The sequence below is a fragment of the Streptomyces sp. CA189 genome, assembly GCF_056428985.1.
On the sequence record NZ_JBWJVM010000063.1, the window covers coordinates 1 to 51,923 of the forward strand.

45 protein-coding genes and 3 pseudogenes are annotated in these 51,923 nt (G+C 71.4%); 38 read left to right on the top strand and 10 right to left on the bottom strand.

Annotated features, from left to right (window positions below):
- Window positions 1–169: 169 nt before the first annotated feature.
- A complete protein-coding gene (locus AC061S_RS32990) occupies window positions 170–1,399 on the bottom strand; it encodes a DUF349 domain-containing protein (protein WP_478689557.1) in 1,230 nt (409 codons plus the stop codon).
- A 209-nt stretch (window positions 1,400–1,608) separates the two neighbouring features.
- Window positions 1,609–2,391 (bottom strand): peptidylprolyl isomerase, encoded by a 783-nt coding sequence (locus AC061S_RS32995; RefSeq protein ID WP_478689558.1) that lies wholly within the window; start codon window positions 2,389–2,391, stop codon window positions 1,609–1,611.
- 154 nt (window positions 2,392–2,545) lie between these two features.
- Here AC061S_RS32995 and AC061S_RS33000 point away from each other — a divergent pair, with 154 nt between their 5' ends.
- Together AC061S_RS33000 and hisS are read left to right on the top strand one after the other, a co-directional pair.
- On the top strand, window positions 2,546–3,256 hold the full coding sequence (locus tag AC061S_RS33000) for an MBL fold metallo-hydrolase (protein WP_478689559.1): 711 nt from the start codon (window positions 2,546–2,548) through the stop codon (window positions 3,254–3,256).
- 10 nt (window positions 3,257–3,266) lie between these two features.
- Window positions 3,267–4,526 carry a histidine--tRNA ligase gene (gene hisS, locus AC061S_RS33005; RefSeq protein ID WP_478689560.1) on the top strand — a complete coding sequence of 420 codons (1,260 nt, stop codon included), beginning with the start codon at window positions 3,267–3,269 and terminating at the stop codon, window positions 4,524–4,526.
- A 164-nt stretch (window positions 4,527–4,690) separates the two neighbouring features.
- On the opposite strand, the pseudogene AC061S_RS33010 reads toward hisS, so the two are convergent.
- The 3 pseudogenes from AC061S_RS33010 to AC061S_RS33020 all read right to left on the bottom strand — a co-directional run.
- Window positions 4,691–5,322, bottom strand: a pseudogene (locus AC061S_RS33010) (response regulator).
- Between the two features lie 13 nt (window positions 5,323–5,335).
- Window positions 5,336–6,160, bottom strand: a pseudogene (locus AC061S_RS33015) (sensor histidine kinase); the annotation flags it as partial.
- Window positions 6,161–6,167: 7 nt separating this feature from the next.
- Window positions 6,168–6,851: pseudogene (locus AC061S_RS33020) on the bottom strand (ABC transporter ATP-binding protein); the annotation flags it as partial.
- Window positions 6,852–7,003: 152 nt separating this feature from the next.
- On the opposite strand from AC061S_RS33020, the gene AC061S_RS33025 reads away from it, so the two are divergent.
- The 3 genes from AC061S_RS33025 (at window position 7,004) to AC061S_RS33035 (ending at window position 10,086) form a co-directional block, all read left to right on the top strand.
- On the top strand, window positions 7,004–7,624 hold the full coding sequence (locus AC061S_RS33025; RefSeq protein ID WP_478689561.1) for a vitamin K epoxide reductase family protein: 621 nt from the start codon (window positions 7,004–7,006) through the stop codon (window positions 7,622–7,624).
- Between the two features lie 53 nt (window positions 7,625–7,677).
- Window positions 7,678–9,033, top strand: a complete 1,356-nt coding sequence (locus AC061S_RS33030) for a replication-associated recombination protein A (RefSeq protein WP_478689562.1) — start codon at window positions 7,678–7,680, stop codon at window positions 9,031–9,033.
- Window positions 9,034–9,375: 342 nt separating this feature from the next.
- Complete coding sequence (locus AC061S_RS33035) at window positions 9,376–10,086, top strand: HNH endonuclease family protein (RefSeq protein ID WP_478689563.1); 711 nt, start codon at window positions 9,376–9,378, stop codon at window positions 10,084–10,086.
- Between the two features lie 11 nt (window positions 10,087–10,097).
- Here the strand turns inward: AC061S_RS33035 and AC061S_RS33040 are convergent, their stop codons facing one another.
- Window positions 10,098–10,988 (bottom strand): DUF2470 domain-containing protein, encoded by an 891-nt coding sequence (locus tag AC061S_RS33040; RefSeq protein ID WP_478689564.1) that lies wholly within the window; start codon window positions 10,986–10,988, stop codon window positions 10,098–10,100.
- 55 nt (window positions 10,989–11,043) lie between these two features.
- Here AC061S_RS33040 and rpsD point away from each other — a divergent pair, with 55 nt between their 5' ends.
- Window positions 11,044–11,655 carry a 30S ribosomal protein S4 gene (rpsD, locus tag AC061S_RS33045; RefSeq protein ID WP_008740451.1) on the top strand — a complete coding sequence of 204 codons (612 nt, stop codon included), beginning with the start codon at window positions 11,044–11,046 and terminating at the stop codon, window positions 11,653–11,655.
- A 35-nt stretch (window positions 11,656–11,690) separates the two neighbouring features.
- Here the strand turns inward: rpsD and AC061S_RS33050 are convergent, their stop codons facing one another.
- Window positions 11,691–13,976, bottom strand: coding sequence for an ATP-binding protein (locus AC061S_RS33050; RefSeq protein ID WP_478689565.1), 2,286 nt, complete (start codon window positions 13,974–13,976; stop codon window positions 11,691–11,693).
- A 169-nt stretch (window positions 13,977–14,145) separates the two neighbouring features.
- Here AC061S_RS33050 and AC061S_RS33055 point away from each other — a divergent pair, with 169 nt between their 5' ends.
- The 13 genes from AC061S_RS33055 to nusB all read left to right on the top strand — a co-directional run bounded on the left by AC061S_RS33055 (window position 14,146) and on the right by nusB (window position 26,930).
- Window positions 14,146–14,586, top strand: coding sequence for a DUF948 domain-containing protein (locus AC061S_RS33055; protein ID WP_274547934.1), 441 nt, complete (start codon window positions 14,146–14,148; stop codon window positions 14,584–14,586).
- Window positions 14,587–14,594: 8 nt separating this feature from the next.
- Window positions 14,595–14,942, top strand: a complete 348-nt coding sequence (locus AC061S_RS33060) for a DUF6167 family protein (protein WP_478689566.1) — start codon at window positions 14,595–14,597, stop codon at window positions 14,940–14,942.
- On the top strand, window positions 14,942–17,611 hold the full coding sequence (gene alaS / locus AC061S_RS33065; protein WP_478689567.1) for an alanine--tRNA ligase: 2,670 nt from the start codon (window positions 14,942–14,944) through the stop codon (window positions 17,609–17,611). Before AC061S_RS33060 ends, alaS begins: the two co-directional genes overlap by 1 nt.
- A gap of 4 nt (window positions 17,612–17,615) precedes the next feature.
- Window positions 17,616–18,086 carry a Holliday junction resolvase RuvX gene (gene ruvX, locus AC061S_RS33070; protein ID WP_327251784.1) on the top strand — a complete coding sequence of 157 codons (471 nt, stop codon included), beginning with the start codon at window positions 17,616–17,618 and terminating at the stop codon, window positions 18,084–18,086.
- Between the two features lie 127 nt (window positions 18,087–18,213).
- Complete coding sequence (mltG, locus tag AC061S_RS33075) at window positions 18,214–19,926, top strand: endolytic transglycosylase MltG (protein ID WP_478689568.1); 1,713 nt, start codon at window positions 18,214–18,216, stop codon at window positions 19,924–19,926.
- Between the two features lie 6 nt (window positions 19,927–19,932).
- A complete protein-coding gene (locus tag AC061S_RS33080; RefSeq protein WP_478689569.1) occupies window positions 19,933–20,760 on the top strand; it encodes a shikimate dehydrogenase in 828 nt (275 codons plus the stop codon).
- 180 nt (window positions 20,761–20,940) lie between these two features.
- A complete protein-coding gene (aroC, locus tag AC061S_RS33085) occupies window positions 20,941–22,125 on the top strand; it encodes a chorismate synthase (RefSeq protein WP_478689570.1) in 1,185 nt (394 codons plus the stop codon).
- A 44-nt stretch (window positions 22,126–22,169) separates the two neighbouring features.
- A complete protein-coding gene (locus AC061S_RS33090; RefSeq protein WP_351378035.1) occupies window positions 22,170–22,652 on the top strand; it encodes a shikimate kinase in 483 nt (160 codons plus the stop codon).
- A complete protein-coding gene (gene aroB, locus AC061S_RS33095) occupies window positions 22,649–23,740 on the top strand; it encodes a 3-dehydroquinate synthase (RefSeq protein ID WP_478689571.1) in 1,092 nt (363 codons plus the stop codon). The genes AC061S_RS33090 and aroB overlap by 4 nt, the downstream gene beginning before the upstream one ends.
- Window positions 23,741–23,902: 162 nt before the next feature.
- Window positions 23,903–24,661, top strand: a complete 759-nt coding sequence (locus AC061S_RS33100; protein ID WP_478689572.1) for an AAA family ATPase — start codon at window positions 23,903–23,905, stop codon at window positions 24,659–24,661.
- Between the two features lie 93 nt (window positions 24,662–24,754).
- Complete coding sequence (locus AC061S_RS33105) at window positions 24,755–25,864, top strand: aminopeptidase P family protein (RefSeq protein ID WP_478689573.1); 1,110 nt, start codon at window positions 24,755–24,757, stop codon at window positions 25,862–25,864.
- A 59-nt stretch (window positions 25,865–25,923) separates the two neighbouring features.
- Window positions 25,924–26,490, top strand: coding sequence for an elongation factor P (efp, locus tag AC061S_RS33110; protein WP_243334327.1), 567 nt, complete (start codon window positions 25,924–25,926; stop codon window positions 26,488–26,490).
- 2 nt (window positions 26,491–26,492) lie between these two features.
- Window positions 26,493–26,930, top strand: a complete 438-nt coding sequence (gene nusB / locus AC061S_RS33115) for a transcription antitermination factor NusB (RefSeq protein WP_214948214.1) — start codon at window positions 26,493–26,495, stop codon at window positions 26,928–26,930.
- A 201-nt stretch (window positions 26,931–27,131) separates the two neighbouring features.
- Here the strand turns inward: nusB and bldD are convergent, their stop codons facing one another.
- Window positions 27,132–27,632 (bottom strand): transcriptional regulator BldD, encoded by a 501-nt coding sequence (bldD, locus tag AC061S_RS33120; protein ID WP_069929708.1) that lies wholly within the window; start codon window positions 27,630–27,632, stop codon window positions 27,132–27,134.
- A 240-nt stretch (window positions 27,633–27,872) separates the two neighbouring features.
- Here bldD and pyrR point away from each other — a divergent pair, with 240 nt between their 5' ends.
- From pyrR to AC061S_RS33200, 16 genes are all read left to right on the top strand, one after another.
- On the top strand, window positions 27,873–28,469 hold the full coding sequence (gene pyrR, locus AC061S_RS33125; protein ID WP_327251776.1) for a bifunctional pyr operon transcriptional regulator/uracil phosphoribosyltransferase PyrR: 597 nt from the start codon (window positions 27,873–27,875) through the stop codon (window positions 28,467–28,469).
- Between the two features lie 147 nt (window positions 28,470–28,616).
- Window positions 28,617–29,606: an aspartate carbamoyltransferase catalytic subunit gene (locus AC061S_RS33130; RefSeq protein WP_356517230.1), complete on the top strand. Its 990-nt coding sequence runs from the start codon at window positions 28,617–28,619 to the stop codon at window positions 29,604–29,606.
- A gap of 2 nt (window positions 29,607–29,608) precedes the next feature.
- Window positions 29,609–30,895 carry a dihydroorotase gene (locus AC061S_RS33135; RefSeq protein WP_478689574.1) on the top strand — a complete coding sequence of 429 codons (1,287 nt, stop codon included), beginning with the start codon at window positions 29,609–29,611 and terminating at the stop codon, window positions 30,893–30,895.
- Window positions 30,892–31,473 (top strand): PH-like domain-containing protein, encoded by a 582-nt coding sequence (locus AC061S_RS33140; RefSeq protein ID WP_356517234.1) that lies wholly within the window; start codon window positions 30,892–30,894, stop codon window positions 31,471–31,473. The genes AC061S_RS33135 and AC061S_RS33140 overlap by 4 nt, the downstream gene beginning before the upstream one ends.
- Window positions 31,470–32,633 carry a glutamine-hydrolyzing carbamoyl-phosphate synthase small subunit gene (carA, locus tag AC061S_RS33145; protein WP_478689575.1) on the top strand — a complete coding sequence of 388 codons (1,164 nt, stop codon included), beginning with the start codon at window positions 31,470–31,472 and terminating at the stop codon, window positions 32,631–32,633. The genes AC061S_RS33140 and carA overlap by 4 nt, the downstream gene beginning before the upstream one ends.
- A complete protein-coding gene (carB, locus tag AC061S_RS33150) occupies window positions 32,626–35,934 on the top strand; it encodes a carbamoyl-phosphate synthase large subunit (protein WP_478689576.1) in 3,309 nt (1,102 codons plus the stop codon). Before carA ends, carB begins: the two co-directional genes overlap by 8 nt.
- A gap of 79 nt (window positions 35,935–36,013) precedes the next feature.
- Window positions 36,014–37,123 (top strand): quinone-dependent dihydroorotate dehydrogenase, encoded by a 1,110-nt coding sequence (locus AC061S_RS33155; protein WP_478689577.1) that lies wholly within the window; start codon window positions 36,014–36,016, stop codon window positions 37,121–37,123.
- 14 nt (window positions 37,124–37,137) lie between these two features.
- Entirely contained in the window at window positions 37,138–37,971 is an 834-nt protein-coding gene (gene pyrF / locus AC061S_RS33160; protein ID WP_478689587.1) for an orotidine-5'-phosphate decarboxylase, read from the top strand.
- Between the two features lie 375 nt (window positions 37,972–38,346).
- The gene (locus AC061S_RS33165) at window positions 38,347–39,204 is read left to right on the top strand and encodes a dihydroorotate dehydrogenase electron transfer subunit (RefSeq protein WP_478689578.1); all 858 of its coding nucleotides are present in this window, start codon (window positions 38,347–38,349) and stop codon (window positions 39,202–39,204) included.
- A complete protein-coding gene (locus tag AC061S_RS33170) occupies window positions 39,201–40,175 on the top strand; it encodes a dihydroorotate dehydrogenase (RefSeq protein ID WP_478689579.1) in 975 nt (324 codons plus the stop codon). Before AC061S_RS33165 ends, AC061S_RS33170 begins: the two co-directional genes overlap by 4 nt.
- 245 nt (window positions 40,176–40,420) lie before the next feature.
- On the top strand, window positions 40,421–40,744 hold the full coding sequence (gene mihF / locus AC061S_RS33175; protein WP_243334344.1) for an integration host factor, actinobacterial type: 324 nt from the start codon (window positions 40,421–40,423) through the stop codon (window positions 40,742–40,744).
- A gap of 61 nt (window positions 40,745–40,805) precedes the next feature.
- Window positions 40,806–41,369: a guanylate kinase gene (gmk, locus tag AC061S_RS33180; RefSeq protein ID WP_478689580.1), complete on the top strand. Its 564-nt coding sequence runs from the start codon at window positions 40,806–40,808 to the stop codon at window positions 41,367–41,369.
- A gap of 79 nt (window positions 41,370–41,448) precedes the next feature.
- The gene (gene rpoZ / locus AC061S_RS33185) at window positions 41,449–41,721 is read left to right on the top strand and encodes a DNA-directed RNA polymerase subunit omega (RefSeq protein WP_004948662.1); all 273 of its coding nucleotides are present in this window, start codon (window positions 41,449–41,451) and stop codon (window positions 41,719–41,721) included.
- 111 nt (window positions 41,722–41,832) lie between these two features.
- Entirely contained in the window at window positions 41,833–43,062 is a 1,230-nt protein-coding gene (gene coaBC / locus AC061S_RS33190; protein WP_478689581.1) for a bifunctional phosphopantothenoylcysteine decarboxylase/phosphopantothenate--cysteine ligase CoaBC, read from the top strand.
- Window positions 43,063–43,257: 195 nt separating this feature from the next.
- A complete protein-coding gene (gene metK, locus AC061S_RS33195) occupies window positions 43,258–44,466 on the top strand; it encodes a methionine adenosyltransferase (protein WP_267814739.1) in 1,209 nt (402 codons plus the stop codon).
- Window positions 44,467–44,569: 103 nt separating this feature from the next.
- Window positions 44,570–46,696, top strand: a complete 2,127-nt coding sequence (locus tag AC061S_RS33200; RefSeq protein ID WP_478689582.1) for a primosomal protein N' — start codon at window positions 44,570–44,572, stop codon at window positions 46,694–46,696.
- A gap of 351 nt (window positions 46,697–47,047) precedes the next feature.
- Here the strand turns inward: AC061S_RS33200 and AC061S_RS33205 are convergent, their stop codons facing one another.
- Window positions 47,048–47,566: a hypothetical protein gene (locus tag AC061S_RS33205; RefSeq protein WP_478689583.1), complete on the bottom strand. Its 519-nt coding sequence runs from the start codon at window positions 47,564–47,566 to the stop codon at window positions 47,048–47,050.
- A 261-nt stretch (window positions 47,567–47,827) separates the two neighbouring features.
- On the opposite strand from AC061S_RS33205, the gene fmt reads away from it, so the two are divergent.
- A complete protein-coding gene (gene fmt, locus AC061S_RS33210; protein ID WP_478689584.1) occupies window positions 47,828–48,775 on the top strand; it encodes a methionyl-tRNA formyltransferase in 948 nt (315 codons plus the stop codon).
- A 72-nt stretch (window positions 48,776–48,847) separates the two neighbouring features.
- On the top strand, window positions 48,848–50,314 hold the full coding sequence (locus AC061S_RS33215; protein WP_478689585.1) for an RsmB/NOP family class I SAM-dependent RNA methyltransferase: 1,467 nt from the start codon (window positions 48,848–48,850) through the stop codon (window positions 50,312–50,314).
- Between the two features lie 84 nt (window positions 50,315–50,398).
- Here the strand turns inward: AC061S_RS33215 and AC061S_RS33220 are convergent, their stop codons facing one another.
- Entirely contained in the window at window positions 50,399–50,794 is a 396-nt protein-coding gene (locus AC061S_RS33220; protein WP_478689588.1) for a RidA family protein, read from the bottom strand.
- A 128-nt stretch (window positions 50,795–50,922) separates the two neighbouring features.
- On the opposite strand from AC061S_RS33220, the gene AC061S_RS33225 reads away from it, so the two are divergent.
- A complete protein-coding gene (locus tag AC061S_RS33225; protein WP_478689586.1) occupies window positions 50,923–51,918 on the top strand; it encodes a helix-turn-helix transcriptional regulator in 996 nt (331 codons plus the stop codon).
- The last annotated feature ends 5 nt before the right edge of the window (window positions 51,919–51,923 follow it).

Genomic DNA, 51,923 nt, shown 5'->3' on the forward strand with positions numbered 1-51,923 from the left:
GTCGCCGCCCAGCTCAACGGCCGACCACGCAAAACGCTCGGCTGGGAAACCCCAGCCGAGCGCCTGCATAAACTCCTCGCGGCCTGAACAACCAACCACGTGTTGCGACGACCCCTAGAAACCGCCCAGTGCGTACCGGGGCCCTTTCACGTGCCTGGCGTCCGCGACATCAGCCGCCGAACTCCTCCAGGCCCTTCAGCGCCTGGTCCAGCAGGGCCTGACGGCCCTCCAGCTCCCGGGACAGCTTGTCCGCCTTGGAGTTGTTGCCCTGCGCGCGCGCCGCGTCGATCTGGCCGCGCAGCTTGTCGACCGCCGCCTGCAGCTGACCCGTCAGACCGGCCGCACGGGCCCGCGCCTCCGGGTTCGTACGGCGCCACTCGCCTTCCTCGGCCTCCTGGATGGCCCGCTCGACGGTGTGCATCCGGCCCTCGACCTTGGGACGCGCGTCCCGCGGTACGTGGCCGATGGCCTCCCAGCGCTCGTTCAGGGAACGGAACGCGGCACGGGCCGCCTTCAGGTCCGCGATCGGGAGCAGCTTCTCGGCCTCGTCGGCCAGCTCCTCCTTCAGCTTCAGGTTCTCCACCTGCTCGGCGTCGCGCTCCGCGAAGACCTCGCTGCGCGCCGCGAAGAACACGTCCTGGGCGCCGCGGAAACGGTTCCACAGGTCGTCCTCGGACTCGCGCTGCGCACGGCCCGCGGCCTTCCAGTTCTCCATCAGCTCGCGGTAGCGCGCGGCCGTCGGACCCCAGTCGGTCGACTTCGACAGCGACTCGGCCTCCGCGACCAGCTTCTCCTTCACCTTGCGGGCGTCCTCGCGCTGCGCGTCGAGCGAGGCGAAGTGGGCCTTGCGGCGCTTGGAGAAGGCGGAACGGGCGTGCGAGAAGCGGTGCCACAGCTCGTCGTCCGACTTGCGGTCGAGGCGGGGCAGACCCTTCCAGATGTCCACCAGGGCCCGCAGCCGCTCGCCGGCGCTGCGCCACTGGTCGCTCTGCGCCAGTTCCTCGGCCTCGGCCACCAGCGCGTCCTTGGCCGTACGGGCCTCGTCCGTCTGCTTGGCCTTCTGGACCTTGCGCTCCTCGCGGCGCGAGTCCACGGTCGACACGAGCTTGTCCAGCCGGACGCGCAGCGCGTCGAGGTCGCCGACGGCGTGGTGCTCGTCCACCTGCGTGCGCAGGTGCTCGATGGCCGTCTGGGCGTCCTTGGCGGCCAGATCGGTGGTCCGCACCCGTCGTTCGAGGAGGCCGATCTCGACCACCAGGCCCTCGTACTTGCGCTCGAAGTAGGCCAGGGCCTCCTCCGGGGTGCCGGCCTGCCACGAGCCGACGACCTTCTCGCCATCGGCAGTTCGCACGTACACGGTGCCGGTCTCGTCGACTCGGCCCCACGGGTCGCTGCTCACAGCGCCTCCTCCACCTGATGCCTTGCGAGGGGTTCACCCCCTGGGCATCGTCCACAGTTTCCTGGGGCGGGCCGCGCCCGCCCTGCACAACGCCAACATAGGCGACCGCTGGGCCGGCTGTCCGCATCCAGCACGACGGAATATCGCCGTACCGGAGCGCCGTCGAGGAAATCGAGGAGACAGCCCGGGCCCGGGGCGCCCGGTCCCGGTCAGTTCTGGGTGACGGTGCCCTTCTCGATGGTCACGGGGGTCTTGGGGGCCCCGTCCTGGCCGCCGTCGGCCGTACCGGCCTTGGCCACCTCTTCGAGCACCTTCAGGCCCGCCGCGTCGATCTTGCCGAAGGGCGTGTACGAGGGGGCGAGGGGGCTGTCCTTGTAGACCAGGAAGAACTGGCTGCCGCCCGAGCCGGGCTGGCCGGTGTTGGCCATCGCGACCGTGCCCGCCGGGTAGATCACCTGGCCGGTCTCGTTGGGCTTGCCCAGCGCGTCGAGGTTCTCGTCGGCGATGGTGTAGCCGGGGCCGCCCATGCCGGTGCCCTGCGGGTCACCGCACTGCAGGACGAAGATGCCGCCCGTCGTCAGGCGGTGGCACTTGGTGTTGTCGAAGAAGTTCTTGTCGGCGAGCGACTTGAACGAGTTGACCGTCTGCGGGGTCTTCGCCGCGTCCATCTCGAACTTGACGTCGCCCGCGCTGGTCTTGAGGTCGAAGGTGTACTTCGCCTTGGCGTCGATCGCCATCGCCGGGGAGGGGGACTGCTGCGGGGTGGGCGAGGCGGAAGGCGTCGCGGCCGGGTCGGCCGCCTCGTCCTTCTTGTCCTTGTCGAACACCCCGCCGGCCACGAGGCCGACCAGCGCCGCCACGACCACGGCCACCGCCGCGCCGATCACGGCGAGCCGCTTGCGCGACTTCTGCCGCGCTTCGGCACGCCGCTTCTGCTGGCGTTCGTACTTCTCCCTGGCGAGCTGGCGCCGCCGCTGATCGTTCGTGACCACCGGGTCGTCTCCTTGTGCGTGTCTGGTACCACTGTCCGGGCTGGGTTAGGCCGTACCGTATATGGGTTCGCTGTGTAATGAGCGGCGCCGGTACCCTCTGAGCAGCAGCATTCCGATCTGCAAGCCTCCCGCCGGACGACGATTGAGGACGAACGTGCTGATTGCCGGATTCCCCGCCGGGGCCTGGGGGACCAACTGCTACGTGGTCGCCCCCGCCGCCGGTGAGGAGTGCGTCATCATCGACCCGGGCCACCAGGCCACCCAGGGTGTCGAGGAGACGCTGAAGAAGCATCGGCTCAAGCCCGTCGCGGTCGTCCTCACCCACGGCCACATCGATCATGTGGCCTCGGTGGTCCCGGTGTGCGGAGCACACGACGTACCGGCCTGGATCCACCCCGAGGACCGCTTCATGATGAGCGACCCGGAGAAGGCCCTCGGCCGTTCCCTCGGAGCCCAGCTCATGGGCGAGCTCACGGTGGGGGAGCCCTCCGACGTCAAGGAGCTCACCGACGGCGCGCGGCTCGCCCTGGCCGGCATGGAGCTCACCGTGTCGCACGCCCCCGGCCATACCAGGGGGTCGGTGACCTTCGGGATGCCCGCGGCGGCGGACATCCCGCCGCTGCTGTTCTCGGGCGACCTGCTCTTCGCCGGCTCCATCGGGCGTACCGACTTCCCCGGCGGCAGCCACGCCGACATGCTCGAGTCGCTGGCCCGCGTCTGCCTGCCGCTCGACGACTCGACCGTGGTGCTGCCCGGACACAACGAGCACACGACCATTGGCCGTGAGCGAGCCACCAATCCGTACCTGCGGCAGGTGGCCGCCGGCCTGGGAGACGTCTTCACGTCTCCACGACGAGGAATGTGACGAGAGTTTCGTGAGTACTTTTCAGGCCCCCAAGGGCACGTACGACCTGCTGCCGCCCCGCTCCGCCACCTTCCTGGCGGTGCGCGAGGCCATCTCCGCGCCCCTGAAGGACTCCGGCTACGGGTACGTGGAGACCCCCGGTTTCGAGAACGTCGAGCTGTTCTCGCGCGGCGTCGGAGAGTCCACCGACATCGTCAGCAAGGAGATGTACACCCTCACCACGAAGGGCGGCGACGAGCTCGCCCTGCGCCCCGAGGGCACCGCCTCCGTGCTCCGAGCCGCCCTGCAGGGCAACCTGCACAAGCTCGGCGGCCTGCCCGTCAAGCTCTGGTACTCCGGCTCCTACTACCGCTACGAGCGGGCGCAGGCGGGCCGCTACCGCCACTTCTCCCAGGTCGGCGCCGAGGCGATCGGAGCCGAGGACCCGGCGCTGGACGCCGAGCTGATCATCCTGGCCGACCAGGCGTACCGCTCGCTGGGCCTGCGGAACTTCCGCATCCTGCTGAACTCGCTCGGCGACAAGGAGTGCCGCCCGGTGTACCGGGAGGCACTCCAGGCGTTCCTCCGCGGGCTCGACCTGGACGCGGAGACCGTGCGCCGGGCCGAGATCAACCCGCTGCGCGTGCTCGACGACAAGCGGGCCGACGTACAGAAGCAGCTCGTCGGCGCCCCGATGCTGCGCGACTACCTCTGCGACGCCTGCAAGGCGTACCACGAGGAGGTGCGGGCGCTGGTGACGGCGGCCGGGGTCGCCTTCGAGGACGACGAGAAGCTCGTGCGCGGCCTGGACTACTACACCCGCACCACCTTCGAGTTCGTGCACGACGGTCTGGGCTCCCAGTCGGCGGTGGGCGGCGGTGGCCGCTACGACGGCCTCTCCGAGATGATCGGCGGGCCGGCGCTGCCTTCGGTGGGCTGGGCGCTGGGCGTCGACCGTACGGTGCTGGCGCTCGAAGCGGAGGGGGTCGAACTGGACATCCCGTCCGCGACCTCCGTCTTCGCGGTGGCGCTCGGCGCGGCGAAGCCGGTGCTGTTCGGTCTGGTGACCGAGCTGCGGCGGGCCGGTGTGGCCGCGGACATCTCGTACGGGGGCAAGGGCCTCAAGGGTGCGATGAAGGACGCGAACCGGTCGGGCGCGCGGTTCGCGGTGGTCGCGGGGGACCGTGACCTCGAAGAGGGCGTGGTCCAGCTCAAGGACATGCAGTCCGGGGAGCAGACCCCGGTGGCCGTCGCCGACCTGGTCGCCACCGTCCAGGCGCGCCTGGCCTGACGGTCACCGCCTGGTGGGGCGGGGTCGGGGGGATCCGCTGCGCGGAGCTCTCCCCGCCCCGCCCTTTCGCCGTTTCCCGGGGCTCCGCCCCGGACCCCGTACGTGCGCTTCGCGCCCGTGCCCTCAAACGCCGGGCGGGCTGGATTGCCGCGCAGCGGACGCCGTTACAGCAGGCCGTGCCGCATGGCCGTGGTCACCGCCGCCGTGCGGTCCGTGACCCCAGCTTGCCGAAGATGCGCAGCATGTGCGTCTTGACCGTGGACTCCGCCACGAACAGGCGGCGGCCGATCTCCGCGTTCGTCGCGCCCTCCGCGACCAGGCGGAGCACCGCCACCTCACGGTCGGAGAGCCGTGGCAGCGACGGGCGGGTACGGAGCCGGTCCACCAGCCGGCCCGCCACCGTCGGGGCGAGGACCGTCTCGCCGCGCACGGCCGCCCGGACCGCGGCAGCCAGCTCCGCCCGGGCCATGTCCTTCAGCAGGTAGCCCGCCGCCCCGGCCTCCACCGCGCGCAGGATGTCCCGGTCCTCCTCGTACGTGGTCAGCACCACCACCCGTACCGGCAGCCGGGCCGCCGTGATCCGGGCGATCGATTCGACCCCGTCGCCGCCCGGCATCCGCAGGTCCATCAGGATCAGGTCCAGGCCGCCGCCGGGGACCAGCCGCGCGGCCAGCGCCTCCGCCTGCGGGCCGTTCGAGGCCTCCGCGACGACCTCCAGGTCCGGTTCGGCGCTGAGCATGCCGCGCAGCCCCTCCCGTACCACCGGGTGGTCGTCGGCCAGCAGGATGCGGATCATCTCGTACGGCTCCTCAGCGGATCGGGAGGGTGACGGTGACGGTGGTCCCGGCCGAGGCGGCGCTGTCGACCGCCGCCGCACCGCCCACCTCCGCCGCGCGGGCGAACAGCCCCCGCAGGCCGTAGCCCGGTGCGGGTGCCGCCGGATCGAAGCCCCGCCCGGTGTCCCGGACCGTGAGGGTCAGCTCGGACCGGGCGTAGGCGAGTGACACCGAGCAACGCGCCCGCGGTCCGGCGTGCTTGGCCGCGTTCGACAAGGACTCCTGGCAGGACCGCAGGACCACCACCTCCAGGACCGCGGCCAGCGGCCGGACCTCCCCGGTGACCGAGACCGCCGCCGGCGGATCGTGCCGGGCCGCGAGCCGGCGTACCGCGTCGGGCAGCGAACCGCCGTCGAGATCCGCGGGCGCGCCGCCCGCCACCAGGGCGCGGGCCTCGGCCAGGTTCTGCCGGGCGGTGTCGGCCATCAGCTCCAGGTGGCGCCGGGCTCCCTCCGGATCGGTGTCCAGTTCGGACTGCACGGCCTGTACGAGCATCAGCAGACTGGTGAATCCCTGGGCGAGGGTGTCGTGGATCTCGCGGGACATGCGTTCCCTTTCGGCGTGGGCACCGCGTTCGGCGGAGAGCCGGGCCACCTCCTCCCGGCTGGCGTCGAGTTCCGCGATGAGGGAGGCCCGGTCCTGGCTCTGCTCGATGATCCGGAGGATCCAGGCACCGAAGAAGGCGGAGAAGAGGAAGGTGACGAGCGCGCCGAGCGCGCTCGCGAAGACGGAGTGCCCCGCCGGCCGCCACACCAGCGCCCAGCCCGCCACCGGCAGCAGGCACAGCAGGCCCACCGCGCCGACCGACGGTGGCGCCGGCCCCGAGGCGGGCGCGCAGTGCGGCCGGTTCGCCCTCGGCCACGACCTTGCCGCGGGCGATGACCGCGAGCCGGTCGGCGAGGGCCTCGGCCTCCTCCAGGTAGTGGGTGGTGAGCACGATGGTGGTGCCCGCGTCGGACAGCAGCCGGATCAGGTCCCAGAACTGCCGCCTGGCTGCCGGGTCGAAGCCGGTCGTGGGCTCGTCCAGGAGCAGCAGCTCGGGGTCGCAGATGACCCCGAGCGCCACGTCGAGGCGGCGCCGCTGCCCGCCGGAGAGGGTCTTGAGCCGGTGGCCGCGCTTGTCCTCCAGGCCGACCAGGGCGATCACCTCGGCCGGATCGCGCGGGGCCGGGTAGTAGCGGGCGAAATGCTCGACCGTCTCCCGTACCGTCAGTTCGGCGGGCGCCGACTCGTCCTGCCAGACGATGCCGACGCGCGAGCGCCAGGCCCGCCCGGCGGTCGCGGGGTCCGCGCCGAGGACGAGCACCTCGCCGCCGTCCCGTTCCCGGTGCCCCTGGAGTATTTCCACCGTGGTGCTCTTGCCGGCGCCGTTGGGCCCCAGGAGGCCGAAGACCTCGCCCCGCCGGATCGTCAGGTCCAGTCCGTCCACTGCGGTGACTTCGCCGTACTGCTTGCGGAGCCCCCGTACTTCCACCGCGTTCTCTGTCATGTCTCACATGGTGTGGCGGAAGCCCGTCCACCGGTCCCCCCGTGCGTACCCCCTCCTATCCGTCGAACGATGGACAGTGGACAGTGGAAGGTCCGGCCGGGTACGGCACAATGGCCGGTGCTTGTTGACCTTGCAGATGTGGAGCGGGCCGGATGACGACACGTGGGACCGATACGGACACCGCCGAGCCGCGGACGGCCGTCGGCGGCAGCCGGGCGCTCGCCCTCCTGCTGGTGATCACGGGAGCGGCGGGACTGCTCGCCGCCTGGGTCATCACGCTCGACAAGTTCAAGCTGCTGGAGGACCCGGACTTCGTCCCGGGCTGCAGCCTCAACCCGATCGTCTCCTGCGGCAACATCATGAAGAGCGACCAGGCCTCGGTCTTCGGCTTCCCGAACCCGATGCTGGGGCTCGTCGCCTACGGCATGGTCGTCTGCGTGGGCATGAGCCTGCTCGCCCGGGCGCGCTTCCCGCGCTGGTACTGGCTCACCCTGAACGCCGGAATGCTCTTCGGCGTCGGCTTCTGCACCTGGCTGATGTACCAGTCGCTCTACACGATCAACTCCCTGTGCCTGTGGTGCTGCCTGGCCTGGGTCGCCACCATCGTCATGTTCTGGTACGTCACCTCGCACAACGTCCGCAACCGGCTGCTGCCGACCCCCGGCTGGCTGCGCGCCCTCTTCGACGAGTTCACCTGGGTGCTCCCCGTCCTGCACATCGGGATCATCGGGATGCTGATCCTGACCCGCTGGTGGGACTTCTGGACCTCCTGAGCCCGGCCGAGGTGACGGCCGGCCTTGTCGGTGGCCTCGCATAGGCTTCCGGTGTGGAACCAGATCTCTTCACCGCCGCCGCCGAAGACCGCCAGGCGAAGGACCCCTCCAGTTCTCCGCTCGCCGTCCGGATGCGCCCGCGCACCCTGGACGAGGTCGTCGGTCAGCAGCACCTGCTGAAGCCCGGCTCCCCGCTGCGGCGGCTCGTCGGGGACGGGGCGGGCGGTCCCGCCGGCGCCTCCTCGGTGATCCTCTGGGGCCCGCCGGGCATCGGGAAGACCACGCTCGCGTACGTGGTGAGCCAGGCGACGAAGAAGCGGTTCGTCGAGCTGTCCGCGATCACCGCCGGCGTGAAGGAGGTACGGGCCGTCATCGAAGGCGCCAAGCGGGCGGCCGGCGGATACGGCAAGGACACCGTCCTCTTCCTCGACGAGATCCACCGCTTCAGCAAGGCGCAGCAGGACTCGCTGCTGCCCGCCGTGGAGAACCGCTGGGTCACGCTGATCGCCGCGACCACGGAGAACCCGTACTTCTCGATCATCTCCCCGCTGCTGTCGCGCTCGCTGCTGCTGACGCTGGAACCGCTGACGGACGAGGACCTGAGCGCCCTGATGCACCGGGCGCTGACGGAGGAGCGGGGCCTCGGCGGCGCGGTCACCCTGCCGCCGGACGCGGAGGCGCACCTGCTGCGGATCGCCGGCGGAGACGCGCGGCGCGCGCTGACGGCCCTGGAAGCGGGCGCGGGCTCGGCGATCGCCAAGGGCGAGCCCGAGATCAGCCTCCAGACGGTGGAGGAGGCCGTCGACCGGGCCGCGGTGAAGTACGACCGGGACGGCGACCAGCACTACGACGTGGCGAGCGCGCTGATCAAGTCGATCCGGGGCTCGGACGTGGACGCGGCGCTGCACTACCTGGCGCGCATGATCGAGGCGGGGGAGGACCCCCGGTTCATCGCGCGCCGGCTGATGATCTCGGCGAGCGAGGACATCGGGCTGGCCGACCCGACGGCCCTGCCGCTCGCGGTGGCGGCCGCTCAGGCGGTGGCGATGATCGGCTTCCCCGAGGCCTCGCTCACGCTGTCGCACGTGACGATCGCGCTGGCGCTGGCCCCGAAGTCGAACACCGCGACGACGGCGATCGGCGCGGCGCTGGCCGACGTCCGGGCGGGGCTCGCGGGGTCCGTGCCGACGCATCTCCGGGACGGGCACTACAAGGGAGCGGCGAAGCTGGGGCACGCGGTGGGGTACGTGTACCCCCATGACGTGCCCGGTGCGATTGCTGCGCAGCAGTACGCCCCTGATGCGGTGCACGGGAAGCGGTACTACGAACCGACGCGGTACGGCGCCGAAGCGCGCTACGCGGACGTGGTGGAGAAGGTCCGCGAGCGGCTGCGCGGCGGCGCGTCCTGACCTGCGGCGCCGTTCCCGGGGGCTCCGCCCCCGGACCCCTGCGCCTCAAACGCCGGCGGGGCTGAAGGTGGCCTCAAACGCCGGCCGGGCTGGATTTGGCCGGCGTCGGCCGACATGTGACCGCCGGGCGCTGGGAAATCCAGCCCCTCCGGCGTTTGAGGAGCGGGGTCTGGGGCGGAGCCCCAGGGTCTTTCGGGTCCGGGCGGAGTCCGGGGAACGGTGGAAGGGCGGGTAGGGGACTTCGCCCCGCGCAGCGGCAAGGGTCGCTGCGGGGACTTCGCCCCGCGCAGCGGCGTCGTGTCGCGGGCGCCGGGCACGAGGGCCGGGCCTAGGCTCCGTCGCATGGGACGTGCCACCGCGTGGATCACCGCAGGCGCAGCCGTGCTGCTGATCAGTGGGTGTCACCACGGAGACGGCGAAAGGGCACAGGCCAGCGCCGCCGCACTCGTCGCGCAGGTCCCCCTCGCGAGCGCCGGGTTCCCGCCCGCCGCGGCCGCCGCCAAGACTGAGCTGGGCAGGCTCAAGGTCGAGTGGGGCAAGAACTGGCAGACGTACAAGCGCGAGAACTTCGGCAGGTACTGGTCCGACGAGACCGACGCCATCGGCGGCCGCAACGGCTGCGACACCCGCGACGACGTCCTGCGCAGGGACCTCCGGGAGCTGCGCGAGGGCGACAGGAACCCCTGCGTCGTGTTGTCCGGGGTGCTGAAGGACCCGTACACGGGGAAGGAGCTCCCCTATACCTACCGCCGCGCCTCGCAGATCCAGACCGACCACGTCGTCGCCCTCGGCGCCGCCTGGCGCGGGGGTGCGTACGCCTGGACCCCGCAGCGGCGCCTGGAGTACGCCAACGACCTGGACGTGCTGCTCGCCGTGGACAAGCAGACGAACTACGAGAAGAGCAGCAAGACCGCGGACAAGTGGAAGCCGCCCCAGAAGGGCTACTGGTGCGAGTACGCGCGGCGGTACACCGGGATCAAGGCGAAGTACGGGCTGTCCGTGACCCCGCCGGAGCAGCAGGCGCTGCAGGAGATGCTCGGCACCTGCCCGTAGCCCCCCACCCGCTAGCCGGCGAACAGCGTGCTCATCGCCCGGCGCAGGCCGCAGACGTCGGTCACCGGCTCCGGGAAGTCGAAGCGGGCGTCGAAGGCGGTGGCGCCGCGGGTGAAGCGCACCCGCAGGCCCAGCCGGTCCAGCGCGAGGGGGACCGCGGTCAGGTCCGCCGTCTGCCGGGTGCCCAGCAGGCCGCACAGGTCACCCATCCGGTCTCCGTGCGAGGAGGCCAGGTGCTGGAGGAGCTCCGTCTCGTGGGCCACCATCGGGTCGGGCTCGGCCCCGGCCAGCAGCTCCGGGTCCACGTGCTCGGCGCCCCACAGGTCGTCCACCGAGATCTCGCCGACCTCCAGGCGCAGCAGCATCCACGCGGGCCGGCCGGCCGGCGCTGCGTCGAGCGACTCGGTCAGGCCGAGGAGCTCGCCGACCGGGTGCCGCTCGGCCAGCAGCGCCGCGCAGGCCGCCCGGTCGGCGGCCCCGCGCACCGGCGTGAGCCACCCGGCGAGCCAGGCGCGGCCTCGGATACGATGGGGCACGGACACCGGCGCCACATCCGTGATCTCGATCACGGCGGTGAGGTCGTCGTCCTGGGCGTGAGCGGCTGCCCTGGCAGCCGCGGATTCCCCTGATACCAGGAGAATCACGTCCCCGTCCGGGGTGACGGTCCTTGCGGCCGGCATCCCCGTCCCGAACTCCCCCTGGTCACGAGCACCGGGGAGCGTGAGGGATACTGAGGCGTTGGACTCTACGAGGGTTCGTACGCGTTCGGCTCCGGTGAGCTGCCGAACGCCTTCCCTGGGACGCGGCTGACCTTGCTTATCGTCGCCGAAAGCAGATCCTGTTTCGTTTGGATCTGAACTTCGGTGCGCACTGGGCAGGGGGATCCCATGTGGTCGAGACATTACGTCCTCCTCGCTAAGGTAAGCCTCACCTAACTTACATGGAGGTAGGTTCCACGTGAACCAGAAGCGACCCAAGGTCAAGAAGTCGCGTGCCCTCGGCATTGCGCTGACCCCGAAGGCCGTCAAGTACTTCGAGGCCCGCCCCTACCCGCCGGGCGAGCACGGCCGTGGCCGCAAGCAGAACTCGGACTACAAGGTTCGTCTGCTGGAGAAGCAGCGTCTGCGCGCTCAGTACGACATCTCTGAGCGTCAGATGGCCCGCGCGTACGACCGCGCCAAGAAGGCCGAAGGCAAGACGGGCGAGGCGCTGGTCGTCGAGCTCGAGCGTCGCCTCGACGCCCTGGTCCTGCGTTCGGGCATCGCCCGCACCATCTACCAGGCTCGCCAGATGGTCGTTCACGGCCACATCGAGGTCAACGGCGACAAGGTCGACAAGCCGTCGTTCCGCGTCCGTCCGGACGATGTCATCACGGTGCGCGAGCGCAGCCGCGAGAAGGTTCCGTTCCAGGTTGCCCGTGAGGGTGGCTACGCAGGCGAGGGCGAGACCCCCCGTTACCTGCAGGTCAACCTGAAGGCCCTGGCCTTCCGCCTGGACCGCGACCCGAACCGCAAGGAAATCCCGGTCATCTGCGACGAGCAGCTCGTCGTCGAGTACTACGCCCGCTGATCCAGTACCAGCGGACGTAGCCCTCACAGGCTGGTTCAGCCCGCCGGTTCCCCCTCGGGGGAGCCGGCGGGCTTCCTGTTTTTCACCCCAGGGGCGCCGGTCACCCCCGTCGCCCCGGCGCGCGCCGACGGCCGGTCGGCCCCGCCGTGCGGCCTCGGCAGCGGCCCCGCCGGGACGGGCGCCGGCTCCGGTCCCAGCAGGGCCCGCTCCACCAGGACGTCCAGGGGCAGGGTCCGGCCGTGCCGGGCGCAGGACGCGTACCGCTCGGTGCCCAGCAGCTCGCCCGCCCGCTCCTGGCACATCAGCCGCGGGGCATTGAAGTACCCCGAACCGAACAGCCGCATCCCCACCCCGTCCCACAGGGGCTCCGCCGCGCCCTGCAGGACGGCCGCCTCCGCGGGATGCCCCTCGGCCACGGTGACCAGCGCCAGCAGCTCCACCGCCAGCACCAGCCCCACCAGGTCGCGGAACGTGTGGTTGATGGCCACGCACTCGGCCAGCAGTCGCCGCGCCTCGGCCGTGCCCCCGGCGTCCAGCGCCGCGTAGGCCAGGACGTACAGGGCGTACGCCTTGGTCCAGCGCTCCCCGCGCTCCTCGCAGATCTCCCGAACCTCCCGGCACAGGGTGAGCGCGCCCGCCAGCTCCCCCTGGAAGGCCAGCGCCATCGCCAGCTCCACCTGGCACATCAGGACGTTGCTGTTGAGCTCCCCGGCCTCCCGGTAGCGCTCCAGCGCCGAGCCCAGCAGCTCCCCGGCCCGGGTCATGTCGTCGGAGACCAGTGCCAGACAGCCCATCCGGTGCACGGCGTACGCCGCCGCCACCGGGTTCTCGCTCCGCGCGGCCCCGTCCCGGCACTCGTACAGCGCGCTCATCGAGGCCACCGAGTCGCCCTGCAGGGCCGCGACGTACCCGAGCACCCACAGCGCCTTCAGCCGGGAGCTCTCGTACTCCGCCCCGGCGAGCCCGAGCTCGCCCTCCAGGGTCCGGTCCAGCCAGTGCCGGCCCTCGGTGAGCCGGCCGCAGCCCGCCCAGTAGAACCAGAGGGTGCCCGCCAGGTACTGGCCGAGGTGGACCTCGTCGGGCTCGTCCAGGCAGCACTCCAGCGCGAGCCGCAGGTTCGGCAGCTCCGCCTCCACCAGCGCGGCCACCTCCTCCTGGCGCGGGCTGAACCAGTCCAGCTCGCACCAGGTCGCCAGGCCCATGTACCAGTCCCGGTGCCGGCGCCGCAGCCGCCGGGCGTCGCCCAGCGACTCCAGCCAGCCCGCCCCGTAGATCCGTACGCTCTCCAGCATCCGGTAGCGGACCCCGGCCGCCGTCTCCTCCCGGACCAGCAGGGACTGTCCCAGCAGCTCCCCGACCAGGTCCAGCACCGAGTCCACCGGCAGGTCCGGCCCCGCGCACACGTACTCGGCGGCGTCCAGGTCGAACTGCCCGGCGAACACCGAGAGCCGCGCCCACAGCAGCCGCTCCCCGGCCGTGCACAGCTCGTGGCTCCAGCCGATCGCCGTGCGCAGCGCCCGGTGCCGGGGCAGCGCGCCGCGCGAGCCGCCCGTCAGCAGGGCGAAGCGGTCCTCCAGCCGGGACAGCACCTGCGCCGGCGACAGCGTGCGCAGCCGGCCCGCCGCCAGCTCCAGGGCCAGGGGCAGGCCGTCGAGGCGGGCGCACAGCTCGGCCAGCTCCGCCCGGTTGGCCTCCGTCAGGGCGAAGGACGGATCGGCCGCCGAGGTCCGCTCGATCAGCAGGGCCAGGGCCTCCTCGGGATCCAGCGGAGCCAGCGGCCAGGACAGCTCCCCGTCGAGGGTCAGCGGGCGCCGGCCGGCGGCGAGCACGCGCAGGCCGGGGGAGCGGCGCAGGAGGTCCCGTACCAGGTCGGCGGTCTCGTCGACCAGCTGCTCGAAGCCGTCCAGGACCAGCAGCAGCCGCCGCTCGGCCAGGTGTTCGGCGAGCACCGTCCGCGGCGGCCGGGTGGTGTGGTCGGTCAGCCCGAGTGACTCGGCGAGCGTCAGCTCCAGCAGCGCCGGATCCCGTACGGAGGCCAGCTCGGCCAGCCACACGCCGTCGCAGTAGCGTTCCTGCGCCGGATCGGCAGGCCCGCCCACGTCGGCGGGGCGGGCGGGACCGGCCGCCGCGTCGGCGGCAGCCCTGGCCGCCGCGAGTACCAGACGGGTCTTGCCCACGCCGCCCGCGCCGGTCACCGTGACCAGCCGCGAGGCGTCCAGCAGCCGCCCCAGCTCGGAGAGTTCCCCGCCCCGCCCGACAAAGCCGCTCAGGTCCGAGGGAAGATTGCCCGGCGTCCTTCGTGGAATGGGTCTTTGTCGCATGGGACACGGAGCGTACTGGTCCGCATGCGCTGCGTACAAGGCGGGTCGGTTCCCGGCGCCAGGCAGGCGCGGCGCCCCGCAATTCCGGTACTGCGGCGGATCTCCGGCGCGATAGGGTCGGAGGACGACTTTTTCGCTTGGTGATCAATCTGTAGAGAGCGGTGTGAACGTGTCCGGTGGAGAGGTGGCCGGGATCCTCGTGGCCGTCTTCTGGGCCATCTTGGTCTCCTTCCTCGCCGTGGTGCTGGTGAGGCTGGCCCAGGTGCTCAAGGCGACCACCAAGCTGGTGGCCGACGTGACCGAGCAGGCCGTCCCGCTGCTCGCGGACGCCTCCACCACCGTCCGCTCCGCCCGCACCCAGCTCGACCGGGTCGACGCCATCGCGAGCGACGTACAGGAAGTCACCTCCAACGCCTCCGCGCTGTCCTCCACCGTCGCGTCCACCTTCGGCGGGCCGCTCGTCAAGGTCGCGGCCTTCGGCTACGGCGTCCGCAAGGCGCTGGGCAAGGGCGGCGCGACCCCGCAGGACGCGCCGGCCAAGACCTCCCGACGGACCGTGATCGTCGGCCGTACGGTGCCGGCCGCCCGGCGCCGGAAGCAGAAGGGCTGAGATCTCCGATGTTCCGCCGAGCCTTCTGGTTCACCGCAGGCGCAGCCGCCGGCGTGTGGGCCACCACCAAGGTCAACCGGCAGCTCAAGAAGCTGACGCCGGAGAGCCTCGCCGCCCAGGCCGCCGACAAGGCGATCGAGGCGGGCCACCGCCTCAAGGACTTCGCCCTCGACGTCAAGTCGGGGATGTCGCAGCGCGAGGACGAGCTGAACGACGCACTGGGACTCCACCAGGATCCCGACCTGCCCGGCAACGTCACCGCCCTTCCCGGGCCGCGGCGGCTGCGGGCCATCGAGCACGACCAGACCAAGAACCGTTTTTCGAAGCTTACGTACAACCGGAATGAGGACCACTGATGGAGTCGGCTGAAATCCGCCGCCGCTGGCTGAGCTTCTTCGAGGAGCGCGGTCACACCGTTGTCCCTTCGGCGTCGCTCATCGCGGACGACCCGACTCTGCTGCTGGTGCCCGCGGGCATGGTGCCGTTCAAGCCGTACTTCCTCGGCGAGGTCAAGCCGCCCGCGTCGACGCTCACCAGCGTGCAGAAGTGCGTCCGGACGCCGGACATCGAAGAGGTCGGCAAGACCACCCGCCACGGCACGTTCTTCCAGATGTGCGGCAACTTCTCCTTCGGCGACTACTTCAAGGAAGGCGCCATCAAGTACGCCTGGGAGCTGCTCACCAGCTCCGTGGCGGACGGCGGCTACGGCCTGGAGGCCGAGAAGCTCTGGATCACGGTCTACCTCGACGACGACGAGGCCGAGGCCATCTGGCGCGACAAGATCGGCGTCCCGGCCGAGCGCATCCAGCGCCTGGGCAAGAAGGACAACTTCTGGTCCATGGGCGTCCCGGGCCCCTGCGGTCCCTGCTCGGAGATCAACTACGACCGCGGCCCCGAGTTCGGCGTCGAGGGCGGCCCCGCCGTCAACGACGAGCGCTACGTGGAGATCTGGAACCTGGTCTTCATGCAGTACGAGCGCGGCGCCGGCGACGGGAAGGAAGACTTCCCGATCCTCGGCGACCTGCCGTCGAAGAACATCGACACCGGTCTCGGCCTCGAACGCCTCGCGATGATCCTGCAGGGCGTGCAGAACATGTACGAGACCGACACCCTGCGCGTGGTCATGGACAAGGCCACCGAGCTGACCGGCGTGCAGTACGGCGCCGCCCAGGGCACGGACGTCTCGCTGCGCGTGGTCGCCGACCACATCCGCACCTCCGCCATGCTCATCGGCGACGGCGTGACCCCCGGCAACGAGGGCCGCGGCTACGTGCTGCGCCGCATCATGCGCCGCGCCATCCGCAACATGCGCCTCATGGGCGCCACCGGTCCGGTCATCCAGGAGCTCGTCAACGTGGTCATCGAGACCATGGGGCAGCAGTACCCGGAGCTGATCACCGACCGCAAGCGCATCGAGACCGTCGCGCTCGCCGAAGAGGCCGCCTTCGTGAAGGCCCTGCGCGGGGGCACGAACATCCTCGACACCGCCATCACCGAGACCAAGGCGACCGGCGGCACGGTCCTGGCCGGCGACAAGGCGTTCCTGCTCCACGACACCTGGGGCTTCCCGATCGACCTCACCCTGGAGATGGCCGCCGAACAGGGCCTCTCCGTGGACCAGGACGGCTTCCGCCGCCTGATGCAGGAGCAGCGGGACACGGCCAAGGCCGACGCCAAGGCCAAGAAGACCGGCCACGCGGACATGTCCGCCTACCGGGAGATCGCCGACGGCTCCGGCGCCACCGAGTTCACCGGCTACGCCACCAACCAGGGCGAGTCCACCATCGTCGGCCTCCTGGTCAACGGCGTCTCCGCGCCCGCCGCCTCCGAGGGCGACGAGGTCGAGGTCGTCCTGGACCGCACCCCCTTCTACGCCGAGGGCGGCGGCCAGCTCGCCGACCAGGGCCGCATCAAGCTCGACTCGGGCGCCGTCATCGTCGTCCGCGACGTGCAGCAGCCGGTCCCCGGCGTCTCCGTGCACAAGGGCTCCGTCCAGGTCGGCGAGGTGACGGTGGGCGCCTCCGCGTACGCCGCCATCGACATCCAGCGCCGCCGGGCCATCGCCCGCGCCCACTCGGCCACGCACCTGACGCACCAGGCCCTGCGCGACGCGCTCGGCCCGACGGCCGCCCAGGCCGGTTCCGAGAACTCGCCGGGCCGCTTCCGCTTCGACTTCGGCTCGCCGAACGCCGTCCCCGGCTCGGTCCTCACCGACGTCGAGCAGAAGATCAACGACGTGCTGTCCCGCGAGCTCGACGTCACCGCCGAGATCATGAGCATCGACGAGGCGAAGAAGCAGGGCGCCATCGCCGAGTTCGGCGAGAAGTACGGCGAGCGCGTGCGCGTCGTGACCATCGGCGACTTCTCCAAGGAGCTGTGCGGCGGCACGCACGTCGGCAACACCAGCCAGCTCGGCCTGGTGAAGCTGCTCGGCGAGTCCTCCATCGGCTCCGGCGTGCGCCGCGTCGAGGCCCTCGTCGGCGTGGACGCGTACAACTTCCTCGCCAAGGAGCACACGGTCGTCGCCCAGCTCCAGCAGCTGGTCAAGGGCCGTGCGGAGGAGCTGCCGGAGAAGATCGCCTCCATGCTCGGCAAGCTGAAGGACGCCGAGAAGGAGATCGAGAAGTTCCGCGCGGAGAAGGTCCTCCAGGCCGCCGCCGGTCTCGCCCAGAACGCCCAGGACATCCACGGCGTCGCCCTCGTCGTGGGCACCGTGCCGGACGGCACCGGCGCCGACGACCTGCGCAAGCTGGTCCTCGACGTCCGCGGCCGCATCCAAGGAGACCGCCCGGCCGTGGTCGCGCTCTTCACCACCGCCAACGACCGCCCGCTGACCGTCATCGCCACCAACGAGGCCGCCCGCGAGCGCGGCCTCAAGGCCGGCGACCTGGTCCGTACGGCCGCCAAGACCCTCGGTGGCGGCGGCGGCGGCAAGCCGGACGTGGCCCAGGGCGGCGGCCAGAACCCGGCCGCCATCCCCCAGGCCATCGCCGCGGTCGAGCGCCTCGTCGTAGAGACGGCCTGAAGATATGACACTGCGCCGCGGCCGCCGTCTGGCCATCGATGTCGGTGACGCCCGGATCGGGGTCGCCTCGTGCGACCCCGATGGGGTGTTGGCCACACCGGTGGAAACAGTTCCGGGGCGGGACATCCCCTTCGCCCACCGGCGGCTGCGGCAGCTCGTCGCGGAGTACGAGCCCATCGAGGTGGTGGTCGGTCTGCCCCGCTCGCTCAGCGGGCGGGAAGGGCCGGCCGCGGCCAAGTGCCGCGCCTTCGCCATGGAACTCGCCAAGGGCATCAAGCCCGTGACGGTGCGTCTGGTGGACGAGCGGATGACCACGGTCACCGCGGCCCAGGGCCTGCGGGCCTCGGGGAAGAACGCGAAGAAGAGCCGGTCGGTCATCGACCAGGCGGCCGCCGTGGTGATCCTGCAGAACGCTCTTGAGACCGAACGGGTATCAGGTAATCCGCCCGGTGAGTGCGTCGAAGTGGTTGTCTGATCGCGATACGGTAACGTTCCGCGCGATGTGACGGCATTCGAACAGCCGTCGCCCATCAGAAGAGGCGGAACCGTGTGTCGCGGCAGACGGAGTCGCGGCCAACGCCCTGCGGCGCGCTAGGGGATCGATGACTGAGTATGGCCGGGGCCCTGGCCCCGAACCGTGGCACCCCGAGGACCCGCAGTACGGGGACCAGGGGTGGACCGGGCACGAGGCCCAGCAGGGTCAGATGCCCTACGTCGGAGGCCCGCAGCAGTACCAGCAGGAGCCTCAGCCCCAGCAGGCCTACTACGCGCAGCAGCAGGGCCAGTACCCCCAGGCCCAGCAGATGCCGTACCAGCAGCAACAGCAGCAGATGCCGTATCCGCAGCACCCGCAGCAGCACCCGCAACAACACGCGCAGCAGCACCAGGACACGTACGGGGGCCAGGGCCAGGTCTGGGACACCGGCCAGGGCCAGTACGCCGCGGTGCCGCAGGCCGCCGACCCGTACGCGGGCGCGGATCCGTACGCGCAGCAGCAGGCGACCGGCTACCCCGGCGAGGCCCCCGACCTGTACGGCACCCCCGAGGCCTTTCCGCCGCCGCGGCCGCCGGGCAGGAGGCACCTGCCGACCGAGGAGCCGTGGAAGGAAGAAGAGAACGCCTCGGCCGACGCCTTCCTCGCGGGCGGCGGAGGCGGTGACGACGGCGACGACGGAGACGACGGCGGGCGCGGTGGCCGCCGGTCCGGCCGCTCCGGCGGCAAACCGAAGAAGCGCAGCGGCATGGCCTGCCTCATCGCGGCCGTGGTCATCGTCGGCGTGCTCGGCGGTGGCGGCTACTACGGCTACAGCTACCTGAAGGACAAGTTCGGCGCGGCCGAGGACTTCGCGGGCTCGGGCATCGACGAGACCATCGACGTGGAGATCCCCAAGGGCGCGGGCCTGGGCCAGATGGGCCGCATCCTCAAGCAAGCCGGCGTGGTCGCGAGCGCCCAGGCCTTCGTGGACGCCGCGACGGCCAATCCCGACGGCAAGAAGATCCAGCCCGGCGTCTACCCGCTCAAGAAGAAGATGTCGGCCGCCGCGGCGGTCGAGGTCATGGTCGACCCCACCAAGCTGCACGTGCTCACCGTTACCGAGGGCATGCGCAACACCACGGTCTACGACGCGATCGACAAGAAGCTCGAGAAGCCGGCCGGCACCACCAAGGACATCGCCTTCAAGCAGGCGAAGACCCTCGGCCTGCCGGCCTGGGCGAACAACGACAAGAACATCATGGATCCGCTCGAGGGCTTCCTGTACCCCACGCGCTACGACCTGACCAAGGACAGCACCCCCGAGTCCCTGCTCAAGCAGATGGTCAAGAACGCGACGGACAAGTACACGGAGCACGGGGTCGAGGCCAAGGCCAAGGAACTGGGCCTGGACAACCCGCTCCAGGTGATCACGGTGGCCAGCCTCGTCAACGCCGAGGGCAAGAACCACGACGACTTCCGGAAGATGGCGGAGGTGGTCTACAACCGCCTCAAGAAGACCAACGACGTCACGAACCGGAAGCTCCAGTTCGACTCGACGTACAACTACATCAAGGGCCAGAGCGAGATCAACTTCAACCTCAGGGAAGCCCAGGCCTTCGTCCACCCCTACAACACGCACAACGTGGCGGGACTGCCCCCGGGCCCGATCGGGAACCCCGGCCTGGAGGCGCTGACCGCTACGCTCGACCCGGACCACGGCGGCTGGATGTTCTTCGTGTCGGTCGACGGTGACAAGACGACCTTCACCCAGACCTACGAAGAGCACACCAAGCTCGCCAACGAGTTCCAGGAACGGCAGAAGCAGAAGAACGGCGGGTAGCAGGACATGTCACGGATACGGGCCGCGGTGCTGGGTTCTCCCATCGAGCACTCCCTCTCACCGGTGCTGCACCGCGCCGCGTACCAGGAGCTCGGCCTCGGAGACCGGTCGTACGACCGCTTCGAGGTCGACGAGGCCGCGCTGCCCGGATTCGTCGCACAGCTCGGCCCCGAGTGGGCCGGGCTGTCGCTGACCATGCCGCTCAAGCGGGCGATCATCCCGCTGCTCGACGAGATCAGCGACACGGCCGCCTCCGTGGAGACGGTCAACACCGTCGTCTTCACCGAGGACGGCCGCAAGACCGGGGACAACACCGACATCCCCGGCCTGCTCGCGGCACTGAGCGAGCAGGGCGTCGAGAAGGTGGAGTCCGCCGCCGTACTCGGCGCGGGCGCCACCGCTTCCTCGGCGCTCGCCGCGCTGGCCCGGATCTGCACCGGCCAGGTGACCGCGTACGTACGCTCCGAGGCCCGGGCCGCGGAGATGCGCGCGTGGGGCGAGCGGCTCGGCGTGGACGTGCGCACGGCCGACTGGTCGCGGGCGGCCGAGGCACTGGACGCGCCGCTGGTCATCGCCACCACCCCGGCCGGCGCCACGGACGAGCTGGCCGCCTCCGTGCCCGCCGCTCCGGGCACCCTCTTCGATGTCCTGTACGACCCCTGGCCGACGCCCCTGGCCGCGGCCTGGACGCACCGCGGAGGCAAGCTCCTCGGCGGCCTCGACCTCCTGGTCCACCAGGCGGTCCTCCAGGTCGAGCTGATGACCGGCTGCCCCACCGCCCCGCTCGCGGCCATGCGCGCCGCGGGCGAGGCGGCGCTGCGCGCCCGCCACTGAGCGGGACCGGAAACCCTTCCTAGATCCACATGTCGCCCCGGGCAGAGGTGCGCCGCCGTCCGATAGCTGGACCGGAGGGCGGTGTACCGGCCCGGACATGGGAGGATCGGGTGAAGGCGGGTCTGGGCCGCGCACCCGGTCGCGCCGTCGCTGAATCAGGCGCGAGCACAAGGAGCATCGTTGAGCAGGTTGCGTTGGCTGACGGCCGGGGAATCGCACGGCCCGGCTCTGGTAGCGACGCTGGAGGGGCTTCCCGCCGGCGTTCCGGTCACCACGGAGCTGGTGGCCGAGCACCTGGCCCGGCGCCGGCTCGGCTACGGCCGTGGTGCCCGGATGAAGTTCGAGCAGGACGAGATCACCTTCCTCGGCGGTGTCCGCCACGGTCTGTCGCAGGGTTCCCCGGTCGCGGTGATGATCGGGAACACCGAGTGGCCGAAGTGGGAGACGGTGATGTCGGCCGATCCGGTCGATCCCTCGCTGCTCAAGGAGACCGGTCGCAACGCGGCGCTCACGCGGCCCCGTCCCGGCCATGCCGACCTCGCGGGCATGCAGAAGTACGGTTTCTCGGAGGCGCGTCCGATCCTGGAGCGTGCCAGCGCCCGTGAGACCGCTGCCCGTGTGGCTCTGGGTGCGATCGCGCGGTCCTTCATCAAGGAGGTCGCGGGCATCGAGATCGTGTCCCACGTCGTGGAGCTGGCGGCCGCCAAGGCCCCGTACGGCGTCTACCCGACCCCCGCCGACGTCGAGAAGCTCGACGCCGACCCGGTGCGCTGCCTCGACGCCGACGCGTCGAAGGCGATGGTCGCGGAGATCGACCAGGCCCACAAGGACGGCGACACCCTCGGCGGCGTCGTCGAGGTCCTCGCCTACGGCGTGCCCGTCGGCCTCGGCTCGCACGTGCACTGGGACCGCCGCCTCGACGCGCGCCTCGCGGCCGCGCTCATGGGAATCCAGGCCATCAAGGGCGTGGAGGTCGGCGACGGCTTCGACCTCGCCCGCGTGCCCGGCTCGCAGGCCCACGACGAGATCGTCAACACCCCCGAGGGCATCCGGCGCACCTCCGGCCGCTCCGGCGGCACCGAGGGCGGTCTGACCACTGGCGAGCTGCTGCGCGTACGCGCCGCGATGAAGCCGATCGCGACCGTGCCGAAGGCCCTGGCGACCGTGGACGTCGCCACCGGCGAGGCCACCGTCGCGCACCACCAGCGCTCCGACGTCTGTGCCGTGCCCGCGGCGGGCATCGTCGCCGAGGCCATGGTCGCCCTGGTGCTGGCCGACGCCGTGGTGGAGAAGTTCGGCGGCGACTCCGTCCCCGAGACCCGCCGCAACGTCCGGTCCTACCTCGACAACCTGCAGATCCGGTGACGGGCACCAGCGCGACCGGACCCGTGGTGGTACTCGTCGGCCCCATGGGGTCCGGCAAGTCCACCGTGGGCGAGCTGATCGCCCAGCGGCTCGGCGTCTCCTACCGGGACACCGACGCCGACATCGTCGCGGCCCAGGGCCGGGAGATCTCCGACATCTTCGTGGACGAGGGCGAACCCTACTTCCGTGAGCTGGAGCGTGAGGCGGTCGCCGCCGCCGTCGCCGGACACGAGGGGGTCCTCGCCCTCGGCGGCGGCGCCGTCCTCGACGAGAAGACGCGCGAACTGCTGTCCGGGCTGCCGGTCGCCTACCTCTCGATGGACGTCGAGGAAGCAGTCAAGCGCGTGGGCCTCGGCGCCGCGCGCCCGCTGCTCGCCGTCAACCCGCGCCGCCAGTGGCGCGAGCTGATGGACGCCCGGCGCCCCCTGTACACCGAAGTCGCGCGCGTCGTGGTGGCCACCGACGCCCGCACCCCCGAAGAGGTCGCCCAGGCGGTCCTCGACGCTCTGGAGTTGAAGAACGCATGACAGACCAGGTGACGCGGATCCAGGTCGGCGCGAGCGCCGGGCACGACGCGTACGAGGTGCTGGTCGGCCGGCAGCTGCTCGGCGAGCTCGGCTCCCTGATCGGTACGAAGGCCCAGCGGGTCGCCGTCATCCACCCCGAGGCCCTCGCCTCGACCGGTGAGGCCCTGCGGGACGACCTCGCCGCGCAGGGGTACGAGGCCGTCGCCATCCAGGTGCCGAACGCCGAAGAGGCCAAGACGGCCGAGGTGATGGCGTACTGCTGGAAGGCGCTGGGCCAGTCCGGCTTCACCCGCAGCGACGCCATCGTCGGCGTCGGCGGGGGATCCACCACCGACCTCGCGGGCTTCGTCGCGGCCTCCTGGCTGCGCGGGGTGCGCTGGATCGCCGTCCCGACCACCATCCTGGCGATGGTGGACGCGGCCGTCGGCGGCAAGACCGGCATCAACACCGCCGAGGGCAAGAACCTCGTCGGCGCCTTCCACCCGCCGGCCGGCGTGCTCTGCGACCTGGCGGCGCTGGAGTCGCTGCCGGTCAACGACTACGTCAGCGGTCTCGCCGAGATCATCAAGGCCGGGTTCATCTCCGACCCGGTGATCCTCGACCTGATCGAGGCGGACCCCGAGGCGGCGCGCACCCCGGCCGGCCCGCACACGGCCGAGCTGATCTGCCGCTCCATCCAGGTCAAGGCCGACGTGGTCTCCAGCGACCTCAAGGAGTCGGGCCTGCGGGAGATCCTCAACTACGGGCACACCCTCGCGCACGCCATCGAGAAGAACGAGCGCTACAAGTGGCGCCACGGTGCGGCCGTCTCGATCGGCATGGTCTTCGCCGCCGAACTCGGCCGGCTCGCGGGCCGGCTCGACGACGCGACGGCCGACCGGCACAAGGCCGTCCTCGCCTCGGTGGGGCTGCCGCTGACCTACCGCGGCGACCAGTGGCCCAAGCTGCTGGAGACCATGAAGCTCGACAAGAAGTCCCGGGGCGACCTGCTGCGCTTCATCGTCCTGGACGGGCTGGCGAAGCCGACCGTCCTGGAGGGTCCCGATCCGGCCGTCCTCGTGGCGGCCTTCGGCGAGGTCGCGGCCTGATCCGGCCGGGCCGGTGCGAACCGGCCCCGCCGGCCCGACCGGTTCGGGCCGGTCTGAACCGGTCTGCGCAGTGCCACCTCGCGGCCGTGTGACCCGCCGAGCCCCCGTGGTCATATAACGTTCTCGCATCAGTCGTGGTGGAACGAGACGGAGTGGCAGCGGATGCAGCAGGGCATGGCAGGCGGGGGCTGGGAGCCGCCGGGGAGTCAGCACCCGGCAGCGCCCCCGCAGCCGCCGGTACCGCCCGTGGCGGGCTGGCCGGCGCCTCCCATGCCCGCCGGGCCCGCCGCGCCCCTCGCCGCGCCGGGTCCGCCGGACGGATTCACCGGGCACGTCCCGCTGCCGCCCGCCGCTCCCGGCACCGGCGGCGCCACCCTCGCGGTCCTGCTGATCGGCCCCGCGGGTGCCGGCAAGACCACGGTGGCCCGCCACTGGGCCGGCACCCGGCCCGTCCCCACCGCGCACATAAGCCTGGACGACGTACGGGAATGGGTCTGCTCGGGCTTCGCGGATCCACAGGCCGGCTGGAACGACCACTCCGAGGCCCAGTACCGCCTCGCCCGCCGCACCTGCGGCTTCGCCGCCCGGAACTTCCTGGCCAACGGGATCTCCTGCATCCTCGACGACGCCGTGTTCCCGGACCGGCCGGTGGTGGGCCTCGGCGGCTGGAAGCGCCATGTCGGGCCCGCGCTGCTGCCGGTCGTCCTGCTGCCCGGCCTGGAGATCGTCCTGGAGCGCAACGCCGCCCGCTCCGGGAACCGGCGGCTCTCCGACGAGGAGGTCGCGCGGATCCACGGCCGGATGGCCGGCTGGTACGGATCCGGGCTGCCGATCATCGACAACTCCCACCTGGACGTCGAGGGGACCGCCCGCGCCCTGGACGAGACCCTGGCCCGCGTCATCTCGCAGCCGGCCTACTGAATCCCCGCCCGCGGCGCCCGGCGGGACCGGCCCGGCCCCCGTACGGCTGCGCTCACCAGGCCGGATGCGCGCCGCGCTCGTAGGCTCGGAAACATGTCAGACGTGTACGCGGCCCGCCGGGGCCTGCTTCGCGACCGCTGTGCGGCCGCCGGAAACGCCGCCGCACTCATCACGCGTCCGGCGAACGTCCGCTACCTCTCCGGGGCGTCGCCGCTGGGCGCGGTCCTGCTGGTCGGTCCGGGCGGCGAGGACATGCTGTTCTGCGCCGGGCCGCCCACCGGGGAGGCCGACGAGGGGCGGCTCGACGGGAACCTACGGCTCTCCGTGCTGGCCGGCCCCGGAGCGGATCCCGCCGTCGCGGCGGCCGACACGGCCTCCGCGGCCCGCGCCGAATCCCTCGCCGTCGAGGAACACCACCTCACCGTCGGCCGGCACCGCGCCCTGAGCTCGGTGGCACCCGGGCTGCGCCTGGCCGATCTGGGGACCGCCGTGGAACAGCAGCGCCTCGTCAAGGACGAGGAGGAGATCGCCTGCCTGCGGATCGCCGCCGAGATCGCCGACCAGGCCCTCGGCGAGCTGCTCGAATCGATCCTGGTGGGCCGCACCGAACGGCACCTGGCCCTGGAGCTGGAACGCCGGCTCGTGGACCACGGGGCCGACGGCCCGGCCTTCCCGACCTCCGTCGGCACCGGCCCGCACTCCGGCCGCTCCCGGCACCGGCCCTCGGACCGGCGGGTCGAGGAGGGTGATTTCCTGTCCGTCTGCCTCGGCGCGAACTACCGGGGCTATCGCTGCGAGATCGGCCGCACCTTCGTGATCGGCACGACCCCCGCCGACTGGCAGATCGAGCTGTACGAGCTCGTCTTCGCCGCCCAGCGGGCGGGTCGGGAGGCTCTGATGCCCGGGGCCGCGTACCGCGATGTGGATCACGCGGCCCGCTCCGTACTCGACTCCGCAGGTCACGGTGAGGCCCTCGCTGCATGGACCGGACACGGTGTCGGTCTCGAAATCGACGAGGACCCGCAGCTTGCACCTACCGCCATGGGTAAACTGGACGCTTGCGTGCCGGTCACCGTCGAACCGGGGGTTCACCTCCCTGGCCGGGGTGGTGTCCGGATCGATGACACGCTCGTCGTACGCCCCGAGGCGGACGGCGGTCCCGAGCTACTCACCATTACGACCAAGGAGCTGCTCGCGCTCTAGCCCGCGTCGCCGGGCTGTGCGCGCACCCGTGGTCTTCCAGTGCAGGAGATTCCCACACCGTGGCTTCCACGAACGACCTCAAGAACGGCATGGTGCTGAAGCTCGACGGGGGCCAGCTCTGGTCCGTCGTCGAGTTCCAGCACGTCAAGCCCGGCAAGGGCCCGGCCTTCGTGCGCACCAAGCTGAAGAGCGTCATGTCCGGCAAGGTCGTCGACAAGACGTTCAACGCCGGCACCAAGGTCGAGACGGCCACCATCGACCGCCGCGACATGCAGTTCTCCTACATGGACGGCGAGTACTTCGTGTTCATGGACATGGAGGACTTCGACCAGCTGATGGTCGACAAGAAGGCCGTCGGCGATGCCGCCAACTTCCTGATCGAGGGCTTCACCGCCTCCGTGGCCCGCCACGAGGGCGAGGTGCTCTACGTCGAGCTGCCGGCCGCCGTCGAGCTGACCATCGAGCACACCGACCCGGGCGTCCAGGGCGACCGCTCCACCGGTGGCACGAAGCCGGCGACGCTGGAGACGGGCCACGAGATCCAGGTCCCGCTCTTCATCAACACCGGCGAGAAGATCAAGGTCGACACCCGCACCAGCGACTACCTCGGCCGGGTGAACAGCTAACCGTGGCTGCCCGGAGCAACGCGCGCAAGCGCGCTTTCCAGATCCTGTTCGAGGCCGACCAGCGCGGGGTCTCCGTGCGCGAGGTCCTCGCGGACTGGGTCCGCCACTCGCGGTCGGACACCGACCGCCAGCCCGCGGTGAACGAGTTCACCATGGAACTCGTCGAGGGGTACGCCGACAAGGTGGACCGCATCGACGATCTGATCGCCACCTACGCCGTGGACTGGGACCTCGACCGCATGCCGGTCGTCGACCGGAACATCGTGCGTCTCGGTGCCTACGAGCTGATCTGGGTCGACGGAACCCCGGACGCCGTGGCCATCGACGAGGCCGTACAGCTGGCCAAGGAGTTCTCCACGGACGAGTCGCCCTCGTTCGTGAACGGACTGCTCGGCCGCTTCAAGGACCTCAAGCCGAAGCTGCGCCGCAGCGAGAGCTGACAGGCGCCGGTACGGCGAGAACGGAGGGCCCGCAGCGTACGCGCGCTGCGGGCCCTCCGTCGTATGCCCGGGTGGTCTGGATGCCCTGGGGCGGCCTGGTGCGGCCTGGGGCGGCTGGGAGGCACGAAAAAACCGGTGGGTGCGGGGAGCGTTTCGGCTCCCGGCACCCACCGGTAAACGTTTCTGCTGAGGCTTGGGGGACTAGATGTCCTCGTGCGCCACCGCACGGCGAGCGTCCGCGTCCAGCACGCCCCAGCTGATGAGCTGCTCGGTCAGGACCGAGGGCGACTGGTCGTAGATGACGGCGAGGGTGCGCAGGTCGTCCTGGCGGATCGAGAGCACCTTGCCGTTGTAGTCGCCGCGCTGGCTCTGGATGGTCGCCGCGTAACGCTGCAGCGGGCCGGCCTTCTCGGCGGGCACGTGGGCCAGGCGCTCCAGGTCCAGGCGCAGCTTCGGCGGCGGCTCGGCCGCTCCGCCGGGGGTCGTACCCGGCAGCAGTTCCTGCACCGGAACCCCGTAGAAGTCCGCCAGCTCGGCGAGACGCTGGACGGTCACGGCGCGGTCTCCGCGCTCGTAAGAACCGACCACCACGGCCTTCCACCGGCCCTGGGACTTCTCCTCGACACCGTGGAGGGAAAGGCCCTGCTGGGTGCGGATGGCGCGGAGCTTGGCCCCGAGCTGTTTGGCGTATTCGCTGGACATAACGCTCCCGGACGCTGTGACGACATGACCACGTGCGGCTCCGCCGCGCGGCTGGTAACTCACTGTGAGGTTACGCAGCGTTACTTGGATGCGTCAAGCCGAATGGTCTCCAACGCCCACGTAAGAGGGGTCCTGGTCTGCCCCGATGCCAGGTCGCGGGAATCTCCCTGGTACCGTGGAACACGTACATCCGACGTCCTTTAAGGTCCGTCCCGTGAGGCGGAGAAGGAGGTCCTTTTCATGGACACTCAGCACGATCAGCAGGATCAGAAAACAGCTGCCGACGTCATGCGCCCCGTTCTCGAAGCGCAGGACATCGCCCGGGTTCTGACCCGTATCGCCCACGAAATCGTCGAACGCGCCAAGGGCGCCGACGATGTGGTGCTCCTCGGCATTCCCACCCGCGGTGTGTTCCTCGCCCGTCGGCTGGCCGCCAAGCTCGAAGAGATCACCGGTGCGAAGATCCCGGTCGGCTCCCTCGACATCACCATGTACCGCGACGACCTGCGGATGAAGCCGGCCCGGGCGATCGGTCGCACCGAGATTCCCGGCGACGACATCGACGGCCGCCTGGTCGTCCTCGTCGACGACGTTCTCTTCTCCGGCCGCACCATCCGCGCCGCCCTCGACGCCCTCGGCGACCTCGGCCGCCCCCGCGCGGTGCAGCTGGCGGTCCTCGTCGACCGCGGCCACCGCGAACTGCCGATCCGCGCCGACTACGTCGGCAAGAACCTCCCCACGTCGCTGCGGGAGAACGTCCAGGTCCAGGTCCAGGAGGAGGACGGCCGAGACGCCGTGCTGCTCGGCCAGCGGACCGACCGGGCAGCCGGGCAGTAGCCCCCTGCGGACGGCCGGGCCCCTCGGGGTCCGCGCCGGAGCCTGCCCTGCCCGTACCCCCAGCCTGTCTGCCCTCCCACGGCTTTGACCTCACCACGGCTTTGACCTCACCACGGCTTTGACCTCACCGACTTACGGAGCACCCGGATGAAGCGCCACCTCATCTCGGCCGCCGATCTCACGCGCGACGACGCCGTCCTGATCCTCGACACCGCCGAGGAGATGGCCCGCGTCGCGGACCGGCCGATCAAGAAGCTGCCCACCCTGCGCGGCCGCACGATCTGCAACCTCTTCTTCGAGGACTCGACCCGGACCCGGATCTCCTTCGAGGCCGCCGAGAAGCGCCTCTCCGCCGATGTCATCAACTTCGCGGCCAAGGGCTCCAGCGTCTCCAAGGGCGAATCCCTCAAGGACACCGCCCAGACCCTGGAGGCCATGGGCGTCGACGCGGTCGTCATCCGCCACCACGCCTCCGGCGCCCCCTACCGGCTCGCCACCTCCGGCTGGATCGACGCCCCGGTGATCAACGCCGGCGACGGCACCCACGAGCACCCCACCCAGGCCCTGCTCGACGCCTTCACCATGCGCCGCCGCCTGGTCGGCAAGGACGCCGGTCTCGGCAAGGACCTGAACGGCCGCCGGATCACCATCGTCGGCGACGTCCTGCACAGCCGGGTCGCCCGCTCCAACGTCCACCTGCTGCACACCCTCGGCGCCCAGGTCACCCTGGTGGCCCCGCCCACCCTGGTGCCGGTCGGCGTCGAGGCCTGGCCGTGCGAGATCTCGTACAGCCTGGACGAGGTGCTGCCGAAGTCCGACGCCGTGATGATGCTGCGGGTGCAGCGCGAGCGGATGAACGCCGCCTTCTTCCCGACCGAGCGCGAGTACTCCCGCCGCTACGGCCTGGACGGCGCCCGCATGGCGCGCATGCCCGAGCATGCCATCGTGATGCACCCCGGCCCGATGGTCCGCGGCATGGAGATCACCGCCGAGGTCGCCGACTCCGACCGCTGCACGGTCATCGAGCAGGTCACCAACGGCGTCTCGATCCGCATGGCCGTCCTGTACCTGCTGCTCGGAGGCTCCGAGCCCGCCGTCACCACCACCAGCACGCCCCGCACCGAGGAGAGCAAGTAAAGATGAGCAAGATCCTTATCCGTGGTGCGAAGGTACTCGGTGGCGACGTCCAGGACGTCCTGATCGACGGCGAGACCATCGCCGTCGTGGGTACGGACCTCGACGCCGGCGACGCGACCGTCATCGAGGCCGCGGGCCAGGTCCTCCTCCCCGGCCTCGTCGACCTCCACACCCACCTGCGCGAGCCCGGCCGCGAGGACTCCGAGACCGTCCTCACCGGCACCCGCGCCGCTGCCTCCGGCGGCTACACCGCCGTCTTCGCGATGGCCAACACCTTCCCCGTCGCCGACACCGCCGGCGTCGTCGAGCAGGTGTGGCGCCTGGGCAAGGAGTCCGGTTACTGCGACGTGCAGCCCATCGGCGCCGTCACCGTCGGCCTGGAGGGCAAGCAGCTCTCCGAGCTGGGCGCCATGCACGAGTCCGCCGCCCGCGTCACCGTCTTCTCCGACGACGGCAAGTGCGTGGACGACGCCGTGATCATGCGCCGCGCCCTGGAGTACGTGAAGGCCTTCGGCGGCGTCGTCGCCCAGCACGCCCAGGAGCCCCGCCTCACCGAGGGCGCCCAGATGAACGAGGGCATCGTCTCCGCCGAGCTCGGCCTCGGCGGCTGGCCGGCCGTCGCCGAGGAATCGGTCATCGCCCGCGACGTCCTGCTCGCCGAGCACGTCGGCTCCCGCGTCCACATCTGCCACCTCTCCACCGCCGGCTCCGTCGAGATCATCCGCTGGGCCAAGTCCCGCGGCATCGACGTCACCGCCGAGGTCACCCCGCACCACCTGCTCCTCACCGACGAGCTCGTGCGCTCGTACAACCCGGTCTACAAGGTCAACCCGCCGCTTCGCACCGAAGCCGACGTGCTGGCCCTGCGCGAGGCGCTCGCCGACGGCACGATCGACATCGTCGCCACCGACCACGCCCCGCACCCGCACGAGGACAAGGACTGCGAGTGGGCCGCCGCCGCCATGGGCATGGTGGGCCTGGAGACCGCGCTCTCCGTCGTCCAGCAGACGATGGTGGAGACCGGGCTGCTCGACTGGGCGGGCGTCGCCGAGCGCATGTCCTTCGCTCCGGCGCGCATCGGCAGCCTCCCGAACCACGGACGCCCCGTCTCGGCAGGTGAACCCGCGAACCTGACCTTGGTCGATACCTCGTACCGTGGTGTCGTGGACCCCGCACACTTCGCCTCCCGCAGCCGCAACACGCCTTACGAGGGCCGTGAGCTGCCGGGGCGCGTCACTCACACCTTCCTGCGGGGCCGGGCAACGGTCGTGGACGGGACGCTGGCGTGACACCTGCAGTAATCCAACTGGCCGCCGAGGCGACACGGAAGTCGGCGGAGGTGACGGACTGGGGCGCCCGCATCGCGTGGGTGATCGGTCTGCTCGTCTTCATCGCGTTCGTGTACTGGCTGATGCGGCAGGGCTGGAAATGGCGCGGCACCCTGCAGAGCGATCTGCCGGAGCTGCCCGCCGCCCCCGGCGGCCTCCCCGAGCACCGGCTGGCCCTGACCGGCCGGTACCACGGGTCCACCACCGCCGGGCAGTGGCTCGACCGGATCGTCGCCCACGGACTGGGCGTCCGCAGCCGGGTCGAGCTCACGCTCACCGACGCGGGCCTCGACGTGGTCCGTCCGGGTGCCACCGACTTCTTCGTACCGGCCGCGCAGCTGCGCGGCGCCCGCCTCGACAAGGGAATCGCGGGCAAGGTACTCACCGAGGGCGGTCTCCTCGTCGTCACATGGGCGCACGGCGACAGGCTGATCGACTCCGGATTCCGCTCCGACCGCGCGGCCGAACACGCCGCATGGGTCGAAGCGATCAACGACATGAACCACTCAATCACCACGACGGAAGGCGCCGAACGATGACGACCTCCACCAGGGGAGCAGCCAAAGCTCCCGCCGTACTCGTCCTGGAGGACGGTCGGATCTTCCGCGGCCGCGCCTACGGCGCTGTGGGGGAGACCTTCGGCGAGGCCGTGTTCTCCACCGGCATGACCGGCTACCAGGAGACCCTCACCGACCCGTCGTACCACCGGCAGGTCGTCGTGATGACCGCCCCGCACGTGGGCAACACCGGTGTCAACGACGAGGACCCCGAGTCCTCCCGCATCTGGGTCGCCGGCTACGTCGTACGCGACCCCGCCCGCGTCCCCTCCAACTGGCGCTCGGTGCGCTCGCTGGACGAGGAGCTCGTCAAGCAGGGCGTCGTCGGGATCTCCGGCATCGACACCCGCGCCCTGACCCGCCACCTGCGCGAGCGCGGCGCCATGCGCGTCGGCATCTTCTCCGGCGAGGCCTGGGACGGCGTGCGCGACGAGGCCCTGCTGGCCCGCGTCAAGGAAGCCCCGCAGATGAAGGGCGCCGACCTCTCCGCCGAGGTCGCCACCAAGGAGACGTACGTCGTCCCCGCGATCGGTGAGAAGAAGTTCACCGTGGCCGCCGTGGACCTCGGCATCAAGGGCATGACCCCGCACCGGATGGCCGAGCGCGGCATCGAGGTGCACGTGCTCCCCGCCACCGCCACCGTCGAGGACGTGTACGCGGTCGACCCCGACGGCGTGTTCTTCTCCAACGGCCCGGGCGACCCGGCCACCGCCGACCACGCGGTCTCCGTCATGCAGGGCGTCCTCGCCCGCAAGACCCCGCTCTTCGGCATCTGCTTCGGCAACCAGATCCTGGGCCGCGCGCTCGGCTTCGGCACCTACAAGCTGAAGTACGGCCACCGCGGCATCAACCAGCCGGTGCAGGACCGCACCACCGGCAAGGTCGAGATCACCGCGCACAACCACGGCTTCGCCGTGGACGCGCCCCTCGACAAGGTCTCCGAGACCCCCTACGGCCGCGCCGAGGTCTCCCACGTCTGCCTGAACGACAACGTCGTGGAAGGCCTCCAGCTGCTCGACCAGCCGGCCTTCTCCGTCCAGTACCACCCCGAGGCTGCCGCCGGCCCGCACGACGCCGCGTACCTCTTCGACCGCTTCACGTCTTTGATGAACACCGCCCAGATGGAGGCCGATCGTGCCTAAGCGCACCGATATCCAGTCCGTCCTGGTCATCGGCTCCGGCCCGATCGTCATCGGCCAGGCCGCCGAGTTCGACTACTCCGGGACCCAGGCCTGCCGCATCCTCAAGGCCGAGGGCCTGCGGGTGATCCTGGTGAACTCCAACCCCGCCACGATCATGACCGACCCGGAGATCGCCGACGCCACGTACGTCGAGCCGATCACCCCCGAGTTCGTCGAGAAGATCATCGCGAAGGAGCGCCCCGACGCGCTGCTCCCGACCCTCGGCGGCCAGACCGCGCTGAACACCGCCATCTCCATGCACGAGCAGGGTGTGCTGGAGAAGTACAACGTCGAGCTCATCGGCGCCAACGTCGAGGCCATCAACAAGGGCGAGGACCGCGAGCTCTTCAAGGGCGTCGTCGAAGCCGTCCGCGCCAAGATCGGCTACGGCGAGTCCGCCCGCTCGGTCATCTGCCACACGATGGACGACATCATCCAGGGCGTCGACACCCTCGGCGGCTACCCCGTCGTCGTGCGCCCCTCCTTCACCATGGGCGGCGCCGGCTCCGGCTTCGCCCACGACGAGGACGAGCTGCGCCGCATCGCCGGCCAGGGCCTGATGCTCTCCCCGACCACCGAGGTGCTCCTGGAGGAGTCCATCCTCGGCTGGAAGGAGTACGAGCTGGAGCTGATGCGCGACACCAAGGACAACGTCGTCGTCGTCTGCTCCATCGAGAACTTCGACCCGATGGGCGTCCACACCGGTGACTCGATCACCGTAGCCCCGGCCATGACGCTCACCGACCGCGAGTACCAGCGGCTGCGCGACATCGGCATCGCGATCATCCGCGAGGTCGGCGTCGACACCGGCGGCTGCAACATCCAGTTCGCGATCGACCCGGTCGACGGCCGCGTCATCGTCATCGAGATGAACCCGCGCGTCTCGCGCTCCTCGGCGCTCGCGTCGAAGGCCACCGGCTTCCCGATCGCCAAGATCGCCGCCAAGCTGGCCATCGGCTACACGCTCGACGAGGTCCCCAACGACATCACCGAGAAGACGCCGGCCTCCTTCGAGCCGTCCCTCGACTACGTCGTCGTCAAGGCCCCGCGCTTCGCCTTCGAGAAGTTCCCGCTCGCCGACGCCACCCTCACCACCACCATGAAGTCGGTGGGCGAGGCCATGGCCATCGGCCGCAACTTCACCGAGGCCCTGCAGAAGGCCCTGCGCTCGCTGGAGAAGAAGGGCTCGCAGTTCACCTTCGTCGGCCCCACCGGCGACAAGGAGGAGCTGCTCGCCACCGCGGTCCGCCCGACCGACGGCCGCATCAACACCGTCATGCAGGCCATCCGCGCCGGCGCCACCCAGGAAGAGGTCTTCGAGTACACGAAGATCGACCCCTGGTTCGTCGACCAGCTCTTCCTCATCAAGGAGATCGCCGACGAGCTGGCCGCCGCCGACAAGCTCTACCCCGAGCTGCTCGTCGAGGCCAAGCGCCACGGCTTCTCCGACTTCCAGATCGCCGAGATCCGCGGCCTGCGCGAGGACGTCGTCCGCGAGGTCCGCCACGCGCTCGGAGTCCGCCCGGTCTACAAGACGGTCGACACCTGCGCCGCCGAGTTCGCCGCGAAGACCCCGTACTTCTACTCGTCCTACGACGAGGAGTCCGAGGTCGCCCCGCGCGAGAAGCCCGCGGTCATCATCCTGGGCTCCGGCCCGAACCGCATCGGCCAGGGCATCGAGTTCGACTACTCCTGCGTCCACGCCTCCTTCGCCCTCAGCGACGCCGGCTACGAGACCGTGATGGTCAACTGCAACCCGGAGACCGTCTCCACCGACTACGACACATCCGACCGCCTGTACTTCGAGCCGCTCACGCTCGAAGACGTGCTGGAGATCGTCCACGCCGAGTCCCTCGCGGGCCCCATCGCCGGTGTCATCGTCCAGCTCGGCGGCCAGACCCCCCTGGGCCTCGCCCAGGCCCTCAAGGACAACGGCGTGCCCATCGTCGGCACCCCGCCGGAGGCCATCCACGCCGCCGAGGACCGCGGCGCCTTCGGCCAGGTCCTCGCCGACGCCGGCCTGCCCGCCCCCAAGCACGGCACCGCCACCACCTTCGCCGGCGCCAAGGCCATCGCCGACGAGATCGGCTACCCCGTCCTCGTACGCCCCTCGTACGTGCTCGGCGGCCGCGGCATGGAGATCGTCTACGACGAGGACCGGCTGTCCTCGTACATCGCCGAGTCCACCGAGATCTCGCCGACCCGCCCCGTGCTGGTCGACCGGTTCCTCGACGACGCGATCGAGATCGACGTCGACGCCCTCTACGACGGCACCGAGCTCTACCTCGGCGGCGTCATGGAGCACATCGAGGAAGCCGGCATCCACTCCGGCGACTCGGCCTGCGCCCTGCCCCCGATCACCCTCGGCGGCTACGACATCAAGCGCCTGCGCGCCTCCACCGAGGCCATCGCCAAGGGCGTCGGCGTCCGCGGCCTGATCAACATCCAGTTCGCGATGGCGGGTGACATCCTCTACGTCCTGGAGGCCAACCCGCGCGCCTCCCGGACCGTCCCCTTCACCTCGAAGGCGACCGCCGTCCCGCTCGCGAAGGCCGCCGCCCGCATCTCGCTCGGCACCACCATCGCCGAGCTCCGCGAAGAAGGCATGCTCCCGAAGACCGGCGACGGCGGCACCCTGCCGCTCGACGCGCCGATCTCCGTCAAGGAGGCCGTCATGCCGTGGTCGCGCTTCCGCGACATCCACGGCCGCGGCGTCGACACCGTCCTCGGCCCGGAGATGCGCTCCACCGGCGAGGTCATGGGCATCGACTCCGTCTTCGGCACGGCGTACGCCAAGTCGCAGGCCGGCGCCTACGGCCCGCTGCCCACCAAGGGCCGCGCCTTCATCTCCGTCGCCAACCGCGACAAGCGCACGATGATCTTCCCGGCGCGCGAGCTCGTCGCCCACGGCTTCGAGCTGATGGCCACCTCCGGCACCGCCGAGGTCCTGCGCCGCAACGGCATCAACGCCACCGTCGTGCGCAAGCTCAGCGAGGGCGAGGGCCCGGACGGCGAGAAGACCATCGTCCAGCTCATCCACGACGGCCAGGTCGACCTGATCGTCAACACCCCGTACGGCACCGGTGGCCGCCTCGACGGCTACGAGATCCGTACGGCCGCCGTGGCGCGCGGAGTCCCGTGCCTCACCACGGTCCAGGCGCTCGCCGCGGCCGTCCAGGGCATCGACGCGCTCAACCGCGGCGACGTCGGCGTCCGCTCGCTCCAGGAGCACGCGGAGCGGCTGACGGCGGCCCGCGACTAGCAGCCCGTACGAAAGGGGGGCACCGGCGACAGCGACCGGTGTCCCCCCTTTCATGAGTGCCAAAGGGATATTTCGGACGATGTACAAACTGTTCTTCAACCTCGTCTTCAAGCGGATGGACCCGGAGCAGGCCCACTACCTGGCCTTCCGCTGGATCCGCCTCGCCGCCCGCACGCCGGTGCTGCGCACCTTCGTCGCCGCCTACCTGGCCCCCCGGTACGCGGAACTCCGCACCGAGGCCCTCGGACTGCGGATGCACGGCCCCTTCGGGCTCGCGGCCGGCTTCGACAAGAACGCCGTCGCCATCGACGGGATGTCGATGCTCGGCTTCGACCACATCGAGATCGGCACCGTCACCGCCGAGGCCCAGCCCGGCAACCCGAAGAAGCGGCTGTTCCGGCTGGTCCCGGACCGCGCGCTGATCAACCGCATGGGCTTCAACAACGAGGGCTCGGCGGCCGTCGCCGACCGCCTGGCCGCCCGCGTGCCGGTCTTCAAGACCGTCGTCGGCGTCAACATCGGCAAGACCAAGGTCGTCCCCGAGGAAGAAGCCGTAGCCGACTACGTCGCCTCCACCGAGCGCCTCGCCCGGCACGCGGACTACCTCGTCGTCAACGTCTCCTCCCCGAACACCCCGGGCCTGCGCAACCTCCAGGCCACGGAGTCCCTGCGGCCCCTGCTGAGCGCCGTGCGCGAGGCGGCGGACCGCGTCGTCACCGACCGGCGGGTCCCGCTGCTCGTCAAGATCGCGCCGGACCTCGCGGACGAGGACGTGGACGCGGTCGCCGACCTGGCCCTGGAGCTGGGCCTCGACGGCATCATCGCGACGAACACGACGATCGCCCGCGAGGGCCTGGGCCTGACGTCCGACCCGTCGCTGATCAAGGAGACCGGCGGCCTGTCCGGCGCCCCGGTCAAGGAGCGCTCGCTGGAGGTCCTGCGCCGCCTGTACGCCCGCGTCGGCGACCGGCTGGTCCTGGTCGGCGTCGGCGGCATCGAGAACGCCGAGGACGCCTGGCAGCGGATCCTGGCCGGCGCCAGCCTGGTCCAGGGCTACACCGCCTTCATCTACGAGGGGCCCTGCTACGCCCGCGCCATCCACAAGGGCCTGGCCGCGCGCCTGGCCGCCAGCCCGTACGCGACGCTCGCCGAAGCGGTGGGCGCCGAGACCCGAAAGGCCGCGCTGTGACCCCTGCGACTTCTGTGATCCCCTTCGGTACGCGGCTGCGCGAGGCGATGGACACCCGTGGCCCGCTGTGCGTCGGCATCGACCCGCACGCGGCGCTGCTGGCCTCCTGGGGCCTGAACGACGACATCGCGGGCCTGGAGAAGTTCTCCCGCACGGTGGTCGAGGCGCTCGCCGACTCGGTCGCGGTCTTCAAGCCGCAGGCGGCGTTCTTCGAGCGGTTCGGCTCGCGCGGGATCGCCGTACTGGAGCAGACGGTGGCCGACGCCCGCGCGGCGGGCACGCTGGTCGTCATGGACGCGAAGCGCGGTGACATCGGCTCGACGATGGCCGCGTACGCGGAGACCTTCCTCTCGCCCTCCTCGCCGCTCTTCTCCGACGCGCTGACGGTCTCCCCGTACCTGGGCTACGGCTCGCTCGCCCCCGCGGTGGAGCTGGCGCGGGAGTCGGGGGCCGGTCTGTTCGTCCTCGCCCTGACCTCCAACCCGGAGGGTGCGGAGGTCCAGCGGGCGGTACGGGAGGACGGCCGGACGATCGGCGCGACGATGCTGGCCCACCTTGCGGCGGAGAACGCGGGCGCCGCGCCGATGGGCTCCTTCGGAGCCGTGGTCGGGGCGACGCTGGGGGACCTGTCCTCCTTCGACCTGGACATCAACGGGCCGCTGCTGGCCCCCGGCATCGGGGCGCAAGGCGCGACGGCGGCGGACCTTCCGGCGGTGTTCGGCTCCGCCGTCCGCAACGTCGTCCCCAGCGTGTCGCGGGGCGTCCTGAAGCACGGGCCGGACGCGGCCGCGCTGCGGGCCTCGGCCCGCGCCTTCGCGGACGAGATCCGCGCCGCCGTCGCGGCGTAGCCGACCGGACCGCTGCGCGGGGCGAGGTCCCCTACCCGCCCTTCCACCGTTCCCCGGGGCTGCGCCCCGGCCCCGTTGCCGCGTGCGGCGCCGTTGCCGGGGGCCAGCCCCCGGACCCCCGCTCCTCAAACGCCGGAGGGGCTGGATTTGGCAATCTCAGCCTCGCCGGCGTTTGAGCCCCAGGGGGGTCCGGGCGCAGCCCGGGGAACGGTGGAAGGGCGGGTAGGGGACCTCGCCCCGCGCAGCGGGAAACCGCCGTGCGGCAAGGGCGTAGGGCCCGGAGGGTCGGGGCTTCGGACCGGTGCGGTGCGGGGTGACCCCGGGCGATCATGGGGTGGGGGGATACGGCCCCTACCCCCGGACGGAGCGCCCCGCGTGCCCCCAGTACAGACCGCCGCCACCATCCGGCGGATCACGCCCGTCGGGGCCTACCACCACCTCGTCCTCGACGCCCCCGGCGTCACCGGCGTGCGCCCCGGCCACTTCGGCGCCCTCGCCATCGGCGGCCCCGACTCCGCGATGCTCCTGCGCCGGGCGTTCTCCATCCACCGCGCCGACCCAGCCACCGGCACCGTCGAGTTCGTCTTCGCCGAGGCCGGCCGCGGGACCAGGGCACTGGCCGCGCACCGCCCCGGCGACACCGTCGACCTCATCGCCCCCCTCGGCACCCCCTTCCCGCTCCCCGACGGCCCGGTCGGCGCGGTCCTCGTCGCCGGCGGCTACGGCAGCGCCCCGATGTTCGCCCTCGCCGAGGAGATCCTCGGGCGCGGCGGCCGGGTCGCCTTCGTGCTCGGCGCGGCCACCGCGGACCGGCTGTTCGGAGTCGAGCGGGCCGCAGCCCTCGCCGAGCACGTGTACGTGGTCACCGACGACGGGTCGGCCGGACGGCGGGGCCGGGTCACAGAGCCGCTCCCCGAGGCCATCACGGTGACCGGGGCCACCGAGGTCCACTCCTGCGGTCCGATGGGCATGCTCAAGGCCGTCACGGAGATCGCCACCGCCGCCGGAGCCGCCAGCCACACCGCCGTCGAAGAGGCCATGGCCTGCGGCATCGGGATCTGCATGAGCTGCGTCCTGCCCGTCACCGGCCCCGACGGCGTCACCCGCTTCCTTCGCTCCTGCACATCCGGACCCGTTTTCGACGGCGCCACCGTCCGCTGGGACGACGCCGGAACCCTGCCCGGGGACCTCGAAGGCGCGGCCGCCATGACCCCGAAGGCGAGCGACCGGTGAGTCGTGTGAGTCCCCTCAACCCCGAAGACGTGGACATGTCCGCACCCCTCGGTGCCCGCGTCACCCTCCCCAACCCCGTCTCCACCGCCTCCGGCTGCGCCGGCTACGGCCGCGAGCTGCACCGGTTCACCCCTCTCGGCGAGCTCGGCACCATCACCACCAAGACCGTGATGCCGTACGTCCGCTCCGGCCGCGCCACTCCCCGGATGGCCGAGACCCCGAGCGGGATGCTGAACTCCATCGGGCTCCAGGGCTCCGGCATCGACCACTTCGTCGAGCACGAGCTGCCCTGGCTGGCCGAGCGCGGGGCACGGGTCCTCGTATCGGTCGCGGGGGAGCGTACGGAGGAGTTCGCCGAGGCGGCCGCCCGGCTGACCGGGCAGCCCGGAGTGGTCGGCATCGAGGCCAACATCTCCTGCCCCAACGTCGCGAACCGCGGCCTCGTCTTCGCCTGCGACGCCGACGCCTCCTTCGAGGTGGTCAAGGCGGTCAAGGCGGCGGCCGACCCCGCGCTGCCCGTCTACGCCAAGCTGACCCCCGATGTGACACGGATCACCGACATCGCCGCCGCCTGTACGGACGCGGGCGCCGACGGGCTCTCGATGATCAACACCGTCCTCGGGATGGCCATCGACACCGACACCATGCGCCCGGCCCTCGCCGGGGTCACCGGCGGCCTCTCCGGCCCGGCGATCCGGCCCGTCGCCGTCCGCTGCGTCTACCAGGTCCACGGGGCGATGCTGGCCGGCGCCGTCCGGCGGGTCCCCATCCTCGGGATGGGCGGGATCGCCTCCGGCCGGGACGCGCTCGAATTCGTCCTCGCCGGCGCTTCGGGCGTGGCGGTGGGGACCGCGCTGTTCAACGATCCGTCCGCGCCCCTGAGGATCCGTGACGACCTGCGCGCGGCACTCGCCGCACGCGGGATCGGGGCGTTCGAGGACTCCGTCGGACGGTCTCATCGCACTCTCTGACGAAATTCGAACGTCTTTCACCGGACAAAACCGGGGTGGTTTGTCCGTGATGTACGGTTCAGTGGAGGCTGACCAGGACTTTTCGTCCGTTCTCGCTGACTGGAGCGGTCATGGCCGCTAGTCTCCGAGCAGAGTGAACGAGCAGCGATCGAGCACCACCGCTGTTCGGGCACTCGCCTGGTGTGATGCCTTCCGGCATCTCACTGGTCCGTATCCGACAGTTCGACATCCGAGGTGACGTAGGCGTGGCTCTTCCGCCCCTTACCCCTGAACAGCGCGCAGCAGCGCTCGAAAAGGCCGCCGCGGCTCGCCGGGAGCGGGCCGAGGTGAAGAATCGACTCAAGCACTCCGGCGCCTCCCTGCATGACGTCATCAAGCTGGGTCAGGAGAACGACGTCATCGGCAAGATGAAGGTTTCCGCTCTCCTGGAGTCCCTGCCTGGCGTCGGCAAGGTGCGCGCCAAGCAGCTCATGGAGCGCCTCGGCATCTCCGAGTCCCGGCGTGTCCGAGGTCTCGGTTCCAACCAGATCGCCTCTCTGGAGCGCGAGTTCGGCGGCAACGCCGCCTAAGGCGTCGTCCGAAGTTCTCCCAGCGTTCTCAGGCAGTCCCGAGAAGCTGGATAATCGCTCTATGGCAGCAGAGGTTCGTCCGCGGCTGACCGTGCTCTCCGGCCCTTCGGGGGTCGGCAAGAGCACGGTCGTCGCGCATATGCGCAAGGTTCACCCCGAGGTCTGGCTCTCGGTGTCGGCCACCACCCGCAAGCCGCGGCCCGGTGAGCGACACGGAGTCCACTACTTCTTCGTCAACGACGACGAGTTCGACAAGCTGATCGCCAATGGCGAGCTGCTGGAGTGGGCCGAGTTCGCGGGCAACCGCTACGGCACACCGCGCGGCGCAGTGCTGGAACGCCTGGAGAACGGCGAGCCGGTCCTGCTGGAGATCGACCTCCAGGGCGCACGGCTCGTACGCGAGTCCATGTCCGAGGCGCAGCTGGTCTTCCTGGCTCCTCCGAGCTGGGACGAGCTGGTCCGCCGGCTCACCGGCCGGGGCACCGAAACCGCGGAGGTCGTCGAGCGCAGGCTCGGCGCCGCCAAGATCGAACTGGCTGCCGAATCCGAGTTCGACACCACCCTGGTCAACACCTCGGTCGAGGACGTGGCGCGCGAGCTGCTAACGTTGATGAATGTCGTCTGATCGTTGACCGGTGTTCAACCGGTCCGGACGGTCCGAATCCGACACATCTAGGTCTTACCCCATCTTCGGAAGGTAGAGCGTGTCCTCTTCCATTACTGCGCCCGAGGGCATCATCAACCCGCCGATCGACGAGCTGCTCGAGGCCACGGACTCGAAGTACAGCCTCGTGATCTACGCGGCCAAGCGCGCGCGTCAGATCAACGCGTACTACTCGCAGCTCGGTGAGGGCCTGCTCGAGTACGTCGGCCCGCTGGTGGACACCCACGTCCACGAGAAGCCGCTTTCGATCGCGCTGCGCGAGATCAACGCGGGTCTGCTGACCTCCGAGGCCATCGAGGCCCCGGCTCAGTAAGGCACGAGTTTTCCTTTCACCACAGGCCCGGCAGAACATCTGCCGGGCCTGTGGTGTGTCATAGGTGTCATATGGGTGTGATGGCGGTCATCAGCCGAAGGGGCGTGTGTGGTGGGTAAGCCGAAGGTCGTGCTCGGAGTCAGCGGCGGGATCGCCGCTTACAAGGCGTGCGAGCTGCTGCGCCGGCTGACCGAGTCCGGGCACGACGTACGCGTGGTGCCGACGGCGGCGTCGCTGAACTTCGTCGGGGAGGCCACCTGGGCCGCCCTCTCCGGGAACCCGGCCTCCGCCGAGGTCTGGGAGAGCGTCCACGAGGTGCCGCACGTGCGCATCGGGCAGTCCGCCGACCTCGTCGTCGTCGCCCCGGCCACCGCCGACATGCTCGCCAAGGCCGCCCACGGGCTGGCCGACGACCTGCTCACCAACACCCTCCTCACCGCGCGCTGCCCCGTGGTGTTCGCACCCGCGATGCACACCGAGATGTGGGAGCACCCGGCCACCCGGGAGAACGTGGCCACGCTGCGCCGGCGCGGCGCCGTGGTCATCGAGCCCGCCGTCGGCCGGCTCACCGGCAAGGACACCGGTAAGGGGCGGCTGCCCGACCCCGAGGAGATCTTCGAGGTGTGCGCGAACGTATTGAGAAGGCACAGCCTCGCCAGCGGGGTGGCCGAGCCCGACCTCGCCGGCCGGCACGTGGTGATCAGCGCGGGCGGGACGCGCGAACCGCTGGACCCCGTCCGCTTCCTCGGCAACCGCTCCTCCGGCAAGCAGGGCTACGCCCTCGCCCGTACCGCCGTCGCCCGCGGGGCCCGGGTCACCCTGGTCTCCGCCAACACCGCTCTCGCCGACCCGGCCGGGGTGGACCTCGTACGGGTGGGGACGGCGCTGCAGCTCCGCGAGGCCGTACTCAAGGCTGCCGCGGATGCCGACGCGGTGGTGATGGCCGCTGCCGTGGCCGACTTCCGGCCGGCCGAGTACGCGGGCGGGAAGATCAAGAAGAAGGACGGGCAGGAGCCCGCACCGGTCGCCCTCGTACGGAATCCAGACATTCTCGCGGAGATTTCCGCCGATCGGGCTCGGGAGGGCCAGGTCGTGGTGGGTTTCGCCGCCGAGACCGACGACGTGCTCGCGAACGGGCGGACGAAGCTCCTCCGCAAGGGATGTGACCTTCTCGTCGTCAACGAGGTGGGTGAGGCGAAGACCTTCGGTTCCGAGGAGAACGAGGCGGTCATCCTGTCCTCCGACGGAAGCGAGCTGGCCGTCCCCTACGGTCCGAAGGAGTCGCTCGCAGACGTGATTTGGGATCAGGTGGCACCGCGCATCGGGGTGCGACGCGCCTGAGCGGAGGCTCTTTCCGCAGGCTGCTCCTTGGGTAAGAATGGAGTGTCGCAGGTCACACGGCTCCCACAGGGCGAGACGGGTGGTCCGGCGAACGGTGGCGACCGATAAACTGCAGCCGGGACGTGATCGGGCGCAGCCTCCGATGTGGTTCCACCAAAATTTCAGCCAGCAGCCGCTGCAACCCCAGGGAGCGTTGTGTCCCGTCGCCTGTTCACCTCGGAGTCTGTGACCGAGGGTCACCCCGACAAGATCGCTGACCAGATCAGCGACACCATTCTCGATGCGCTCCTCACCGAGGACCCGACCTCGCGCGTCGCCGTGGAGACCCTCATCACCACCGGTCTCGTCCACATCGCGGGAGAGGTGACGACGAAGGCGTACGCGCCGATCGCGCAGCTCGTCCGCGACAAGATCCTCGAGATCGGTTACGACTCCTCGAAGAAGGGCTTCGACGGCGCCTCCTGCGGCGTGTCGGTGTCCATCGGCGCGCAGTCCCCGGACATCGCGCAGGGCGTCGACACCGCGTACGAGAAGCGCGTCGAGGGCGACGAGGACGAGCTCGACAAGCAGGGTGCCGGCGACCAGGGCCTGATGTTCGGGTACGCCTGCGACGAGACGCCCGAGCTGATGCCGCTCCCGATCCACATCGCGCACCGCCTGTCCAAGCGGCTGTCCGAGGTTCGCAAGAACGGGACCATCCCGTACCTGCGCCCCGACGGCAAGACCCAGGTCACCATCGAGTACGACGGCGACAAGGCCGTCCGCCTCGACACGGTCGTCGTGTCCTCGCAGCACGCCGCGGACATCGACCTGGACTCGCTGCTGGCTCCGGACATCCGCGAGTTCGTCGTCGAGCACGTGCTGAACCAGCTCGTCGAGGACGGCATCAAGCTGGACACCGAGGGTTACCGCCTGCTCGTCAACCCGACCGGCCGCTTCGAGATCGGCGGCCCGATGGGCGACGCCGGTCTGACCGGCCGCAAGATCATCATCGACACCTACGGCGGCATGGCCCGCCACGGCGGCGGCGCCTTCTCGGGCAAGGACCCGTCCAAGGTCGACCGCTCCGCCGCCTACGCCATGCGCTGGGTCGCCAAGAACGTGGTCGCCGCCGGCCTCGCCTCGCGCTGCGAGGTCCAGGTCGCGTACGCCATCGGCAAGGCCGAGCCCGTGGGCCTGTTCGTGGAGACCTTCGGTACGCACAAGGTCGACGTGCAGAAGATCGAGGACGCCATCGGCCAGGTCTTCGACCTGCGTCCGGCCGCGATCATCCGCGACCTCGACCTGCTGCGTCCGATCTACGCCCAGACCGCCGCCTACGGCCACTTCGGCCGCGAGCTGCCGGACTTCACCTGGGAGCGCACCGACCGCGTGGACGCCCTGCGCACCGCTGCCGGCCTGTAGTACCCGCCTGATCGACGGACGGCCCCGGACCCTTGTGGTCCGGGGCCGTCCGCGTGCGGCGCCCCGTCCGCCGTTGTCGGTGGGGTTTGGTAAGAATGCGGGTGTGAGCAGCACCAATGACGCGGGGGAGCGGAGCGGGCCGGGCGGTCCGCCGGAGCAGCTCGCGCTGATGCGGGAGATGGTCGCCGAGGCGAAGGCCAAGGCGCCCAAAGCCAAACCGCGAACGTGGCGCGGGGCCTCCGTGGCCGAGGAGCTGCCCGTGGCCCGGGTCCTCGTGAACAAGGGCGTGCTCCACCTCGACCGGCTCTTCGACTACGCGGTCCCCGCCGAGCTGTCCGAGTCCGCCCAGCCCGGTGTCCGGGTCCGGGTCCGGTTCGGCGCGGGCTCCCACCGGGTCCACGGCGGCCGCCGCGAGGGCGGGGGGCTCATCGACGGCTTCGTCATCGAGCGCCGCGCCGAGTCCGACTACAACGGAGCCCTCGCGGCCCTCGCCCAGGTCGTCTCGCCCGAGGTCGTCCTCGGTCCCCGGATGCTCGCCCTCGCCCGCGCCGTCGCCGACCGGTACGCCGGCAGCCTCGCCGACGTGCTCCAGCTCGCGCTGCCCGCCCGCAGCGCCCGCGCCGAGGCCAAGCCGTCCCCCGAACCCCTCCCCCCGCCCGCCGCGCCCGAGCCCGCCGGCTGGGAGCGGTACGGAGCCGGCCCCGGCTTCCTGCGGGCCCTGGCAGGCGGCGGTACCCCGCGCGCCGTGTGGACGGCCCTGCCCGGCCCCGGCTGGGCCGACGAGCTGGCCCGCGCCATGGCCGCCACCCTCGCCTCCGGACGCGGCGCCCTCGCGGTGGTCCCCGACGGGCGCACCGCGGGCCGTGTCGACGCGGCGCTGACCGCCCTGCTCGGCGAGGGGCGGCACGCGCTGCTGACCGCCGAGTCCGGGCCGGAGAAGCGCTACCGCCAGTGGCTGGCCGTCAGCCGGGGCTCGGTGCGGGCCGTGGTCGGCACCCGGGCCGCGATGTTCGCACCCGTACGGGACCTCGGGCTCGTCGCCGTCTGGGACGACGGCGACTCCAGCCACAGCGACGTCCACGCCCCGTTCCCGCACGTGCGGGAGGTACTGGAACTGCGCGCGGTCACCGACGGCTGCGCCTTCCTGGTGGGCAGCACGAGCTGCACGGTGGAGGCCGCGCAGCTCGTCGAGTCCGGCTGGGCCCGCCCGCTGGTCGCCGACCGCGAGACGGTACGCACGTACGCGCCGCGGATCCGGACCGTCGGCGACGAGCTGCTGGCCCGGGACGGGGCCGCGCGGGCCGCCCGGCTGCCGAGCCTCGCGTGGGAGACCGTACGGGAGGGGCTGAAGACCGGGCCCGTACTCGTACAGGTGCCCCGGCGGGGCTACGCGCCCCGGCTGGCCTGCGAACGGTGCCGGACGCCGGCGCGGTGCACGGCCTGCGCGGGGCCGCTGGAGGCGCCCGACGCGCGGGACCTGCACTGTGGGTGGTGCGGGCGGGCCGAGCCGGCCTGGCACTGCGAGGAGTGCGGAGCGTTCCGGCTGCGGGCCCAGGTGGTGGGAGCGCGGCGGACCGCCGAGGAGCTGGGGCGGGCCTTCCCGGCCGTCCCCGTACGGACCTCCGGGCGTGACCACATCCTGGACGAGGTGCCGGACCGGCCCGCGCTGGTGGTGTCCACGCCCGGCGCCGAGCCGGTCGCGGCGGGCGCCGGGTACGCGGCGGCGCTGCTGCTGGACGGCTGGGCCATGCTGAGCCGGCCCGACCTGCGGGCGAGCGAGGACGCGCTGCGGCGTTGGATCGCGGCGGCCTCGCTGGTACGGGGAGACGGGCAGGTGGTGGTCGTCGCCGAGCCGACGCTGCGGCCGGTGCAGGCGCTGGTGCGGTGGGATCCCGTCGGGCACGCGGTACGGGAGCTCGCGGAGCGGGCGCAGCTCGGGTTCCCGCCGGTTTCCCGGATGGCGGCGGTCGCCGCGGGCAGCGCCGAGGCCGTCGAAGCCTTTCTGGCGGGGGCCGGGTTGCCGGCGGACGCGGAGGTGCTGGGGCCGGTGCCGCTGCCCGGGCTCCGGGGGGAGCCGTCCGCGGGGGAGCGGGCGCTGGTCCGGGTCCCGCCGGGGAGCGGGGCCGCGCTGGCGGCTGCGCTGAAGGCGGCGCAGGTGGCTCGGCTGGCGCGGGGGGTTCCGGCGGCGGAGGCGGTCCGGATCCGGATCGATCCGTTGGACATCGGCTGAGCGTTGCCTCGTGTGGCGTGCCGGCCGGCTCCGTCCGCCTTGGGCGGGCCCGGGCGGATGGCCCTGCGGGGCGGAGTCCCCTACCCGGCCTTCCACCGTTCCCTGGGGCTCCGCCCCAGACCCCGCGCCTCAAACGCCGGCGGGGCTGGATTTGCCGCTGCGCGGCATCCAGCCCGTCCGGCGTTTGAGGACCGGGTCCGGGCGGAGCCCGGGGAACGGGCGAAGGGAGGGTAGGGGACCCCCTTCTGTTCCGTGCCGGTGCCGGGAATGACGGAGCCCCCGGCGGGGTGGCCTGGGGCCGGGTCGCCGGGGGCGGAGGTCGTCGGGGGTCGGCGTCCCGACGGGGGTGGGTCAGCCGTTGCGGGGGCCGGGGAAGGCGGCGGGGCGGGATGCGCCCGCCTCCTCGCGCACCGGCTGCGGCGGCACCGAGCGCGCCGCCGGGATCGTGGGCAGCGGCCCCAGGGTCCGGGGCGTCGTGCCCTCGGCCAGCGGCTCCCGCTCGGCGCCGGGCTCGGCGCTCTGTGCCCGGCGGGCGCCGTAGCGCCGGTGGACGGCCTGCTTGGTGACGCCGAGCGCCGAGCCGACCGCGTCCCACGAGAAGCCGAGCGAGCGGTCGAAGTCCACCGCGGCGGTGACCAGCGTCTCGACGCTGTCCCGCAGCTCCTGAGCGAGGCGGACGGTGGGCGCGGGGGCCCGGCCGTAGACGACGAAGCCCGTGGAGGGGCCTGAGCGGCGCGGGCGGTAGACGTTGCCGAGCTGAGCGGTGAGCGTACGCAGAGCATCCACCTGCCGGCGAACCCGCTCGATGTCCCGCACCAGGAGGTGCAGGCTGGCCCGTGCTTGGGCGTCGTGGGTGGCGTGGTCGGCCATGAAGAAGCCTCTCGAACCGGTGCTGAAGAGCGGATAGGGCCGCAGACACCGTTCTGTTTCGCGGCCCGTTTCGGTCAATCTCTCTTGACCAACGCGCTACCCGGTGGGCAGGTCACGCTATGGGGGCGTGTCGGCATATGCGAGGAGCGCGCGTGTGTGCGTACGCCCCCTCGGGCGGGCGGCGCGACGCAGGTGGGACCGTGGGCGGACAGACCATAGACTGATGTGCTGCTGACAGCCGAGATAGCGAGGTAGACCCCAGTGAAGCTCGTCTTCGCAGGCACCCCCGAGGTCGCCGTGCCCGCCCTGGACGCTCTGATCGCCTCCGGGCGCCACGAGGTCGCCGCCGTCGTCACCCGGCCCGACGCCCCGGCCGGCCGGGGCCGTCGCCTCGTCGCCAGCCCCGTCGCCGAGCGCGCGGAGGAAGCCGGCATCGAGGTGCTCAAGCCCGCCCGGCCGCGCGACCCGGATTTCCAGGCCCGGTTGAGGGAGATCGGGCCTGACTGCTGTCCGGTGGTCGCGTACGGCGCGCTGATCCCCAAGAGCGCCCTGGACATTCCGAACCACGGCTGGGTCAACCTGCACTTCTCGCTGCTGCCCGCGTGGCGCGGTGCCGCGCCCGTGCAGCAGTCGATCATGGCGGGGGACCAGGTCACCGGTGCCTCCACCTTCCGGATCGAGGAGGGGCTGGACACCGGCCCGGTCTTCGGGATCCTCACCGAGGAGATCCGGCCCACCGACACCAGCGGCGACCTGCTGACCCGCCTGGCCTTCGCGGGCGCCGGACTGTTGGTCGCCACCATGGACGGCATCGAGGACGGCACCCTGCGCGCGGTGGAGCAGCCCGCCGACGGGATCTCGCTCGCGCCGAAGATCACCGTGGAGGACGCCCGGGTCGACTGGTCGGCACCCGCGATGCGCGCCGACCGCCTGGTGCGAGGCTGCACGCCGGCGCCGGGGGCCTGGACGCTGTTCCGCGGGGAGCGGCTCAAGCTGGTCTCGGTCGGGCTGGTCGCGGACCGGACCGACCTGAAGCCGGGCGACCTGAGCGTGGCCAAGAACAACGTCTACGTCGGCACCGGCTCGCACGCCGTGGAGCTGCTCTGGGTGCAGCCGCAGGGCAAGAAGCCGATGAAGGCCGCCGACTGGGCGCGCGGGGTGCGGATCGCCCCGGGTGAGCGGCTGGGCGGCGGGGCCGACGTAGGCTGATTTTCGTAGTTCGTAATTCTTCGTTCTTCGCGTTTCTTTATTTCTTCCCGTAACCCCCGGAGCACCTTTCACGTGAGCGACCAGCCTCGTAGCAAGCCGGCCGAGTCGGCTAAGTCGGCCAAGCCGGCCAAGCCGCACCGCAGGCCCAAGAAGGACCCCGTCCGGATGCTGGCCTTCGAGGTGCTGCGGGCGGTGGACGAGCGGGACGCGTACGCGAACCTCGTGCTGCCGCCGCTGCTGAAGAAGGCCCGCAAGGACGAGACCTTCCAGGCCCGGGACGCGGCGCTGGCCACCGAGCTCGTGTACGGGACCCTGCGCCGCCAGGGCACGTACGACGCGGTCATCAAGGCCTGCATCGACCGGCCGCTGCGCGAGGTCGACCCGCCGGTGCTCGATGTCCTGTCGCTCGGCGCGCACCAGCTGCTCGGGACCCGGATCCCCACCCACGCGGCGGTGTCCGCGAGCGTGGAGCTGGCCCGGGTGGTGCTCGGGGACGGGCGGGCGAAGTTCGTCAACGCGGTCCTGCGGAAGATCTCCGCGCACGACCTGGAGGGGTGGCTGGAGAAGGTCGCCCCGCCGTACGAGGACGACGCGGAGGAGCACCTCGCGGTCTTCCACTCGCACCCGCGGTGGGTCGTCAGCGCCCTGTGGGACTCGCTGGGCGGCGGCCGCGCCGGGATCGAGGACCTGCTGGAGGCCGACAACGAGCGGCCCGAGGTCACGCTGGTGGCGCGGCCCGGGCGGTCCACGGCGGAGGAGCTGCTGGAGGCGGTGGGCGAGGACTCGGCGCTGCCGGGGCGATGGTCCCCGTACGCGGTCAGGATGGCCGAGGGCGGCGAACCGGGCGCGCTGGAGGCGGTGCGCGACGGCCGCGCCGGTGTCCAGGACGAAGGCAGCCAGCTGGTGGCGATGGCTCTGGCGGCCGCCCCGGTCGAGGGCCGTGACGAGCGCTGGCTGGACGGCTGCGCGGGGCCGGGCGGCAAGGCGGCGCTGCTCGCGGCGCTCGCCGCCCAGCGCGGGGCGTTCCTGCTGGCCTCCGAGAAGCAGCCCCACCGGGCCCGCCTGGTCGAGCGGGCGCTCGCGGGCAACCCCGGTCCGTATCAGGTCATCACGGCGGACGGGACGCGTCCGCCGTGGCTGCCGGGATCGTTCGACCGCGTCCTGATGGACGTGCCCTGCTCCGGCCTGGGCGCGCTGCGCCGCCGCCCGGAAGCGCGCTGGCGCAGGCGCCCGGAGGACCTGGAGAGCTTCGCGCCGCTCCAGCGCGGGCTGCTGCGCGAGGCGCTGTCGGCCGTGCGGGTGGGCGGCGTGGTGGGCTACGCGACGTGCTCGCCGCACTTGGCGGAGACGCGGGTGGTCGTGGAGGACGTACTGAAGGGTCGTGGCGCGGGCGCGGTCCCGATCGCGGCGGAACTGATCGACGCGCGACCGTACATGCAGGATGTCCCGGCGCTGGGCGACGGCCCGGACGTACAGCTGTGGCCGCACTTGCACGGGACGGACGCGATGTATCTGGCGCTGATCCGGAGGACTGGGTAGGGGAGGGCGGCGCGGACGGGGACGCGGTGTCCCCGTCCGTGTGGCGTCGGCGCGGTCGCGTCGGCGCGGCGTCGCGGCGTCGCGTTATGCGACGGCGGTCCCTTCCAGCTCGACCAGCTGGCCGGGGATCGCCAGCCGTGTCACCCCGAGCATCGTGGTGGTCGGCGCCACCCCGGCGGCGCCCAGCCGCGCGGCCAGCTCGCCGTAGTGCTGGAAGAGGAGATCGACGTCGGTCGTGTAGACGTTGAGGCGGACGAGGTTCGCGAGGGACATGCCGGCCTCGGTGAGCACGGCTTCCACGTTGTCGACGCTGAGCGCCAGCTGCGCGGCCATGTCCCCGTCGTGCTCGGGCTTGCCTTCGCTGCTCATCGAGGTCTGCCCCGAGATGTAGAGGGTCCGGGTGTGTCCGGAGACGACCTCGCCCTGGTTGAAGCCCATCTCGACTGACCAGGTCACCGGGTTGATCGCGGTTCGTTGCATTGCCATGTCGGCTCTCCGTCGGGTCGTTGGCTGGCTAGCCGCTGGCTGGCGGCCGCCGTTTGTCTTGTTGACGAGCTTCGCAATGAATCACGACACCCTCTGTCGTGTATTCCGATAAAGTTTTTTGCATGCGCGCTGACCGGTTGGTCTCGCTGGTGCTGCTGCTGCGTCAGCGCGGTCGGCTGACTGCGGACACGCTGGCCCGCGAGCTGGAGGTATCCACCCGTACGGTGCTGCGCGACATCGAGGCGCTGTCGGCTGCCGGGGTCCCGGTCTACGCCGAGCGTGGCCGGCACGGTGGGTTCGCGTTGTCTCCCGGATTCCGGACCGAGCTCACCGGCCTGAACCACGAAGAGGCCCTCGCCTTGCTGGCCGCCGGATCGGGGCGGGGCGAGCAGGTGTTCGGCCTCGGCTCGGCGCTCGCTTCGGCCATGCGGAAGGTGGTCGACGCACTGCCCGAAAGCCACCGGGCCACCGCGAGCGACGCGGCCCAGCGGTTTCTCGTCGACCCGGAGTCCGACCTGCTCTCGCGTCGGCTGGTCGCCGAGGAAGTGTCCGGTACCGCGATGATCGAGGTCCGGCGTGCGGTGCTCGGTGGACGCAAGCTGCGGATCCACTACGCGGCCACGGGCGAGGCGCCGCAGTGGCGCACGGTGGACCCGATCGGGCTGGTCACCGTACGGGACCGGGGCTACTTGCTGGCCACGAGAGCGGGCGAGGACCGCACCTACCGGCTGTCGCGGGTCCTGGCCGCCGAGGAACTCCCGGAAGCGGCGCAGCGGCCGAACCGGGTCGACCTGGACCGGATCTGGCGGGAGCGCTCCGCGCAGTTCCTCTCCGGCGGCGACCACATCGCCGTGCTGGTCCGGGTGAACCCGGCGCGGCGGGAGGACCTGCTGAACACCGCCCTGGCGGTCCGCGCGGAGGAGCCCGACGCCGACCCTGACGGCTGGCTGCGCCTGGAGGTGACCTTCCAGGATTCACGACATGCCCAATGGGCACTGTGGCAGCTCGGCATGGATGGCGAGGCCCTGGCCCCGCAGTCGTTGCGCAGCGCCCTGCGCGACCGGGCTGCGGCGCTCGCGACGCGCTATGGGGGGTCGGCTTGGGGGGTGGGGGAGTGAGGGGG

Bases quoted from the DNA above. Each gene is read 5' to 3' on its own strand.
- AC061S_RS33135 (WP_478689574.1), top strand. From the start codon at position 29,609: ATGAGCAAGATCCTTATCCGTGGTGCGAAGGTACTCGGTGGCGACGTC.
- gmk (WP_478689580.1), top strand. From the start codon at position 40,806: ATGGCAGCAGAGGTTCGTCCGCGGCTGACCGTGCTCTCCGGCCCTTCG.
- AC061S_RS33130 (WP_356517230.1), top strand. From the start codon at position 28,617: ATGAAGCGCCACCTCATCTCGGCCGCCGATCTCACGCGCGACGACGCC.
- aroB (WP_478689571.1), top strand. From the start codon at position 22,649: ATGACAGACCAGGTGACGCGGATCCAGGTCGGCGCGAGCGCCGGGCAC.
- AC061S_RS33050 (WP_478689565.1), bottom strand. From the start codon at position 13,976: ATGCGACAAAGACCCATTCCACGAAGGACGCCGGGCAATCTTCCCTCG.
- AC061S_RS33060 (WP_478689566.1), top strand. From the start codon at position 14,595: ATGTTCCGCCGAGCCTTCTGGTTCACCGCAGGCGCAGCCGCCGGCGTG.
- AC061S_RS33205 (WP_478689583.1), bottom strand. From the start codon at position 47,566: ATGGCCGACCACGCCACCCACGACGCCCAAGCACGGGCCAGCCTGCAC.
- mltG (WP_478689568.1), top strand. From the start codon at position 18,214: ATGACTGAGTATGGCCGGGGCCCTGGCCCCGAACCGTGGCACCCCGAG.
- AC061S_RS33155 (WP_478689577.1), top strand. From the start codon at position 36,014: ATGTACAAACTGTTCTTCAACCTCGTCTTCAAGCGGATGGACCCGGAG.
- AC061S_RS33025 (WP_478689561.1), top strand. From the start codon at position 7,004: ATGACGACACGTGGGACCGATACGGACACCGCCGAGCCGCGGACGGCC.
- ruvX (WP_327251784.1), top strand. From the start codon at position 17,616: ATGACACTGCGCCGCGGCCGCCGTCTGGCCATCGATGTCGGTGACGCC.
- carA (WP_478689575.1), top strand. From the start codon at position 31,470: ATGACGACCTCCACCAGGGGAGCAGCCAAAGCTCCCGCCGTACTCGTC.
- alaS (WP_478689567.1), top strand. From the start codon at position 14,942: ATGGAGTCGGCTGAAATCCGCCGCCGCTGGCTGAGCTTCTTCGAGGAG.
- AC061S_RS33100 (WP_478689572.1), top strand. From the start codon at position 23,903: ATGCAGCAGGGCATGGCAGGCGGGGGCTGGGAGCCGCCGGGGAGTCAG.
- AC061S_RS33040 (WP_478689564.1), bottom strand. From the start codon at position 10,988: ATGTCTCGACCACATGGGATCCCCCTGCCCAGTGCGCACCGAAGTTCA.
- AC061S_RS33035 (WP_478689563.1), top strand. From the start codon at position 9,376: ATGGGACGTGCCACCGCGTGGATCACCGCAGGCGCAGCCGTGCTGCTG.
- bldD (WP_069929708.1), bottom strand. From the start codon at position 27,632: ATGTCCAGCGAATACGCCAAACAGCTCGGGGCCAAGCTCCGCGCCATC.
- AC061S_RS33105 (WP_478689573.1), top strand. From the start codon at position 24,755: ATGTCAGACGTGTACGCGGCCCGCCGGGGCCTGCTTCGCGACCGCTGT.
- AC061S_RS33220 (WP_478689588.1), bottom strand. From the start codon at position 50,794: ATGCAACGAACCGCGATCAACCCGGTGACCTGGTCAGTCGAGATGGGC.
- AC061S_RS33225 (WP_478689586.1), top strand. From the start codon at position 50,923: ATGCGCGCTGACCGGTTGGTCTCGCTGGTGCTGCTGCTGCGTCAGCGC.
- AC061S_RS33080 (WP_478689569.1), top strand. From the start codon at position 19,933: ATGTCACGGATACGGGCCGCGGTGCTGGGTTCTCCCATCGAGCACTCC.
- AC061S_RS33090 (WP_351378035.1), top strand. From the start codon at position 22,170: ATGGGGTCCGGCAAGTCCACCGTGGGCGAGCTGATCGCCCAGCGGCTC.
- pyrR (WP_327251776.1), top strand. From the start codon at position 27,873: ATGGACACTCAGCACGATCAGCAGGATCAGAAAACAGCTGCCGACGTC.